Here is a 55,939-nt window from a genome sequence, read left to right as displayed (position 1 = left end):
CACGTCGGTGATGAGCGGTCCCATGTCGGGCTCGGGGCTCGACGCGCCGTTGCCGATGTTGAGCTTCGCGATGCGATCCTTGATCTTCTCGATCAGCTCGTCAGCCACCGGCTCGACGGCCAGCACCACGGAGATCGCCATGCAGCGCTCGCCCGCGGCGCCGTAGCCCGCGTTGATGGCCTGGTCGGCGACGAGGTCGAGGTCGGCGTCGGGCAGCACCAGCATGTGGTTCTTCGCGCCGCCGAGCGCCTGCACGCGCTTGCCGTGCTTCGACGCGGTCTCGTAGATGTACTGCGCGATCGGCGTCGAGCCCACGAAGGAGATCGACGCCACGTCGGGCGAGGTGAGCAGGCCGTCGACGGCGAGCTTGTCGCCGTTGAGCACGGTGAACACACCGTCGGGCAGCCCCGCTTCCTTCCAGAGCTCGGCGAGCCACAGCGATGCTGAGGGGTCCTTCTCGCTCGGCTTCACAATGACCGCGTTGCCCGCGGCGATGGCGATGGGGAAGAACCACATCGGCACCATCGCGGGGAAGTTGAAGGGGGAGATGATGCCCGCGACGCCGATGGGCTGCTTGACCGAGTAGACATCGATGCCCGTCGAGGCGTTCTCCGAGAACGCGCCCTTGATGAGGTGCGGGAAGCCCGTGGCGAGCTCCACGACCTCCTGCCCGCGGAGGATCTCGCCCATCGCGTCGGAGAGCACCTTGCCGTGCTCGGCGGTGATGATCGCGGCGAGCTGCGGCTTGCGCTCGTTGAGCAGCTCGCGGAACTTGAAGATGACAGCCTGCCGCTTCGCCATGGAGAACTCGCTCCACAGCTCGAAGCCGCGCTGGGCCGAGGCGATGGCCTCGGCGATCTCTGCCTCGTCGGCGAGCGCGACGTGGGCCTGCACCTCGCCGGTGGCGGGGTTGTAGACGGGCGCCGTGCGGCCGCTCGCCGACTCGCGACGGGCGCCGTCGATCCAGTGCGGGATGGTGGGGAGGTCGGACATGAATTACTCCTTCGGGTTCGTTCGGGATCAGCCCAGGTCGCGGTGCACGAGGCGTGCGGCGGTGTCGACCGCCGTCGCCACGTCGTCGTCGTGGGGGTAGAGCAGCGTGCGGCCCACGGTGAGGCCGCGCACGCCGGGGAGCGCGAGCGCGCTCTCCCAGGAGGCGAAGGTCTCGTCGGGATCGCCGCCGTTGTCGCCGCCGAGCAGCAGCGTGGGCATCGTCGTGGCCTCCATGACGCGCTCCATCTCGGGCACGACCGGCAGCTTCATCCACGTGTACGCGCTCGAGTTGCCGAGGCCGGAGGCGATCGCGGTCGAAAGGATCACGGCGTCGGCCGAGAGATCGTTGACGACCCTGCCTTCGACGCGGCCGCTCATGAACGGCTCGAGCATGATGGGCAGTTCCGACGCAGCTGCCGCGTCGACTGCACGGGCCGTCGCCTCGAGCGTGGGCGCGGTGCCGGGGTCGTCCAGGTCGACGCGGATGAGGGTCTTGGCGAAGTCGATGCCCTGCCGCTTCATGGCGGGCACGTCGTACGCGGTGTAGCGGTCGTCCATCTCGAACGAGGCGCCGCGCAGGCCGCCGCGGTTCATCGAGCCCACGACGATCTTGTCGTCGAGCAGGCCGAGCGCGGCGAGGTCGTCGATGATGTCGGGGGTCCCCAGCACACCGTCGACGCCGGGTCGCGACACGGCGAGCGCCATGCGCTCGAGCAGGTCGTAGCGGTTGGCCATCGCGGTCTTGTTGGAGCCGACGGCGATCGCGCCGCGGGCGGGGTGATCCGCGGCGACGATGAACAGCCGCCCGTCGCCGCGGATCACGTCGCGCCGGCGGCGCTCGGCGAGGGCGCGGCCGATGCCCGCCGGGTCGGCGGCGCGCAGTTCGCGCAGACGCTCGAAGTCCAGTGCCATATCAGGCCCCCTTCGCAAGAATCGCCTCGACCTCTGCGGCGTCGGGCATGGCGGTCGAGCACTCCAGTCGGGTCGCGACGATGGCGCCGGCGACGTTCGCGAAGCGAAGGACGCGCTCGAGATCCCAGCCCTGCAGCAGGCCGTGGCAGAGTGCGCCGCCGAAGGCGTCGCCCGATCCCAGGCCGTTGACCACGTCGACGAAGTGCGGCAGCACCTCGACGCGCTCGTCACGGGTCTTGGCGAGCACGCCCTTCGGCCCCTGCTTCACGATGGCGAGCTCGATGCCGCGCTCGAGCAGCGCATCGGCGGCGCGATCGGGCTCGGTCTCGCCGACCGCCACCTCGCACTCCTCCCGGTTGCCCACGGCGACGGTCGCGTTGCCGATGACACGATCGACCTCGGCGGTGGCCTCAGCGGCATCTGCCCAGAACATGGGGCGGTAGTCGAGATCGAAGACGGTGTGCCGCGCGCCGGCACGCGCCTCGAGGGCGGTGCGGTGGGCGCTGCGGCTGGGCTCCTCGCTGAGCCCGGTGAGCGTGAACCAGAAGATGCGGGCGGCCCGCACGGCGTCGAGGTCGAGGTCGGAGCTCTCGATCTGCATGTCGGGCGCCTTGGGTTTGCGGTAGAAGTAGAGCGGGAAGTCGTCGGGCGGGAAGATCTCGCAGAAGGTGACCGGGGTGGGGAACTCGGGATCGACCCTCACCTCGCGGGGGTCGACGCCGAGGCGGTCGAGCTCGCGCAGCAGATAGCGGCCGAAGGGGTCGTCGCCCACGCGGGAGATGAGGGCGCTCGCGTCACCGTATCTGGCCGCCGCGACCGAGACGTTGGCCGCACTGCCGCCGAGGTACTTGCCGAAGCTCTCGACGTCCTCGAGCGGACCCTTCTGTAACGGGTAGACGTCGACGCCGAGGCGCCCCATCACCAACACGTCATCAGGACGCCGCTGTTCCGACATTCGCTACCCGCCTTCCGGTTCATGACACACGCGGCGCCGTGCGCCGCTGCATTTGTCCTAACAATATCACGATGTGTCGTCGACGGGCGCGACGTCTTCTCATTAGAGGTAATGTTGTCATCACATAGGAGTAGTGCGGCTCGTCAGGTGTCGCCGCTCAGTGCGCGAGAGCGGGCGCGGATCAGCGGCTTCCCCTCAGCACGCACTGCGACGGCGCTTCGCCCGGCGGGCCGCCGAGCGAAGCGAGGGTCACATGAGCACCGAACCCGTCTGGCCGGAAGAGCTGTTCACCGACCTCGACCGCACCGGCCCGGTGCCCCTCTACTTCCAGATCTCGAGCCGCCTCGAACGGGCGATCCGCGACGGCATCATCCCGGCCGGCGCGCGCCTCGAGAACGAGATCTCGATCGGAGAGCGTCTCGGGCTCTCGCGCCCGACCGTGCGCCGCGCCATCCAGGAGCTCGTCGACAAGGGGCTGCTCGTGCGCCGCCGCGGCATCGGCACCCAGGTCGTGCAGGCGCGGGTGAGCCGCCCCGTCGAGCTGACGAGCCTGCATGAGGATCTCACGCGGGTGGGGCACACACCGTCCACTCGTGTGCTCTCCGTCGAACGTGTGAAGGCCGACGAGCAGGTGGCGAGCCAGTTGCGCATCGCGCCCGGCACCGAGATCACCCGCATCCGCAGGCTCCGCTACGCCGACGGCACGCCCATGGCGATCCTCGAGAACCTGCTCCCTCCCGAGTTCTCCGACATCACCGTCGCAGATCTCGAGCGCCAGGGACTCTACGAGATCCTCCGAGCACGAGGCATCACGATCAAGATCGCGAACCAGACCATCGGCGCCCGCCGCACCCACGGCGACGAGCACGAACTGCTCGACCTCGCGAAGGGCAGTCCGCTGCTCACCATGGACCGCGTGGCCTTCGACCACGGCGGGCGGGCCATCGAAGCGGGGCACCACTGCTACCGACCCGATCTCTACTCTTTCGAGACGACGCTCGTCTCCCGCTGACGCGGTCTACCGCGACTCGACCCGCGTTCCCTGTTGCGCCCGATATCGCTGCGAATTGCGATGCGCCGCTCACCTGGCATGCTGTACGTATGCCCCCTGCCGCAGCAGCACCGCCTCCGCGGACGCGTCGCCGCGCGCGCACGCGATCCACGGCCCTCGGCTGGGGCCTGATCGCCCCGAGCCTGCTCGGCATCCTGGCCTTCCTGCTCGCCCCGATCGTGGTCGTGTTCTGGCTGAGCCTGCACCAGTGGGATCTCATCTCGGATCCGAGCTGGGCCGGGCTCTCGAAGTGGCAGGCCGTGCTGCACGACGGCGGCTTCTGGAATTCGATGCTGGTCACGCTGCTGTTCGTCGTGTTCGTGATCCCGCTGCAGACCCTGTTGGGCCTCTGGATCGCCAACCTGCTCACCAAGGGCCTGCCGGGTTCGGGCCTGCTGCGCGTCATCTACGTCATCCCGTGGGTGTGCGCGCCGCTCGCGCTCGGAATCGTGTGGAACTGGATCTTCCAGCCGACCGGCGGCGCCCTCAACGAACTGCTCGGCACGCACGTGAGATGGCTCGCCGATCCCGCGTTCGCGCTGCCCTCGGTCGCGGCGGTGACCGTCTGGTCGCAGGTGGGCTACGTCGCCCTCTTCTTCATGGCCGGGCTCGCGGTGATCCCGAGCCAGGTGATCGAGGCCGCGAGGATCGACGGCGCGAGCGCCACCCGGATCTTCTGGAGCATCAAGGTTCCGCTGCTGCGCCCGACGATGTTCTTCGTGCTGGTCACCTCGGTGATCAGCACCTTCCAGATCTTCGACACGGTGTACGGGCTCACGCCGCAGGGTGGGCCGAACGGCAGTACCTCGGTGGCCGCCTTCACGCTCTATCAGACCGCATTCAAGCGCTTCGATGTGGGATCCGCATCCGTCATCGCGGTCATCCTCTTCGTCGTCCTCGTGCTCATCACCATCGTGCAGCAGGCGTACTTCCGGAAGCGAATGACCTATGACCTCAGCTAGCGCAAGCGGTACTGCTCGCGATCGCAGACTCGGCGCGGGCGGCGAGCCGCGACCCGGGCTGCTCGGCACGCTGGGCGTGTACGTCGTGCTGATCGCGGGCGCACTGCTCGTGCTCGGCCCGTTCGTGCTGAGCCTGATGACCGCGTTCAAGACACCGCAGCAGCTCGCGACCCAGTCGAAGCTGGCACCGCCGTGGCCGCTCACCCTCGAGAACTTCCAGCGCCTCTTCGAGGGCGACCTCGTCGACTTCTCGCGCGCGATCGGCGTGACGACCGGCTATGTCGCGATCGTGCTCGTCGGGCAGCTCATCTTCTCGATCCTCGCGGCCTACGCCTTCGCCCGCCTGCGCTTCCCCGGGCGCGACGCCCTGTTCTGGGTCTACCTCGCGACCCTGATGGTGCCCGCGGTCGTCACGATGGTGCCCCTCTACCTGATGATCTCGGAGATGGGCCTGCGCAACACGTTCTGGGGGCTCGTGCTGCCCTACCTGTTCGGTTCACCGTACGCGATCTTCCTGCTGAGGGAGTACTTCCGCGGGATCCCGCAGGATCTCGTCGACGCCGCCCGCATCGACGGCGCGGGCCACTGGCGCATCCTGACCCGCATCATCGTGCCGCTGTCGCGCCCCATCATCGTCACCCTCGGCATCATCACGGTGGTGACGCACTGGAATAACTTCATGTGGCCCTTGATTATCAGTAGTGGGCCCGAGTGGAGCGTCATCACGACGACCACCGCGAGCGTGCAGACGCAGTTCAACGGCAACTGGACGATCGTGATGGCCGCGACGACCATCGCGCTGCTCCCCCTGATCGTGCTCTTCACCATCTTCAACAAGCAGATCGTCTCATCGATCGCGATCACCAGCTTCCGGTGATCGACTGCAGAAAGGGATCCACATGAAACAGAGGCGAATTCTCGCGGCGCTGGCCGGGGTCGCGATCGCGGGCCTCGCGCTCACCTCATGCGCTTCGGAGAGCGGCGGGAACGGCGGAGGCGACGGCGACGTCACCCTCACCTTCCGCACGTGGGACACCAACGCGCAGGCAGCCTACGAGGAGTCCTTCGCGGCGTTCACCGAGCAGAACCCCGACATCACGGTCGACGTCGAGGTCGTGCCGTGGGCCGATTACTTCACCAAGCTGCGCACCGACATCGCCGGCGACAGCGCCGCCGACCTCTTCTGGATCAACTCCTCCTCCTACCTCCCCTACGCGCAGTCGGGCGCGCTGCTCGACATCGCCGACGTCTACGGCGACGATTTCGATGCGGCGAAGGCGGAGTGGGCGCCCAGCGTCGTCGAGCAGTTCACCGATGACGGCAAGCTCTACGGCGTGCCCCAGACATCCGACGGCGGGATCGCGGTGTACTACAACGCGGATCTCCTCGAGGCGGCGGGCGTCGCACCCGAAGAGCTCTCGGAGCTGCAGTGGGCGCCCGGCGGCGGATCCGACGACACCCTGATCCCGACCCTGCAGAAGCTGACCGTCGACCAGGCCGGCAAGACCGCCGCGGACGCCGATTTCGACGCGAACAGCATCGCCCAGTACGGCTACAACGCGGCGCAGGATCTGCAGGCCATCTACCTGCCCTACATCGGCTCGAACGGCGGCACCTTCCAGGACGGCGAGAAGTTCACCTTCTCGAACCCGAAGACCGTCGAGGCGTTCCAGTACATCGTGGATCTCATCAACGAGTACCACGTCGCGCCCGACGCCGCGGACACGAACACCAATGGCGACTTCAGCCGCGATCAGTTCCTGCAGGGCAAGATGGCGCTGTTCCAGTCGGGTCTGTACAACCTGGCGAACGTCGCCGACAACGCCGACTTCGACTGGGGCGTCGCGATGCTGCCCGCCGGCCCCGAGGGCGCGGTCAGCGTCACCAACGGCGTCGCGGTCGTCGGCAACGCGAAGAGCGACCACCAGGAGGCGGTGAACAAGGTGCTGCAGTGGCTCGGCACCGCCGACGGCAACAGCGCTATCGGCGCGACCGGAGCGAATCTGCCCGCGGTCGGGGGTGCGCAGGACGTCTACCGGCAGTACTGGGCCGACAAGGACGTGAACCTCGATCCCTTCTTCGATGTGCTCGAGAGCGGCGTCACGATCCCCGCCCCCGTCGGTGAGAACTTCGGGGCCGCCTCCGAGGGCTTCGGTCCGATCCTGAGCGAGATCTTCCTGGGCCAGCTGCCAGTCGAGGAGGGCCTGAAGCAGGCCGACGAGGTGGCCAACGCCGCGATCGGTTAGCCGACTGCCCGGGCGGCGCGGGGTCGGCCTTCTCGACACGCTCGAGGCCGATCCCGCGCCGCGGCCCTCCGCACGATCAGCGTCGCGGTTCGAAGCCGATGGTGGCGCACGCCCGCAGCGTCTGGGGCGCCCCCTGCTGGAGCGCGCGGTCGATGAATCCGAAGCGCTGCGCGAGCTCTCTCGCCGCCTCGTCGTGCTCGGTGCGCGAGAGCACGCCGATGCGCCAGGTCGCGAGGTCGTTCCAGCTGGGGGATCCCAGCGATCCCCCGAAGTTCTGCACCGCGAGACCCGCGCACAGCGTGGCGAAGTTGAGGCGGTCCACGAGGGGCCAGCCCTGCAGCGTGCCGGTGATCATGGCCGCGGTGAAGACATCGCCCGCCCCGGTCGCGTCGAATGCCGTGACCGGCACGCCGGCGACACGCGCCTCCTCACCGGTCGAGGCATCGATCGCCAGCGCGCCCTCCGCCCCGAGCGTCACGACAGCGAGCGGCACCCGCTCCGCGAGCGCTCGCGCCGCCGCCTCCGGGGTGTCGGTGCGGGTGTAGGCCATGGCCTCGATCCGGTTGGGCAGGAAGGCGTGGCAGCCGTCGAGGGCGTCGAGTACCCGCGGATCCCACGACCCCGAGTCGTCCCAGCCGACGTCGGCGAAGATCAGCGCGTCGGTCCCCAGCGCACCCGCCCACCAGGGAGCCGTCGCAGCGCCGCCCGCGTCGACGACGCGCTCCTCCCCCAGGTCGACGAAGTAGGCGCGGGCCTGGGGCGTCTCACCGACCAGCTCCTCGATGGAGACGGGCGATTCGTCGGCGTGGGTGATCATGCTGCGGTCGCCGTGCCGGTTCACCGAGACGGTGACCGAGGAGTGCCAGCCGTCGATCACGCGCGAGCGGCTGAGGTCGATCCCCTCGTGCTCGCCGAGCACCGACCAGTTCCAGGAGCCGTACGCGTCGTCGCCGAAGCCCGCCGCGAGGCCCGTCCGCAGCCCGAGCCGAGCAGCTGCCACCGCCATGTTCGCGACCCCGCCGGGCAGGGACCCCATGCCGCCGGCGCGCACCTCGGTGCCGGGCCGCGGATCCTCAGGCAGGTCGGTGAAGACGAGGTCGAAGAAGAGCGGACCCGCGAGGAAGAGATCGAGCTGCTGGGGTTCGGTGCGCGGGATCGGATCGAAGGGGTGCACAGCCCGACAGTAGCACGGGCGCGGAGGGGCGGGAGGGGGATCAGCCGCGCGCCGGACCGTCGTCGAGCGCCGCGGCGACACCCGGGATTCGCGCCCGGTAGTCGTCGAGCAGTCGCCTGCCGACCGACACGGAGTCGACGAGCGGGTGGATCGCGAAGGCGCGCCACGCGAGCCGCGGATCCCGCAGGCGCGAGGCCTCGATGATCAGCTGCTCCGCCGCCTTCACCTGCTGCATGAGGCCGAGCATGTCGCCCGACACCGGCGCCACCCGCTGCGGATGCACGCCCGCCGAGTCGACCAGGCAGGGCACCTCGATCACCGCGTTCTCGGGCAGTCCGGCGACGATGGGCCCGGCGCCGGCGGCGGCCGTGTTGCCGACGTTGAGGATCATGGTCGCCGGCGCGCTCCCGGAGAGCGCGGTCATCAGCTCGATGGCGACGCGCTGGTATCCGCCGTCCTCGACGTCCTCGGCGAGACGGCCGTCTCGATCCTCCTCGCTGCGGCTCTCGGCCATGTAGCTGAACTCCCGGTCGCGCAGCGTCGCCTCCCAGAGCCGGTGCGTCTCGGCGGGGTCGGCGGTCAGGGCGTCGGCGTAGAAGCGATCCTGCTGCTGCTTCAGGTACTCGCCCCGGGTCTCAGACCCCGTGCTGATGCGCTCGACCGCCTCGCGGGTGAAATAGTAGTAGTAGAGGTACTCGTTGGGCAGCGCTCCGAGCGCACGGATCCATTCGAAGCCCATCAGCCGGGCCTCCTCGATGCCCTCGAGCGCCTCGTCGGAGCGCAGCACCTCCGGCAGCACGTCGATACCGTCCACGCTGAGGCGGCGCAGCCAGCCGAGGTGATTGAGGCCCACGTAATCGAAATCGACGCGGTCGAGCCCCGATCCCGAATCCGCCGGCCAGCTCCCAGCGATGCCGCCCGCCGCGACCCCCGATCCCGCCGCCTCCGAGCACCCGATCTCCCCGGCCACGCGGATCGCACGCCGCATGAGGCCGATCGGCGTATCGCAGATGCCGACGACCCGGTGACCCAGCACGCGCCGCATGGCCTCGGTGACGAGCCCCGCGGGGTTCGTGAAGTTGATCAGCCAGGCCTCGGGGGCGAGGTCGCGCACCCGCTCCGCGAGGCTGACGGCCACCGGCAGCGTGCGCAGCGCGTACGCCAGACCGCCCGGGCCCACCGTCTCCTGACCCAGCACCCCGAGGTCGAGCGCCGTGCGCTCGTCGGCGATGCGCCCGTCGATGCCGCCGATCCGCATCGCCGAGAAGATGAAATCGGAACCGCGGATCGCCTCGTCGAGATCGGTGCCCGCCGTGACCCGGGGCGCCCGCGGCAGTCCCGGCGCCAGATGGGCCGTGATGCGTCGCATGATGTCGAGGCGCGCGGGCTGGACGTCGTACAGGTGCAGCTCGTCGACGTCGAGCGGCGCGTCCTCACGACCGAGCGCGCTGAACAGCTGCGGGATGCGGAATCCGCCTCCGCCGATGACCGTGAGCCTCATGCCCGCAGCCTACCGCCCGAGCGCCTCGCGGTAGACCCCGGCCAGGCACGCCGCCGACGCGTCCCAGCTGCGCGCGAGCGCGTGATCCCGCGCAGCCGCCCCCATGCGCTCGCGCAGCTCCGCGTCACCGAGCAGCCGATCGATCGCGGCGGCCCAGACCGTCGGGTCGTCGGCGTCCTCCGCACCGGCGCCCGACCCCGGACCGATCAGCATGCCGGTCTCGCCGTCGACCACGGCCTCCCGCAGCCCGCCGGCGGCGCGCGCGATCACCGGGACGCCCGAGGCGGCCGCCTCGAGGGCGACGAGACCGAAGGTCTCGGAGTGCGAGGGCACGAGCATGACGGCGGCGCGGCGGATGCGCTCCGCCAGATCGCTGCGGCGCAGAGCCCCATCGAACGCCGTCGTGCGGAGCATCCCGTGACGGGCGACCGCATCGTGCAGCGCCCGCACATAGTCGTCGCCGTCGGGCGGCGGAGCCCCCACGATGCGCAGTGTCGGCCGGCGCTCCGCGTCGATCGCGGCCACGGCGTCGATCGCCAGGTCGAAGCCCTTCAGCGGGTGCAGCCTGCCCACGACGATCGCCTCGGGCCGCCCGCCGCTCGACAACCAGTCGCGATCCTCCATGCAATCACGCGTGGCACACGGATGGAACAGCTCGGTGTCGACGCCGAGCGGCACCACGCGCACGCGATCCTCGTCTCCCCCAAGCCGCTCGAGCACCGTGCGCCTCTCGGCCTCGCTCACCGCGATCACCAGATCCGCCTCGTGAGCGAGCCGGCGCTCGCCCGCGAGCCGCCCCGGCGACTCCGGCCGTTCCCCGTCGGTGAGCGGCGAATCGACGGGAGCGGCGATCGAGTGGTAGCTCTGCACGAGCGGAACCCCGGCGCGGCGCGCGGCCGGAAGCGCCGCGATGCCCGAGAACCAGTGCTCGGCGTGCAGCAGGTCGACCGGCTCGCGCTGCAGCTCGGCCTCGAGCAGCTCGCCGAACCGCTCCATCACGCTCTCGTGCTCGCCCTTCGCGAGCAGCCGAGCCGGGCCGGCTGCGAGATGCACGACCGTGAGCCCGGGGCGCAGCTCGACCTGATCCGGCGGTGCGGGGTCGCTGCGCCGCGTGAAGATGCGCACCTCGTGGCCGGCTCGCGCGAGCGCCTCGGCCTGCGCCCGCACCACGACGTTCATACCCCCGGCGTCTTTGGTGCCCGGAACATCGAGCGGCGACGTGTGCAGCATGACGAAGCCGATGCGCAGCGGGGATGAGCTCGAGGACATGCCTCGAGCGTACCGGCTCGACGCTCGGGCTCGGGGCTCAGAGCGAGAACCGCTGAGCGGCTGCGGGCGGCATCACCCCTTGAATCAATACCCCCGCGGGGTATAGCCTGACAAATGTCATCGGCCTCACTATCGCGCCGCCGCTCGCAGCATCCTCCGACACGCCCGGCCACGGCCCCGACAGCCGCGGAACCGCGCGGATCCCTATTTTGAATAATTCAAAAGAACTAGACTCGAGGCATGATCCGCACCGCTCCCACCACCGCGCCCGAGCAGCTGAGCGAGCTGCTCCGCACGCACGGTCTCCGGGCGACGGAGGGACGCATCGCCGCGCTCGCGCACATCGCGGCCCATCCCCACAGCTCTGCCTCCGCCATCCACGCGGCCCTCGCCGCCGAGCACCCCTCGCTGTCGCCGCAGTCGGTGCACAACATCGTCAACGACCTCACCGAGAGCGGTCTGCTGCGGCGGATCGATCCTCCCGATTCGGGCAGCGCACTCTACGAGACGCGCCTGCACGACAATCACCACCACGTGCAGTGCATCGTCTGCCACCGCATCGAAGATGTCGACTGCTCCCTCGGTGCCGCGCCGTGCATGGTGCCGCCGCAGACCCACGGAATGCGCATCATCGAGGCGACCGTGACCTTCAGGGGCATCTGCGCCGCCTGCGAAGAACTCAGCCTGCCCGAACACACGAACCGAATCACTCCGAAGAAAGGAACCGGCATTGACTGACGAGCTCAAGTGCCCCGTCGACCACAGTGGAATGGGCCCCGCTCCCACCTCGGGATCGGCGAAGCCCGCCGCGGGCGCGACCACGAACAGCGACTGGTGGCCCGATCGTCTCAACCTGAAGATCCTCGCGAAGAACCCCGATGTCGCGAATCCGCAGGGCGCCGACTTCGACTACCGCGCCGCCTTCGAGAAGCTCGACCTGGCCGCCGTGAAGAGCGACATCGCCCACGTGCTCACCGACTCGCAGCCGTGGTGGCCCGCCGACTTCGGCAACTACGGCCCCCTCTTCATCCGCATGGCCTGGCACTCGGCCGGCACCTACCGCGTCTTCGACGGCCGCGGCGGCGGCGGTACCGGCCAGCAGCGCTTCGCGCCCCTCAACAGCTGGCCCGACAACGTCGGCCTCGACAAGGCGCGCCGCCTGCTGTGGCCCGTCAAGAAGAAGTACGGCAAGTCGCTGTCGTGGGGGGACCTCATGATCCTCGCCGGCAACGTCGCTCACGAGCAGATGGGCATGCCCACCTTCGGCTTCGGCGGCGGCCGCCCCGACGTGTGGGAGCCGGACGACGACGTGTACTGGGGCTCCGAGACCGGCTGGCTGGGCGACGAGGCGCGCCTCGGCGAGGACGGCAAGGCGAAGCTCGCCGAGCCCCTCGGGGCGACCATGATGGGCCTCATCTACGTCAACCCGGAGGGCCCGCGCGCGAGCGGCGACCCGCTGGCCGCGGCGCTGCAGATCCGCGAGACCTTCGCCCGCATGGCGATGAACGACGAAGAGACCGTCGCACTGATCGCCGGCGGCCACACCTTCGGCAAGACCCACGGCGCCGCCCCCGAGGGTGACCACGTCGCCGCTGAGCCCGAGGGCGCTCCCATGGAGCAGATGGGCCTCGGCTGGAAGAGCAGCTTCGGCGCGGGCCACGGCAAGGACGCGATCGGATCGGGCCTCGAGGTCACCTGGACCTACCACCCGACGCGCTGGGACAACGAGTTCTTCCACATCCTCTTCGCCTACGAGTGGGAGCGGGTCGAGGGCCCCGGCGGGCACCACCACTGGCGCCCGAAGGACGGCGGCGGATCCGACATGGTGCCCGAAGCCGACTTCAGCGGACGCCGCGAGCCCCGCATGCTCACCACCGACATCTCGCTGCGCGAGGATCCGATCTACCGCGAGATCTCGCTGCGCTACCGCGACGACCAGCAGGCCTTCACCGAGGCCTACCGCCGCGCGTGGTTCAAGCTCACGCACCGCGATCTCGGCCCGAAGGCGCGCTACCTCGGCCCCGAGGTGCCCGCTGAGGACCTCATCTGGCAGGATCCCGTGCCGGCCCGCGACTACGAGCTGATCGACGCCGCCGACATCGCAGCGCTCGAGCAGAAGATCGCCGACAGCGGCCTCACCGTGAGCGAGCTCGTCTCGACCGGCTGGGCCGCGGCGTCGACCTTCCGCGGCAGCGACAAGCGCGGCGGCGCGAACGGCGGGCGCATCCGCCTCGAGCCGCAGCGCAACTGGGAGGTCAACAAGCCCGAGCAGCTCGCCCGCGTGCTGCAGGTGCTGGAGAGCATCAAGGAGCAGTTCGACGCCTCCGAGTCCGCCGTCGCGGCGGGCAAGAAGGTCTCGATCGCCGACCTCACGGTGCTCGCCGGTAACGTGGGCGTGCAGCAGGCGGCCGCGGCCGCGGGCCACGCGGTGTCGATCCCGTTCACCCCGGGCCGCACCGACGCGACGCAGGAGCAGACCGACGTCGAGCAGTTCGAGTACCTCAACCCGGCCGCAGACGGCTTCCGCAACTACGAGAGCGCCCGCGCCCTCGGCCGCCCCGCGGAGCAGCTGCTCATCGACCGCGCCAACCTGCTCACCCTGTCGGCCCCCGAGATGACGGTGCTGATCGGCGGCATGCGCGTGCTCGACACCAACTGGGACGGCTCCCAGCACGGCGTGCTCACCGATCGCCCCGGGGTGCTCACGAACGACTTCTTCGTGAACCTGCTCGACCTGAACACGAACTGGCGTGCGGTCGACCCCGAGTCGCGCACCTTCCAGGCCACCGATGAGACCACCGGCGAGGAGACCTGGACCGGCACCCGCGCCGACCTCGTGTTCGGCTCGAACAGCGAACTGCGCGCCGTGGCCGAGGTGTACGCCAGCGATGACGCCGCCGAGCAGTTCGTCGACGACTTCGTGAAGGCGTGGGTCAAGGTCGCGAACCTCGACCGCTTCGACGCGCGGTAGTCGCCTGCTGGCGGTCGCGGGTTCGGCATCGGCGGATCCCGAACCCGCGACCCAGCACCGCACTGCGTCGCACCGCCACGCAACGCAACGCAGAAGGGCGCCCCGGTCGCATGACCGGGGCGCCCTTCGCCGTCCGCGGGTGGGGCGCTCAGCCAGCGAGCCGCCTCCGCCTGACCTCAGTCGAGCAGCAGCGCCGGCTCCTCGAGCACCGAGGCCACGTCGGCCACGAAGCGGGAGATCACGTCGCCGTCGACGATGCGGTGATCGAACGAGCCGCCGACCGTCGTCACCATCCGCGGCCGCACCTCGCCGTCGACCACCCACGGCTTCTCCCGGATGGTGCCCATCGCCATGATGGCGCACTCGCCCGGGTTGAGGATGGGGGTGCCGAAGTCCATGCCGAAGACGCCGATGTTGGTGATCGTGATCGTGCCGTTCTGCATCTGAGCCGGTTGCGTGCGTCCATCGCGGGCGGTGATGGTGAGCTGCTCGATCGCCTTCGCGAGGTCGAGCAGGCTGAGATCCTGCGCGTCCTTGACGTTGGGCACGATGAGGCCGCGCGGCGTCGCCGCCGCGATGCCGAGATTGACGAAGTTGTGACGGATGATCTCGGTCTCGGTGAACGTCGAGTTGACCTCGGGGTTGCGTCGCACCGCCCACAGCATCGCCTTCGCGAAGATGAGCAGGGGCGAGACCTTGACGCCGGCGAAGTCGGTGGAGCTCTTCAGGCGCTTCACGAACTCCATGGTGCGTGTGGCGTCGACGTCGGTGAAGACGCTCACGTGGGGCGCATCGTTGGAGCTCGCGACCATCGCCTGTGCGGTCATCTTGCGCACGCCCTTCAGCGGGATCCGCTCCTCGCGCGCCGCCGTCGCCTCCGGCACCGGGGTGGAGATGTTGCGGAAGAGGCTGGCCTGCGTCGCCTGCCGCACCACGTCGTCGCGAAGGATCTCCCCCGCGATCCCCGTGCCCGTGACCTGGGCGAGATCCACGCCGAGGTCCTTCGCGAGCTTGCGGATCGGAGGCTTCGCGAGGATCGGGGACGCGTCGGCGACCGGGATAGACGCCTGCGCCCTGGGCGACCCGTCCAGCAGCGGTTCGCCGCCTCGGCGGCGACGCGACTTCACCGAACCGCCGGTACCGTAGCCGACGAGCACGGCACCGCCCTCGTCCTCCCGCTCCACGCTGCCCGCCGCGTCGGCGACCGCCTCACGGGTCTCATCGTCTTCGCGCTGCGGCTCGGCGACCGGTGACGCGGGTGCTGCCGCGTCGCCCCCGGCTGCGTCGGTGGTGACGCGCAGGATCGGATCGCCCACGGGCACCGTCTGCCCGACCTCGGCGAGCAGCTCGGTGACCGTTCCCGTGAACGGCGAGGGCAGTTCGACGAGCGACTTCGCGGTCTCGATCTCGCAGATGACCTGGTTGAGCTCGACGGTGTCGCCGGGCGCGACGTGCCAGGTGACGATCTCGGCCTCGGTCAGACCCTCGCCCACGTCGGGAAGGGGGAACGTCATCTCGCTCATGGTTGCTCCTGGGATTCGAAGTGAGGTCTAGTAGTGCATCGTGCGGTCGACGGCCTCGAGCACTCGATCGGCGTCGGGGAGGTAGAGGCCCTCGAGTCGCGCGGGCGGGAAGGGCACGTCGTAGCCCGAGACCCGCAGCACCGGCGCCTGCAGCGAGTAGAAGGCGTGCTCGGCGACGTGCGCCGCGATCTCGCTGCCCACGCTCGCCCCGCCCTGGGCCTCCTGCGCGACGACCAGTCGGCCGGTCTTGCGCACCGACTCGAGCAGCGGCTCGTAGTCGATGGGAGAGAGGCTGCGCAGGTCGACCACCTCGAGGCTGGTGCCCTCGGCCTGCGCGACCTCGGCCGCCTGCAGCAGGGTCGTGACCATCGCGCCGTGGCCGACGACGGTGCAGTCGGTGCCCGAGCGGGCCACGCGGGTGCGGTGCAGCTCGGCGGAGGGGGCTGCCGGATCGACCTCGCCCTTCTGCCAGTACTTCGCCTTGGGTTCGAAGAAGAGCACCGGATCGGACGATTGGATCGCCTGCTGGATCATCCAGTACGCGTCGTTGGGAGTGGAGGGCGCGACGACGCGCAGGCCCGGCGTGTGAGCGAAGTAGGCCTCGGGGCTCTCCTGGTGGTGCTCGACTGCGCCGATATGCCCGCCGTAGGGTACGCGGATCACGACCGGCATCGAGACGGTGCCGTCGTGCCGATTGGTGAACTTCGCGAGCTGGGTGACGATCTGGTTGAAGGCCGGGAAGATGAAGCCGTCGAACTGGATCTCGATGACGGGGCGGTACCCGCGCATGGCGAGACCGATCGCGCTGCCCACGATGCCGGCCTCGGCGAGCGGGGTGTCGAGCACGCGCGCCGACCCGAACTCGGCCTGCAGCCTGTCGGTGACGCGGAACACACCGCCGAGCGGGCCGATGTCCTCGCCCATCAGCAGCACGCGGTCATCGGCCGCCATCGCCGCACGCAGGCCCTCGTTGATGGCGCGGGCGAACGGCAGTGTGGTGCGCTCGGTGAGCGTGGGGACGCCGCTCATTCTGCTGCTCCTTCCGAGAACGAGGACTCGTAGCGTTCGAGCCACTGCCGCTGCTCTTCGATGCGCGGGTGGGGTTCGGAGTAGACGTGGGCGAACATCGAGTCGGCCTCGGGAATCGGCAGGCGCAGGATTTCGTCGCGGATCCGCTTCGCCTCGCGATCCGCCTCCCCGCGCACCTCCTCGAAGAAGTCGTCTGCGACCCCCTGGGCTCGCAGGTACTGCTCCAGGCGCGCGATGGGGTCACGCTGCTGCCACTGCTCGAGCTCGCCGGCCTCACGGTAGCGGGTGGGATCGTCGCTCGTGGTGTGCGCGCCGATGCGGTACGTGAGGGCCTCGATGTAGCCGGGTCCCTGGCCCTCGCGCGCGAGGCGCAGGAAGCGGCGGCCCACGGCGTACGCGGCCAGGGGGTCGTTGCCGTCGATCTGCACGGCACGCAGGCCGAAGCCGAGCGCACGCCGGTAGAGCGGGGTGCGCGACTGCCGGGTGACGGGCACCGAGATCGCCCACCGGTTGTTCTGCACGACGAAGACCTCGGGGGTCTGGTAGCTGGCGGCGAAGATCATCGACTCGTTGGCGTCGCCCTGACTGGAGGTACCGTCGCCGTAGAAGACCATGGTGGCCTCACCGGTAGCGGTGCCGGGTTCGCCCGCGTCGAGCGACGTGTCGGCGCTGCGCATCTTGGCGTCGAGCACCTGGCCGAGCGCGTAGCCGGTGGCGTGCTGGGTCTGCGCGCCGAGCACGAGCGTGTAGAGGTGGAAGTTGCCGTTCGCGGGGTCGGTCACGTCCCAGCCGCCGTGGGTGAGACCGCGGAACAGCGCGGCGACCTTCACCAGCGGCACGCCTCTGATCTGCGCGATCGCGTGCTCGCGGTATGCCGGGAAGATGGTGTCCTGCGGCTCGGCCGCGCGACCGAGACCGACCTGGCAGCCCTCCTGCCCCACACTGGGCACCCACAGTGCGAGCTGCCCCTGCCGCTGCAGGTGCGTGCACTCGGTGTCGAAGGCACGGGTCGAGACCATGTCGCGGTACCACTGCTTGAAGTCGTCGAGCCCCACGGACGCGAGCTCGTCGGCGAATTCGGCCGCGGAGGCCGAGGGCGCGTAATCGCCCGCCTCGTCGAGGAAGCGGATCGGCTCGGGATCCGCCCCACCGTGCAGCGGGCCGTAGGTCGTGTGTTCGCTCATCCCGACCCAGTGTAATGAGCGCCCCCGACACTGCGCGGATATATCGCGGCATGGGGCGGTTCGCGATCCCCGAGGCGCGCCCGCCCTCTCCCTTCCTGTGGTCGAGGTGACGCTTACAGCCCCTGCTCGCGCCGGCCAAGGGCAAGACGCGTCATCTCGATCGAGGCCGGTCTGCCGCTCAGTCGCCTCAGCCGGCCAGGAACCCGCGCACCACGCGCAGCACCTCGTCGAGGCTCTCCGCCTCGCCGGCCGAGATGCGGACGCCGTGGCCCGCGAACGGGCGCACCAGGGTGCCGGCCTCGGCGAAGGCGGCGGCGAGCGCCTGCGAGTCGGCGATCCCGCCGCGCTCGCCCCCCTCTGGGATCCACACGAAGTTGCCCTGGGCCTCCGGCACGGCAAGCCCCAGCTCGCGCAGGCCCGCGGCGAGCGCGTCTCGGCGCCGCACGATCTCCGCGATCCGCTCCGCGTGCACCGTGCGGGCCTCGGACGTCAGCGAGGCAAGGGCCGCGCTCTCGGCGATGCCGGTGACCGAGAGCGGGATCCCCACACTCGCCGCGGCCGAGAGGATCGCGGGGTGCCCGACGCCGTAGCCGATGCGCAGCGCGGCGAGGCCGTACGCCTTCGAGAAGGTGCGCAGCACGACGACGTTCGGATGATCCCGCAGCACGTCCTCGCCGCGCACCGCCTCGGGGTCGGTGACGAACTCGCGGTAGGCCTCGTCGAGCACCACGAGGGTGTCGGAGGGCACGCGCGCCATGAAGCGCTCGAACTCGGCGCGGCGGATCGCGGGGCCCGTCGGGTTGTTGGGCGTGCAGAGCAGGATCACGCGCGTGCGATCGGTGATCGCCGCCGCCATGGCGTCGAGGTCGTGCTCGGCGCCCGCGGTCAGCGGCACCGCCACGCCGGAGGCGCCGGAGGCGAGACCGAGCGCGGGATACGCCTCGAAACTCGGCCACGCGTAGAGGTACTCGTCTCCGCTGCCGGCTGCGGCGTGCACCAGCTGGTAGAGGATCGCCACGGACCCCGCTGCGAGGTGCACGTGGTCGAGGCTCACCCCGAACTCGCCCGCGAGGCCGGCCCGCAGCTCGGGCATGGCCGCCGCCGCGTACCGGTTCGACTCCTCCGAGCGCCGGGCGATCGCCTCGAGCACGCCGGGCAGGGGCGAGAACGGGTTCTCGTTGCTCGACAGCTTGAACCCCGGTTTCGTGGGCGTCGCCCCCTGCCGATACGCGGGCGTGGCGAGCACGTCTGCACGGATGCGAACGGGAGGCGCGGCGTTTTCGCTCATGAAGCGCCATTCTAGTGAGTGCGGCGAAAACGCTCGGCTGATCCGATGCTCCGAGTGGCAGACTGGATCCATGCGCACCATCGTCCGCGTTCTCGTCAGCGCCTTCGCCCTGTGGCTCACCACGCTCATCGTCGGCGGCAGCGGCGCCCACGGCGTGTGGATCGAGCCCATCAGCGACGTTCCGGCCGAGCCTGCAGCCGATTACCGCATCGGCTACATCATCACCCTGCTGCTGGTCGCGCTCGTGTTCGGGCTCGTGAACGGCACGCTCGGCAAGGTAGTGCGCTTCGTATCGATCCCGCTCTACATCATCACGCTCGGCCTATTCGGCTTGATCGTGAACGGATTCCTGTTCGCCGTCGTGGCCTGGCTCTCCGATCTCGCGGGCTTCGGGCTTCGTATCGAGACCTTCTGGTGGGGCGTGCTCGCGGCCCTGGTCATGTCGATCCTGTCGGGACTGATGAACGCGTTGCTCGGCACCGGCAAGAAGAAGGACCGCTGAGCCCTACTCCTCTTCCGCGGGCGCGCGGTCGCGCAGATGCTCTTCCAGCTTCTGCGCGGCCCCCAGGATGTGCTCGCGGGTGAGGCGGGACGCGAGTTCCCCGTCCCCCTCCCGCACCGCCTCGAGGAGTTCCTCATGCTCTTCCCGGGTCGGGTTAGCGTAGTCGCCCAGACGCAGCACGGTGTGAAAACGCGCAGCGCGGCGCATCTGCTCCACGGCGGCGTTGCGGAGCTGGTCGTACGGGCACGGTGCGATCAGCGCAGAATGGAAGCGGACGTTCAGCGCGGCGAAATCTTCCTCTCCGGCGCCCATCGATTCCATGCACTGACCCGCTTCTCGCAAGGATCGCTCATCGTGATGCACGGTCGCATGGCGGATGGCGTCGCCTTCGAGCGCGGCGCGCAGCGCAGCGGTCTCACGCACCTCTCCTGAGGTCAGCAGAGGCACGAACGGGCCGATGTGCGGGCTCCGTTCGAGCCACCCCTCGCCGATGAGGCGGTCCACCGCCTCCCGGATGGGAACCTTGCTCACTCCGAAGGCCGCGGCGAGCTGGTCGATGACCAGTCGCTCGCCCGGACGGAGAGAGCCGTCGAGGATTCGTGCTCGCAACTCCTCGTAGGCGAGCTGGCCCTTGGTCCGGTACCCGACCAACCCGTCCATCTTCGTGCTCCGCTCACTTGAACCCGACTGTTCAGCGAATATCGTATCCGATTTCCTTGACACTGCATCAATGCTGGAATATCGTATCCGATATCTATTTCCTCCTTCGAAAGCGAGTCCTCATGTCCGAACTGCAGATCTACGTCGCCGGCGAGATCGTGGCCGCCTCCGAAGCGAAGGTCTCGGTCTTCGACGCAGGTTTTCAATCTGGCGATGCAGTCTGGGAAGGTCTACGCGTCTACGATGGCGTCGTGCTGCGCCTCGATGACCACCTCACCCGGCTCGAGGATTCCGCCAAGGCGCTGAGGATCACCCTCCCGAACACGCGCGCAGAGATCGCGAACGCCATCTCTGCGACGCTCGAGGCTAACGACTTCACGCACGACACCCACATCCGCCTGATGTGCACCCGCGGCGCGCGCAGCACGTCGGGCATGGATCCCCGCAACGCTCCGGCAGCCGGAACGCTGGTCATCATCGCAGAGCAGAAGCCGGTCCCCGAGAACCCGACGCCCCAGCGCCTGCGCACCGCGAGCATCCGACGCCCCTACCCGCACGTCGTCGACCCCGGCATCCACCACTCCAACCAGCTGAACTCGATTCTCGCGCGTCTCGAAGTCTGGAACGATCCGAACGTCGACGCCGCCCTCATGCTCGATGCGGACGGCTTCGTCGCAGAGGCGGACACCGCCAACATCTTCTGCGTCGTCGACGGGAAGCTGCGCACGCCTTTCGCCAACGCTTGTCTCCACGGCATCACCCGCGGCACGGTGCTGGAGGAGGCGCGCCGGCTCGGCCTCGAAGTCGCCGAGGAGCGCCTCTCGCTCTTCGAGTTCTACCGCGCCGACGAGGTTTTCGTCACCGGGACCGTCTGCGAGCTCGTCCCGGTGGTGGAGATCGACGGGCGCACGATCGGTACCGGTGAGCCCGGTCCGGTTTGGCGCCGTCTGCTCGACGCGTACCGTGCCCATGTCAAGGCCGACGTATCTTCGCGCAGGCACAGCGCCTGACCCATCCCCCGAAGACCCTCAAAGGTGAGGAAACCATGACAGCGAACCACACCCACGCAGAGCAATCCCATTCGAAAGCGGGTCGCGCGCGGCTGATATCGGCGGTGCTGTCTCTGGCCGCGGTCACCGCCGTACTCGTCATCGGACTCGTCGTCCTGAAGGCCCCGCTACCGCTCATGATGGCGGCCGCCTTCCTGCTGGCTCTCGGGCTCGCACGCCTGCACCGCGTCACCTACGACACCGCCGAGGAGGCCAGCTTCGAGATGATCAAACGCGGCCTGCAGCCGCTGCTCATCTTCGTCGCGGTGGGAGCGCTGATCTCGGCGTGGATCATGTCGGGAACAGTCCCCTCGATGATCTACTACGGTCTCCAGCTGATCCACCCCACCTGGTTCCTGCCGGCCGCCCTGATTCTGAGCGCCATCGCGAGCCTCGTCAACGGCACCAACTTCGGCACCGTGGCGACAGTCGGCGTCGCGTTGATGGGTGTTGCGATCCCCATGGGCATTCCGCCGGGCATCGCAGCGGGCGCGATCCTCTGCGGAGCGGTATTCGGCGACAAGATGTCGCCGCTGTCGGACACGACCGTCATGGCCCCGGCCCTCGCCGGCTCGAAGCTGATCCCGCACATCAAGCACATGTTCTGGACCACCGTGCCCGCGATCGTGATCAGCCTCGCGATCTTCACGGTGATCGGGTTCCAGTACGGGCAGAGCTCCGCCGGGACGGAACAGGTCGCCGAGGTCAGCGCGGGCCTGCAGGATCTCTTCCACATCGGCTGGATCCCACTCCTCCCGCCGACAGTGGTGCTCGTCCTGCTCGTCCTCAGGATGCCCGCCTTTCCCGCGATCGCCATCGGCGCCATTCTCGGCGCAGTGGTCGCGGTGGCGGTCCAGGGCTACCCCGCTGCCGACGTCGCCGCCGCGATGTGGAACGGCTTCACCCCGCCCGAGGACATCGGCGCGCTCGGGCAGCTACTCTCCGGCGGCGAAACGGGCGGTGCCCTCAAAATGCTCGGTCTCGCATCGATCGTCGTGTTCGCGCTGGGAATCGCAGGGGCGTTCACGTCGGCCGGCATCATGCAGGCGCTGCTCGACTCGATCGCGCCGAAACTGGACACTCCGCGGAAACTTGTTCCGGCGACCATCATCATCACCTTCCTGCTCAACATGCTCGGCGGCGCCGTCAACTTCGCGGTCTCCATGGGCGCGACGTTCATGCGCCCGCTGTACGAGCGGCTGGAGCTCGCGCCGAAGAACCTCTCCCGCGCTATCGAGGACAGCGGCACGATGACCGGCCCCCTCATCCCCTGGAACGCGACCGCGGTCTTCACGGCCGGCGCCCTGGGGGTCGCATATATCGACTACCTCCCCTTCGCGTTCTTCTGCTTCCTCTGCCCGATCTTCTCGCTGTTCTACGGGATCACCGGCTTCACCATCCCACGCACTGATCAGGTCCCGCAGGACTCCCTTACCCCGACAGAGGCGATCCGGGTCATCGAGTCGGGCCGCTTCGACCGTTGAACCCCGTGAAAAGAGGTCGTGCAGGGAGATGATCTCGTCATTCTGCGTGCAGTCGCAGAATCCAGTCTGAGATCCTGCATGTCAGCACGGGGCAGGTCTCGAGCAGCGTGTGCTCGGGCACGAGCAGGGCAGAAGCACTCGGGCGATGGATGTCAGTGGTCTCGGGCAGACTGGGCGCATGAACACCGCCGATCCGATCCGCCCCTTCCATGTCAGCTTCGTCTGCTCCGGCAACATCTGCCGCTCCCCCATGGGCGAGGTGATCTTCCGTGCGATGGCCGAGCAGGCCGGCGTCGCCGAGCGCTTCGTCGTCACGTCTCGCGGCACGCACGGCTACCACGTCGGCGAGCCCGCCGATCCGCGCACCCTCACCGCCCTCGCCGCGGCCGGCTACGACGGCAGCGCGCACCGCGCAGCGCAGGTCTCCCCCGCCGACATCGCGGATCACGACCTGCTGATCGCACTCGATCGCGGCCACGAGCGCCGCCTGCGCGAACTCGGTGCCGATCCCGAACGCCTCTCCCTGCTCACGGTCCACGATCCCGCTCGCCCCGGCGACCCCGACGTCTTCGACCCGTACTACTCCGATCAGCACGCCTTCCATCAGGTGCTCGAGCAGATCGAGCGCAGCTGCACCGCGCTGCTCGAGCACCTCACCCGCCGGGCCTGAGGCGCCCGGCCTGAGGCGCCCGGCCGAGCACCGATCGGCACTCGAGGATCGTGCTGCGGTGCCACACCTCGGCACCGCAGCACGATGCCGACCGGCCCGCCGGCGGCGAGGCTGGAGGACATGAACGATTTTATCCTCCACGCGCAGGGACTCACCAAGGACTACGGGGCGACACGAGCGCTCGCGGGCGTCTCGCTCGGTTTCGTCGAGGGCACCTCGACCGCGATCATGGGCGCCTCGGGGTCGGGCAAGACGACCCTGCTGCACACGCTCGCGGGCATCATCGCGCCCGACGCGGGCGCCGTCGACTACGCCGGCTCCCGGATCACCGCGCTCGGCGACGCCGACCGCAGCAAGCTGCGCCGCGAGCACTTCGGCTTCGTGTTCCAGCAGGGCCTGCTCGTGCCCGAGCTCACCGCGATCGAGAATGTGGCCCTCGCGCTCATGCTGACCGGCAGGAGCAAGCGGGAGTCGCTGCCCTACGCCGCCTCCTGGCTCGCGGCGCTCGGTCTGCAGGGACTCGAGGAGCGCAGGATCGGCGAGCTCTCGGGCGGCCAGGCGCAGCGCGTCGCGATCGCCCGCGCACAGGTCACCGGGGCGCGCATCGTCTTCGCCGACGAGCCGACGGGCGCCCTCGACTCCGCGACCTCGGCGGAGGTCATGCACGAGCTCACCTCCACGACCGTGGGGCAGGGGCGCACCCTGGTGCTCGTCACCCACGACCCGAACGTCGCAGCGCAGTGCCAGCGAGTCGTCGAGATGCGCGACGGGCGGATCGTGCGCGACGAGTGGGCGGGATCCCAGTCCGGGGCGGTGCAGCGATGATCGGGCGCGTCTTCTGGTTGCTCTCCCGGCCCTCGGCGCAGGGCGGGATCACACTGCTGCTACCGGCGATCGCCTTCGCGTGCGTGACCGCGCTGCTCGGCATCGTGCTCGGCGGCGCCCAGACCTTCTGGACCTACACCGACGAGTTCGGCTTCCTCTACCAGGCGCTCGCGGTCATCGCACTCGTGCTGCTGCTCGTGCCGCTCGCCTCGCTCGGCGGCGCTGCGGCGAGGCTGTCGGTGCGGCGACGCGACGATCGCCTGGCGGTGCTGCGGCTGCTCGGCGCGACGGGATCTCAGGTCGCGGTCATCGCCGTGCTCGAGGCCGCAGCCGTCGCCCTCGTCGGCGCGTTCGCCGGGATCCTGCTCTCCTACGCCGCCTCACCGCTCATCGGCCTCATCCACTTCCGCGGCGAGCCCCTGGGCGCCGGCGCGGCGCTCCACCCCGTCGCTGCCCTGTGCGTCGTACTCGGCGTCACCCTCATCGCGATCGCGAGCTCGGTGATCAGCCTGCGCCGCGTGGCGATCTCGCCGCTCGGCGTCGCCCTCAAGCAGGGAGCGCCGAAGCTGTCGTGGTTGCGCCTGCTCATCGCGGTCGTGGTCATCGGCGGCGGCGCCCTGATGATCGGAAATCTCGGCGTCTTCGACCCCGCGTTCGTCTCGCCGGTGCTGGTGATCGGGATCATCTTCGGCGGCACCCTGGCGGTGCTCGGCGTCGTGGGCCCCTGGCTGATCGGCGTGCTGGGTCGCGGCAAGGCCAGACGCGCGCAGGATCCGCAGGGGCTGCTCGCGGCCCGGCTGATCCTCGACTCCCCCAAGGCCGCCTGGCGTCAGGTCTCGGGTGTCGCGATGGCGAGCTTCATGGCGGTGTTCGCCGGATCGGGAATGGCGATGATGGGCTCCGTAGACGAGGCCGACCTGGCCCAGCCGAGCATGGATCCCTCGGCCGTCTTCCTCCCCGCCGATATCCGCACCGGCATCCTCATCACCGTCATCGGCGCGTTCCTCACCGTCGCCTGCTCGGTCGGCGTCGGACAGGCCGCGCACATCCTCGACCGGCGAGACGTGATCCGATCCCTCGACATGCTCGGCACGCCCCTCGAGACCCAGGACTCGGCCAGGCACGGCTCGGTGATGCTGCCGCTGCTGCTCGCGGCGCTCGGCTCCGCCGGCGTGGCCGCGGTCGTCACACTGCCGATCCTCGGCATCGCGATCATCTTCGCCCCGCTCTCGGTCGGGATCGTCTTCGCGTCGATCGCTGCGGGCATCCTGCTCGTGAAGGCGGGTCTCACGGCGACGCGGCCGCTGCTGCGCTCCGTAGCCGCCGCAGTGTGACTCCGGTCCTCGTCCCTTCGGCGAGTTCGGGAGGCGAGGCGCGTCCCGTTCTTCGGAGCAGGCCGCTCTTTCGGATCGGAGCCGGGGATCGGATGCGAAAGAGCGGCCTGCTCCGAAGGATGGGCGGCCCGCGCCCCACGTGGAAGAATGGGAGGCGGCCCGCGATCCGAACCACCGAGAGGCACCCATGACCCCGCTCCCCCCGCAGCCCATCAGCCCCCTCGACGGCCGCTACCGCGCGGCCGTCGCCGATCTCGGCGATACGCTCTCCGAGGCCGGGCTCAACAAGGCGCGGGTGCACGTCGAGGTCGAGTGGATCGCGTACCTCACCGAGCACTCGCTGTTGGGCGGCACCCCGCTCGATCCATCGCAGCTCGCGACGCTGCGCGCCTGGGCCGCGAACTTCGGACAGGCCGAGATCGACCAGCTCGCCGAGACCGAGAAGACCACGCAGCACGACGTCAAGGCCGTGGAGTACCTCGTGCGCGGCAAACTCGACGAGATGGATCTCGGCCGCCTCGCCGAGCTCACCCATGTGTGCTGCACGAGCGAGGACATCAACAACCTCTCGTACGCGCTCACCGTCAAGCAGGCGATCGCCGACGTGTGGCGTCCTCGCTTCGAGAAGGTGATCGCCGAGCTCGCCCGCCAGGCCGAGCAATACCGCGAGCTGCCCATGATGAGCCGTACGCACGGCCAGCCTGCCACGCCGACCACACTCGGCAAGGAGCTCGCCGTGTTCGTGCACCGCCTTGAGCGGCAGCTCAACCAGATCGACGACGTCGAGTACCTCGGCAAGTTCTCGGGCGCCACCGGCACCTTCGCCGCGCACCTCGCCGCCGATCCCTCGGTCGACTGGGCAGCGGTGTCGCAGGAGTTCGTCGAGGGCCTCGGTCTCGATTGGAACCCGCTCACCACGCAGATCGAGTCGCACGACTGGCAAGCCGAGCTCTACACGCGGATCGCCCACGCGAACCGCATCCTGCACAACCTCGCGACCGACATCTGGAGCTACATCTCCATCGGCTACTTCCGCCAGATCCCCGTCGCCGGCGCCACGGGCTCCTCGACGATGCCGCACAAGGTGAACCCGATCCGCTTCGAGAACGCCGAGGCCAACCTCGAGCTGTCGAACGCTCTGCTGGATTCGCTGGCCGCCACGCTTGTCACGAGCCGCTGGCAGCGCGACCTCACCGACTCCTCGGCGCAGCGCAACATCGGCGTCGCACTCGGTCACTCGGTGCTCGCGCTCGACAACATCCTCAAGGGCCTCGGTCAGATCGACGCCGCTCCCGAGGTGCTCGCGGCGGATCTCGACGCCAACTGGGAGGTGCTCGGCGAGGCGATCCAGACCGTGATCCGCGCCGAGGTGACCGCCGGGCGCTCGACCATTAAGGATCCCTACGCCGCCCTCAAGGAACTCACCCGCGGGCGCCGGATCGGCCAGGCCGAACTCATCGAGTTCGTGCAGGGGCTCGAGATCGGCGACGAGGCGAAGCAGCGGCTGCTCGCCCTGACGCCCGCGACTTACGTGGGCGATGCGGGGCGCCTCGTGGACTTCCTGCAACGGTAGGCACGGGCGGCGCTGCCCGCCGGTTCCACGTGAAACCGCCCGTGCCCCTGGGGTGCGGGCGGTTTTTGCTTCCTGAGCCCACGACCGCCCCCTTGAGATAAGGATTTCGCACGCCGTACCGCGATCCGGCGTGCAAGATTCGTATCTCGGCGTAGCCGGTGGCGCGCTCACGGTGCGACACTGTTCGGGTGAGCGGTTTGAACACCGAGCATCGCGGATCCGATTCGGTGCGCAGGCCGGAGACGACCCCTCACTAGTGGATCTACCGGGACAGGGATCGGCGCTCGGGATCGTGTTCGCGCACGGCACTGCACTGCAGACCGCGATCCATCAGATCGAACGCGCGCGGGAGGCGGCGATACTGCTGCAGACCGGCACGTCGATCACCGCGGTGGTCCACGAACTCGGCTACGGACACGATCGACCTCGGCTGGCTCTACAACCGCGCGTTCGTCGATCCGGACGGCCACCACTTCGAGGCCGTCCACCTCGACGCAGCCGCGATGGGCTGATCCCCGACCAGTTCCCGGCATGGGTCGGATCCCTACCGTTATCGCTTCGAGCGGCGGATTTTGCACGTCAGACCGCGATCCGGCGTGCAAAATCCGCCTCTCGGCGCAGTCGGTGCCGAGTTCGCGCCGCCCGCACCCGAGACCCCGCCCTTGGCGCTTCGGAGCGATATGTGCCAGAGTGGCCGGAGGAAACATCCGATGAAAGGACGCCTGTGCCCGAGCAGCAGATCCCGGCCGCCGATCGATTCGCCCGCGAGCGGATGCGCCACCGCTTCACCGCCCGAGAGGTCGCTGTTACCGCGGTGAGCTCCCCGGCCGAGCCCTTCATCCGCATCACGCTTTCGGGCCCCGACCTGCACGACTTCGTGTCAGACGGGCCTGCGGATCACGCCAGGCTCTTCTTCCCCCACCCGATCACGGGCGAACTCGTCGCTCCCACCCCGGTCGGCCCCGGCGAGGACGGGATCGTGCGCCCCGAAGCTCCGATGTTCCCCCGCGACTTCACCCCGCTGAACCTTCGCACCGATCCCGAGACGGGCCTGCGCGCTTTCGACGTCGATTTCCTGCAGCACCCGGACCCGGGGCCGGCCTCCGCCTGGGCCGCGAGCGCGAAGCCGGGCGACCGTCTCGTCGTGGTGGGCCCGCGCGGCTCGGTGCGCGCGCCGCAGGGCGCGGACCGCCTGCTGCTGATCGTGGATCCCTCGGCTCTGCCCTCCGCGACCCGCTGGATCGCCGAGGTTCCCGAGCGCACCGAGGTCGAGGTCATCGCCGACGCCTCCCCCGCCGACCTCGAGTGGATCGAGGCCTACCTGCGCGAGCAGAGCGGACGCGAGGTGACGGTCAGCGAAGCCTTCGGCACCCTCGCCGATGCCGCAGCCGATGCGGGCATCGACGAGGGCACCTACCTGTTCGCCGCCGGCGAGGCGAGCCGCCTCATTCCCCTGCGCCGACTGGTGAAGTACGAATACGGGATCCCGCGGGCCCAGTACGCGCTCAGCGGCTACTGGAAGCGCGGCATAGCGAACTTCGACCACCATGCGCCCATCGACCCCGAGGATCCCGAGGACTGAGACGCCCGGCGCGCGCCCTCGACGGTTCCATCGTCCGGGGCGCGCGCTCGCCAGCTCAATGCCACTTGTCGCTGTCGGGGCGCTGCAGATCCTTGCGCGCCTCGAGATCCTCCTGGCTCGGCTTGCCGCCGAGCCCGACCAGTGCGACCATCATCACCGAGACGATGAATGCGACGCCGAGGAAGACGAGGGCGAGCACCCAGTCGCGCGTGGCGAAGAACACGATGCCCCCTGCGAAGACGCCGAGCACCGCGGAGAACCCGAGGAGCTCGAGCGGTCGCAGGCGGTCACGGCGCGACGGGGTCACGGGATCGTGCGGCGCGGGCTCGGTGGGCTCAGTCATCGTCTGCTTTCGGGTCGGTGAGGGGGAGATTCAGTCGGCGTCGGCCGAGGGCTGCTCGGCGGACGCCGCCGGGCTCGCATCGGTCGCGGAGCGGCGCGCATCGGAAGAGCGGCTGTCGAAAGCGGAGATGCCGAGGAAGACACCCGCGATCACCGCGTAGGCGCCGAAGAAACCGAGCACCGCGACCTGGTCTTCACGCGCGAGCAGTGCGAGCAGTGCGAGCAGCACACCCGCCGCTCCCAGCAGTGTCGAATCCTGCCGGCTGCCGGGCTGCACCGCGGCGCCGATGAACTCGAGCAACCCGCTGACGAGCGACCAGACCGCGATGGTCACGGAGAATCCGATCACGGAGCCGCTCAGCGACAGCGCGACGGCCGATGCCACCGCGACGATGCCGAGCAGCAGCGGCAGCATGCTCGGCGCGGATGAGCGGCGCGCATTCCACTCGACCAGGTGCGCGATGCCGATCGCCCCGAGTGCCGCCGCTGAGACGCCCAGATCGAAGCCGAGCTGCTCGTGCATTGTCGCGCTGAACGCGATCGTCATGCCCGCGAGCAGGAGCACGCCGACACGGAGCAGTCTCACGGAGCGGGAGGCGACCTGCGGGGTCGTCGACTCCGCAGCGCTCGATACAGCAGCGGACATGACACCCCTTTTCTTCGTGCTCAAGTCTATCGCCTTCCTCCGCGAACTCGCTGATCGCGCGATCGGCTCTCACACCCCCTGCGGCATGTCCTGGAAGCGGGAGTAGTGACCTTGGAACGCGACCGTGACCGTGCCCGTGGGGCCGTTGCGCTGCTTGGCGAGAATGAAGTCGGCCTCGCCGGCGCGAGGGCTGTCGCGATCACCCACCGCCTCCCGATGGAGCAGGATCACCATGTCGGCGTCCTGCTCGAGCGAGCCCGACTCGCGGAGGTCGCTGATCGCCGGCATCTTATCGGCGCGCTGCTCGGAGGCACGGTTGAGCTGTGACAGCGCGATCACGGGCACGTCGAGCTCCTTCGAGAGCAGCTTGAGCGCGCGCGAGAACTCGCTGACCTCCTGCTGACGGCTCTCGGCCTTCTTGCCGCTCGACAGCAGCTGCAGGTAGTCGATGACCACCATCCTGAGGCCGTGCTGCTGCTTGAGGCGGCGGCACTTGGCGCGGATCTCCACGAGCGTCAGGTTGGGGCTGTCGTCGATGTAGAGCGGCTTCTCGGCGATGCGCGCCTGCGTGGCAGCGAGCTTCTGGAAGTCGCGGTTGTCGAGCGCACCCTTGCGAAGCGTCTGCATCGGGATGGTCGCCTCGGCCGCCAGCAGACGCATCGCGATCTCGGCGCGGCCCATCTCCAACGAGAAGAAGACCGTGGGGGCATCGGCGTGCACAGAGGCATTGCGGGCGACGTCTAGCGCGAGCGTCGACTTACCCATGGCGGGACGCGCCGCGATGATGATCATCTGACCGCCGGCGAAGCCGTTGGTCATCGCGTCGAGCTCGCTGAAGCCGGTCGGCACGCCGAGCATGCCGTCAGCCGCGCCGTTGGCCTTGTTGATCTCGTCGAGCGCGGCGTCGACTGCGAGCGAGAGCGGCACGTAGTCCTCGCCCTGGCTCTCGCCGGTCACGCCGTAGATCTCGGACTGGGCGACATTGACGAGGTCGATTGCTTCGCCCTCGCCCGCATAGCCCATCTGCACGATGCGGGTGCCCGCCTCGACGAGGCGGCGCAGCAGCGCTTTCTCGGCGACGATCTCGGCGTAGAAGCCCGCGTTGGCCGCGGTGGGCACGATGCTCGTCAGCGTGTGCAGGTACTCCGCGCCGCCCGCGCGCTGCAGTTCGCCCGCCTTGGTGAGCTCATCGGTGACCGTGATCACATCGGTCGGCTCGCCCCTCGAGTACAGCGAGAGCACGGCCTCGTAGATGACCTCGTGCTTCGGCACATAGAAATCCGCACCCTTGAGCAGCCCCGTCACGTCGGCGACCGCGTCCTTCGACAGCAGCATGCCGCCCAACGCGCTCTGCTCGGCGAGCAGGTCGTAAGGCGGGGTGCGCTCCTGCCCACGGGCCTCTTCTTCGCTGAACGGATCCGATATTCCCAGGTGTGCGATCGACACTCGACGGCTCCTTATTCGTTGTCCGGGTCTGTTACCCACTGATGAGACACGAGACCCCAGACATTCACGGTACGAGCACCTCGATGACTGCTCAAATGAACGCAGATCCGCCCTGTGGATAACTCGGTGCATAACTTGCCGGTTTGAGCCACATCTTTTCCACATGCTTGGGGACAAGGTGTGGATGACTTGTGCATGAATCCCACCATAATGCCTTTGATCAGGTATTTTAACTTTCCACAGGCAAAAAGTTATTCAAGTTTCAGGTAAAGATTGAGGCTTGTGGGCGCCCTCCAGATGTGGACAACTAGCGGCAAGATCCGCTCCTGTCAAAGCGCCGAGGGCGCCCGCGCGCGCTGCGTTATTCACACCCTGTTCATCGCCCGGATAGCGGACGATTCAGGCCGTGAGATGCAAAAACGGGGCGGGATCCCGAAGGATCGCCGCCCCGTTCGAGCGTCGGGGATCAGCGCTGCGCGATGACCTGCAGCGTCACCTTGGCATCGACGCCCTCGTGCAGGTGCACGACGGCCTCGTACTCGCCGGTGGACTTGATCGTCGGCACCGTGATCTTGCGCTTGTCGACCTCGCCGATGCCGGCCTCGGAGACCGCGGCGGCGACCGCAGCGGGCTTCACCGAGCCGAACAGACGGCCCTCGGCACCGGTCTTCGCGAACAGGCGGATCTTGCCCTCCTGCAGCTTGGCCTTGAGCGCCTGCGCGTCCTCGACCGAAGCAAGCGCGCGCGCCTCGCGGGCGGCGCGGAGCTGTGCGACCTGAGCCTCGCCACCGCGAGTCCAGTGCACCGCGTATCCCTGCGGCACGAGGAAGTTGCGTGCGTAGCCGTTCTTGACGTCAACGACGTCACCGGCGGAACCGAGGCCCTGGACCTCGTTCGTGAGAATTACCTTCGCCATGATGTGTACTCCTTGCGGCTCAGCGGCCGGAGCCGGCGTAGGGGAGGAGCGCCATCTCGCGGGCGTTCTTCACGGCCTTCGCGATCAGTCGCTGCTCCTGCACGGACACGCCGGTGATGCGGCGGGCGCGGATCTTGCCGCGCTCAGAGATGAACTTGCGCAGCGTCGCGACATCCTTGTAGTCGATGACGCCGACGGTCTGCTTCTTCGCGGGTGCGAGGGTCTTGGCGTTCTTACCCCGACCCGGCTTGCGGCCTGCGCCGCTGGACTTGCCTGCCATATTGGTCTCTTTTCGTGATGCGATCCGGTTGCCCGGATCAAGAAGTTTTCTGCCTTAGAAGGGCTGTTCGTCGTCGAAGCCGCCGCCGAAATCGCCTCCGCTGGAGTTGCCGCCCTGACCGGGGTTGGTCCACGGGTTGCTCTCCTGCTGCTGCGCCGCGGGACGACCCCAGCTGCTCTGGCCCTGCGGCTGGTTGGCGTTGCCGCCGCCGAAACCGCCGACCTGCCCGCGCGACTGACCGCGGCTCACCTGGGCGGTGGCGAAGCGGAGCGACGGACCGACCTCCTCGACCTCGAGGTCGAGGGAGGTGCGCTGCTGTCCCTGGTTATCGGTGTAGCTGCGCTGAGTGAGACGGCCCTGCACGATGACGCGCATGCCCTTCGTGAGCGATGCCGCGATGTTATCGGCGTACTCGCCGTACGCGCGGCATCCGAGCCACAGCGGTTCGCCGTCAGACCATTCGCCCGACTGACGGTCGCGCACGCGCGGCGTCGAGGCGATCCGGAAGGTCACCCACGAATTGCCCGCCTGACTGACACGCGGCTCGGGGTCGGCAACGAGGTTGCCGACGACAGTGATCAGCGGCTCGCCGGCCATGAGCTACACGCCCACCTTCGCGGCGGCGCGAGCGGCCTTGGCCTGATCGCGCTTGGCCTGAGCGGCACGCTGGGCGATGAGCTCGTCGGCACGCAGCACCTTGGTGCGCAGCACGGCCTCGGAGAGACCCAGCTGACGGTCGAGCTCTGCGGTCGCCTCGGGGGTCGCAGAGAAGTTCACCACGACGTAGATGCCCTCGGACTGCTTCTTGATCTCGTATGCGAGACGGCGCTTGCCCCAGATGTCGACGTTCTCGATCTCGCCGCCCGCGTTGCGGATGACGCCGAGGAACTTCTCCATGCTGGGGGCCACGGTGCGCTCGTCGATACCCGGATCGAGGATCACCATGAGTTCGTACGGATGCATTACTGACCCACCTCCTTCGGACTTCACGGCCACAGGATTTCTGTGGCAGGAGGGTGTTTATGCTTCGTGCCCGCGCACTCAGCGGATCGCTCGCGCGCAGACAACTAGAACAGCTTAGCACTCGCAGGCGTTGTTCGTCATCCCGCGCGCCTCCTAGAGCCGGCGGAAGCTCTCGATCCGGCCGATCGGCTCGCGCTGACCGCCCACGTGCACGATGTCGTCGCCGTCGACCGTGAGCTGGGTGCCGTGCGCGCGCAGTGCGGCGACCTTGCGATCCAGCCAGGCGGAGACGTCGTGGTGCTCGACGGCCTCGGCGGGGGAGTCGGGATCGTTAGGAGAGTGGGGATCGGATCCCTCGGCCCCAGGATCCGTCGCGGAAGCCGAGGAATCGGGATCCGCGACGATCTCCCAGAAGGGGAGACCCAGCGCGTGCGCTACCGCACGCGAGAGCCTGTGGGCGAGGCGGTGATCCGGATGCCCGTATCCGCCCCCGTCGTCGTAGCTCACGATGCCCTGGGCACCGGCCTGATAGGCGGCGGCGAGCAGATCGTTCAGCGCCTCGACGGCGGGGGCGCTCGTGAGGGCGTCGGGGCTCGCATCGGGCGCTGCGGTCGCGCGACCGTCGGATCCCCACGCCATGCCCGAGTCCTCGTAGATATAGGGGGGAAGCCCCTCCGCTCGAGCGGGTTCGGCTCCGAGGAAGGAGTGCCGCTCGACCTCCAGCATGCCGAGAGCCGTACGCAGCTCGTTCTGCCTGACGACCGCCAGGCCGTGCGTCGCGGCGAGCGCCTCGAGCGGCCCGGCGACGACCTCGCCCTGCTCGCCCCGCGTCAGTGTGACCAGCAGCGGCTCCATCCCCGCTTCGGAGAGCGCGGCGAGCGTGCCTCCGGTGCATATGGTCTCATCGTCGGGGTGCGCGTGCACGAACATCACCCGTGCACGGCCGTCGAACCACGCCTTCGGATCCTGCATCACTCAGCTCCGTTCTGCTCGTACCACGCGCGCAGCCGCTCCTCGGCCGCGGCCTCGCCGATGGGCCCCTCGTCGAGGCGCACCTCGAGCAGGTACTTGTAGGCGCGCCCCACGAGAGGCCCCGGCGGGATGCCGAGCAGCGCCATGATCCGCTCGCCGTCCAGTTCGGGACGCACCGCCGCGAGCTCCTCGGCCTCGGCGAGCTCGTCGATGCGGCGCTCGATGTCGTCGTAGGCGTGCGCGAGCCGCTCGGCCTTGCGCCGGTTGCGGGTCGTGACGTCGGCGCGCGTGAGGATGTGCAGGCGCTCGAGCTCTTCGCCCGCGTCGCGCACGTAACGGCGCACCGCGGAGTCCGTCCACTGCTGATCGCTGTAGCCGAAGAAGCGCAGGTGCAGTTCGACGAGGCGCGCGACCCGCTTGATCGTGTCGTTATCGAAGCGCAGCTCCCGCAGTCGCTTCTTCACGAGCTTCGCGCCCACGATGTCGTGATGGTGGAAGGTGACGCCACCGCGCTCGAAACGCCGCGTGGCGGGCTTGCCGATGTCGTGCAGCAGTGCCGCGATCCGCAGCACGACATCGGGGGAGGGCTCGTGGTCCCGGTCGCCTTCCAGGTCGATCGCCTGGCGCAGCACCGTGAGGCTGTGCTCGTAGACGTCCTTGTGGCGGCCGTGGTCGTCCTGCGTGGCGATGAGCGCCGTCAGCTCGGGCAGGAAGCGCTCGGCGAGTCCGGTGTCGACCAGCAGTCGGATGCCGGGCACCGGATCGGCGGTCGCGAGCAGCTTGACGAACTCGTCGCGCACCCGCTCAGCCGAGATGATGTCGAGGCGCTCGGAGAACTCCCACATCGCCGCCTGCGTCTCCGGCTCCACCTCGAAGCCGAGCTGAGAGGCGAATCGAGCCGCGCGCAGCATGCGGAGCGGATCATCGGTGAATGACGACTCGGGAGAGCCGGGGGTGCGGATCCGCCCGGCCAGGAGATCCTCGACGCCGTTCGAGACGTCGACGAGGCGCATCTCGGGAAGCATGAGGGCGAGAGCGTTGATCGTGAAATCCCGACGCACGAGGTCGCCCTCGATGGTGTCGCCGAAGCTCACCTCCGGCTTGCGGGAATCATCGCGGTACGTGTCGGCGCGGTAGGTGGTGATCTCCGCGGTCTCGCCGTGCACTCTGGCCGCGATGGTGCCGAAGTCGCGGCCGACGTCCCAGACGTTCTTGGTGAGGGAGTCGAGGATCGCGCGCGTCTCCTCGGGCCGCGCGGACGTGGTGAAGTCGAGGTCGGTGACCGACCTGCCGAGCAGCGCGTCGCGCACCGGGCCGCCGACGAGTGCGAACTCATGCCCCTGATCGGCAAAGGCTCTCGCGAGCGTCGCGACGGGGGCGGAGGCCGCGATCGTGCGCAGCGCCTCCATGGATTCGGCAAGGGTTGGCATCCCTCAAGGGTACCCGGGCATCCGCATGGCACGCGGGAGCGCCGGGCCGCCTCAAGAGGGCGCGCCCTAAACTGTTGCCCATGCTCTCGCTACCCCGGTTCCGCGACCTCTTCCTCGCGGCGGCGCTCGCGCTGGGTGCGGTCAGCGTGCTCGGCACCGCAGGAGCGGCGGCGCAGACCGTAGACGAACCACCGATCGAGACAGCGGCGACGCTCGTCGCGGCGCCTCGCGAACCCGTGATGCGGAGCCCCGGTTCCGAGCTGCAGATCGATGTGCAGATCGGCAACCCGGGGGAGCAGCAGCTCCCGGAGGGGACGGTCCGGCTCGAGGTCGACCCCCGCCCGCTCGAATCCATCGAGGATCTCGACGGGGTCTTCCCCGAGCGCCCGGTCGAGCTCGGGGAGGCCGAGATCGGCCCCACGGCCCCGGATTCCGAGCAGTCGCTCACCATCACGGTGTCACGGGATCGGCTTCCCTTCACCTCCACCACCCCGTCGGGCGTCTACCTGCTGCGCGCCTCGATCGCGCCGGATCTCGAGGTCACCGTGCCACTCGCGTGGGAGAGCTCCGGCGGGACCAGATCGGATCCGGCGACCGCGGCCTCCGTGCGCCTCGGGCTCATCGTGCCGATCGTGCTCCCCGACGACATCCGCACACTGCCCACGCGGCCGCAGCTCGGAGAGCTCGCGCCGGGGTGGTCGGATCTGCTCGATCAGGCCCGCGCCGCGCAGGCGACGCTCGCCATCGATCCGCGGGTCATCGCCGGGATCCGTGCCTACGGCGACGAGGCCCCCGCGCCCGCTCGGCAGTTCCTCGCCAGGCTCGAGGCGACCCCGCCGCCGAACTTCCTGTTGCAGTTCGCCGATGCGGATCCCTCGGCCCAGGCCGACCTGGGCCTCACCTCTCTTCTGCAGCCCACGAGCCTCGATTTCGTGTCACGGTTCGGCAGCGCCGCTTCCGGGACGCCCGCGCCCGACGAGACAACGGGATCCGAATCGTCCTCCGAATCTGGCGCCGACGGAGCCGACGGGGAGGCCGACCAGGGCTCCGACGATACCACCGGCACCGATGCCGACCCTCCACTGCCGACCCTCGACGAGCTGCTGAGCTGGAACGAGGCGGAGCCCATGGCCTGGCCCGCCGAGGGGTCGGTGGATCAGGGCACGTTCGAGCTGCTGCGGCTCTCGAAGATCGACTCCGTGGTGCTCGATTCCGAGAACGTCGACCGGGCGAGCGGCGGCCCCAGGGTCTCTCTCGAGCAGGGATCCGCGATCGTCACCGATGCCGCGCTGGCAGACGCCGCGCGCACCGCGCTCTCGGCCTCCGGGGAGGTCGAACGCGCCGCCGGCCTCTCGCGACTCTCCGCCCACCTGCTGCTCGCAGCGCAGGGCGGATCAGAGGATCTCGTGCTCGGGCTCGACCGCGGGGCGACAGCCGATGCTCAGGATCCCGCGCTTCTCATCTCCCAACTGCGCGAACTCGGCTGGGTGGAGCCGACCGCCATCGGCGCCCTCGACGAGGGAGAGGCGCTGCTCCGCGGCTCGGACACGCTCGAGGAGCGCCGGGAGCTGCTCCGCGCCGCTGTCGGCCGCGAATCCTCGGTGAGCGAACTCGGAGCGGTGCTCGTGCACCCCGAGTACCTCAGCGGCTACCAGCGCGCCCGCCTGCTCGAGCTGTTCGCCACCCGGCATGCGGCGCCCGGTGCCGCCTTCGAGGAGGTGGCGGCACGGTACCAGGAACGCGACGCGGAACTGCTTCAGGGGGTGCAGGGCATCACCACCGAGCGCATGCAACTCGTCGGGGCGTCGACGCGCGTGCCCGTGCAGCTGCACAACTCGCTTCCGTTCGAGGCGTCGGTCGACGTTCAGGTGGTTCCGGCTTCGGCCGTTCTCTCCGTCGCCGAGCCGCACTTCTCGGGCGTACTGGTTCCCCCGGAGGGCAACGAGCGCGTGCTCGTACCGGTGAACAGCCGCGTCTCCTCCGGGGAGTCCGGCCTCGTCGTCACGGTCGGCGCGGCCTCGGGCGACCTGACCGTCTTCACCGGCACCCTGGCCATCTCCGTCCGCAGCGGCGTCGAGACCATCGCGCTCACGACGCTCGGCGTACTCGCCGCGCTGCTGCTCGGGTTCGGGATCTGGCGCAGCGTGCGCCGTCGCCGCGCCGCCTCCGCAGCGCGCGTCACCAGCCTCTCGGAATAGGCCGCGCCTAGGATTGGTTGTACTGTCCGCAGCGGCCGCAGGCCGCCCCTCTGACCAGCATCGTGCGCGAGGAGCTTCATGCACCAGATCATCATCATCGGTTCCGGCCCCGCCGGGTTCACCGCGGCCATCTACGCCGCTCGCGCGGGCCTGAAGCCGGTGCTCTTCGCGAGCTCCGTGGCCATCGGCGGCGAACTGATGAACACCACCGATGTCGAGAACTTCCCCGGCTTCCCCGAGGGCATCCAGGGCCCCGACCTCATGCAGAAGATGCAGGAGCAGGCGGAGCGCTTCGGCACCGAGGTCGTCTACGACGACATCGTCGAGGTCGATTTCTCGAGCGACATCAAGCGCGTCACCGCCGGCGACGGTAGCATGCACGAGGCGCGCACCGTGATCTACGCGACCGGATCCGCCTACCGCAAGCTCGGCATCGCCGATGAGGATCGGCTTTCCGGCCACGGCGTCTCGTGGTGCGCCACCTGCGACGGCTTCTTCTTCCGCGAGAAGACGATCGCCGTCGTCGGCGGCGGCGACTCCGCGATGGAGGAGGCGACCTTCCTCACCCGCTTCGCCGAGAAGGTCTACGTGATCCACCGCCGCGAAGAGCTGAAGGCCTCGAAGATCATGCAGCAGCGCGCATTCGACAACGAGAAGATCGAGTTCATCTGGAACTCGGAGGTCACCGCGATCCACGGCGAGAGCGAGGTGACCGGGGTGTCGCTGCGCAGCACCGTCGACGGCTCCGAGCGCGAACTCCCGCTCCAGGGCCTCTTCATCGCGATCGGCAACGATCCGCGCACCCACCTCGTGCACGGCAAGCTCGACCTCACCCCCGAGGGCACCATCGCCGTCGAGGGTCGCAGCTCGCGCACCTCGGCCTCGGGCGTCTTCGCGGCGGGCGATGTCGTGGACCCCACCTACCGCCAGGCCATCACCGCAGCCGCCTCGGGCACCATCGCCGCACTCGACGCCGAACACCACCTGGCCGCACTCGACGGCTGACCATCACACGGATTCAAAGGAGAGACACCATGTCAGAAACGATCAACGTAGACGAGCAGACCTTCGACAAGGTCGTGCTGCAGAGCGACATTCCCGTACTCGTGGACTTCTGGGCCGCCTGGTGCGGTCCGTGCCGCGCCGTCGCGCCGGTGCTCGATCAGATCGCCGCCGAGCAGGATGGCAAGCTCCGCATCGTGAAGCTGAACGTCGACGAGAACCCGAACCTCGCAGCCCAGTACCGCATCACCTCCATCCCCGCGATGAAGGTGTTCAAGGGCGGTGAAGAGGTGCGCGAGATCATCGGGGCGATGCCGAAGCCCATGATCGAGGAGCACCTGAACGGGATCATCTAGTCCGTTTTCCCCTCGCGGCGGTGCGATCATCGGCCGCGTGCTAGGCAGGGAACTCCGGCGCGTCGCTCCTTCGTCGCGCCGCGCCAACCCTGATGCGCACGCTTCCCCGATGATCGCACCGCCGCTCTCGTTTTACCCCGATCCCGTTCGGTTCCGGGGGAGAGCGCCGCGCATCCCCGCGCGGGCCGCTACCGCTCGACGATAGCCGCGAGACGGTCGATCGAAGCGCTGAGCGTCTCCGGGGTGTTCTGCCGCGCGCGGTCGAAGCGCCCCGGATCCGACAGTCCCGTCCAGTCGTAGCTGTGGCGCACGAGGGTGCCGCCCTCGCGCCGCGGCTCGAGTTCCCAGCGCCACAGGTGACCGGGCTGGGGCTCGCCGACCGGTGACGGCTTCCACGCGATCCGCCGCCCCTCCTCGAACTCCACCACGTGGTTCTCCCGGTCCTGGCCGTTGTGGATCCGCATCACGAAGACATCGCCCACTGCCCGCACCCGTTGGTCCGGGGCCGCCTCGACCAGATTCTCGTTGCCGTCCCAGCGCGGCTGCTGCACGGGATCGGCGATCAGCTCGAAGAGCTCGGCGGCATCGGCGTCGATGATGCGCTCGGCGTGCACGACTCGGTTCTCATCAGTCATGGTGCCAGTCAATCACAACGGCCCGCGAGGCCCAGGCCCGCAGGGGTGCTTTCACGTGACCGCTCGTACGCCCCGCCGTTGTAGATCTTTCGTACCGTTGTAGATCTCTCGTACGGTACGAGAGATCTACAACGGCACCGCAGGTCCGCACTGGCGCACCGGTCCCTCTGCTTCGGTCGAAACGAGCGATCAGCTGAAGCCGGGGTCGCCGAGCTCCGAGAGGATGCGCTTGAGGTCGGCGATCGTCGCGAAGTCGATGATGATCTGGCCCTTCTTCGCGCCGAGCTTCACGGCCACGCGAGTATCGAAGCGATCGCCCAGCCGATCCGCGATCTCTCCCAGCTGCGCCTGCACGCCGCCCGCGCGGGGCCGGGGGGTCTTGCGCTTCGGCTCCTCGGAGGCCGCCGCCTCGGCCGCGCGCACCGACATGCCCTCGTTGACGATCTTGTCGGCGAGCCGCTGCATCGCCTCACCGTCACCGTCGAGCGAGAGGATCGCCCGCGCGTGCCCGGCCGACAGCACGCCGGCCGCGACACGGGTCTGCACCTGCTCCGGCAGGCGCAGCAGTCGGATCGTGTTCGAGATCTGGGGGCGCGACCGACCGATCCGCTCGGCCAGCTGCTCCTGGGTGATGCCGAAGTCGGAGAGCAGCTGCTGGTAGGCCGAGGCCTCTTCGAGCGGGTTCAGCTGCGCACGGTGCAGGTTCTCGAGCAGCGCGTCGCGCAGCATGTGCTCGTCGGCGGTGCTGCGGATGATCGCGGGAATGGTGTCGAGGCCGGCGCGCTTCGACGCGCGCAGGCGGCGCTCGCCCATGATGAGCTCGTACCGGGGCTCGCCCTCGGCCGGCTGCGGCTCGATGGCGCGCACCACGACCGGCTGGAAGACGCCGAACTCGCGCACGCTGTGCGTGAGCTCCTCGAGCGCCTCCTCATCGAACTCCGTTCTGGGCTGCAGACGATTCGGAACGATGTCGGCGACCGGCAGACGCGTCAGCTGCGCTCCAGGCACCTCCTGCAGCTCGGGAGACTCATTCTGCTCGGTCTGCTCGGCGCCGGCCGCCGCGGCGCTCTCGCTCTCGGCAGCCGCCACCGCGGCCGCCCCGTTGTTGGCGGGAAAGAACACGTCGACGGGGCGCTCACCCGCCGAGGGCGCCTGCGGGATGAGTGCACCGATCCCGCGGCCGAGCCCGCCTCGCTTCTTCGTCGCCATGCGTTATGCCTCTCCGTCTTCGTGTGTGTCTGCCTCGTGCGGCTTCGCGCCGCGCTCCGCCATCTCGGCGGCCGCCTCCAGGTACGCGAGCGCACCGATCGAGCCGCCGTCGTACGCGTGCACCGTCTGCCCGTAGCTCGGGGCCTCGGAGATCCGCACCGAGCGGGGGATCACCGCAGTGAGCACCTGCTCGGGGAAGTGCGCTCGCACTTCGCCGGCGACCTCCTGAGCGAGATTGGTGCGCGCGTCGTACATGGTGAGCAGGATCGTCGAGATCGCGAGCTCCGGGTTGAGGTGCTTCTGGATCAGCTGGATATTGCCGAGCAGCTGGCTCAGACCCTCGAGGGCGTAGTACTCGCACTGGATCGGGATCAGCACCTCGTCGGCGGCGACGAAGGCGTTGACGGTGAGCAGCCCGAGCGACGGCGGGCAGTCGATGAAGACGTAGTGGAACGTGTGCTCGGGCTGAGCGAGGAAGGTCTGCAGGGCCGTGCGCAGGCGCTGCTCACGGGCGACCAGTGAGACCAGCTCGATCTCTGCGCCGGCGAGGTTGATGGTCGACGGCACGCAGAAGAGGTTCTCGTGGTCGGTGGTCGGCTGCAGCGCGTCCTCGATGCTGCTGTCGCCGAGCAGCACGTCGTACACGCTCGTCACTTCAGGCCGGTGGGGCACACCGAGCGCGGTGGAGGCGTTGCCCTGCGGGTCGAGGTCGATGACCAGCACACGCGCTCCGCGACGAGCGAGCGCGGAGGCGAGGTTCACCGTGGTCGTGGTCTTGCCGACGCCGCCCTTCTGGTTCGACACCGTGATCACCCGCGTCTCCTCGGGGAGCGGCGAGACCGTCTCGGCCAGCTTGCGGCGTCGGCGGATCTTGTCGACGAGGTGGTCGCCGACGAGCGTCTTCTCCGCTTCAGCCATGAGTACCGATTTTAGCTCGAAATACGCGAGTGGTCTCCGTCAGCTGCCCCGAACCGAGCTCCTCGACGGCGATTTCACGCACCCGGTGCTTGCGCAGCACCTTCTCGGCAGCGTCGATCTCCTCCTGCACGGACGAGCCCTTGAGGAAGAGCATCTCGCCGCCGTCGCGGAGCAGGGGAGCGGTGAGCGGCACGAGCTTGCGCAGCGCGGTCACAGCCCGAGCCGTGACCTGGTCGACCTCGAATGCGCCGTGATATTCCTCGGCGCGCCCCCTCAGCACCTCGACGTTGTCGAGCGCGAGACGGTCGACCTGATCGTTCAGCCAGTTGCACCGGCGCTCCATCGGCTCGATGAGCTTGAACGAGACGTCCGGGCGCACGATCGCCAGCACGAGGCCGGGCATCCCGCCGCCGGTGCCGATGTCGGCGACGCGGGCATCCCTGTTCACAAGAGGGGCGAGGATCGCACTGTTGAGCAGGTGCCTGGTCCAGAGCCGGGGAGGCTCGAGCGGACCGATGAGGCCGAGCTCCTCGCCCCGTCGACCCAGATCCTCAGCGAACTCTCGCAGCACATCGATGCGATCACCGGCGATATCAGCGGCGGAGGCCGGTTCGGTCTCGATCTGGATTTCGCTCACCGCGTCCTCCCTCTCGTTCGCGTGAAAATGACGGGTGCAAGCCCGAATCGGAAGTGCCGACGCAGCGCGTTTCACGTGAAACGCGCTGCTGGCGGTCAGCGCTTGCTGATGACGAGTCGGCGATCCCGGCCTTCGCCTCGCGACTCCGAGAAGTAGCCTCGCTCGGCGACATCGTCATGCACCAACTTGCGCTCGTACGAAGACATCGGCTCGAGTTCGACCTGCTCGCGACCGGCCGTGATCTGGGCGACCGCGGCATCGACCATCCTCTTGAGTTCGGTTGCCCGCGCGTCACGCGATCCGCCGACATCGATGATCAGACGCGAGAAGCGGCCGGTCTTCGCCTGGACTGCGAGCCGGGTGAGGTCCTGCAGCGCCTGCACGGCGTCCGCGGTGGCCAGCCGGTCGAGATCCGTGCCGCCTCCGTTCACGGAGACATACGCACGCCCGTTCGCCACGTCGATATCGATGTCACCATCGAGATCAGCGATGTCAAGCAGGCCCTCGAGGTAGTCGGCCGCGAGATCACCATCCTCCTCCAGCTCCTCGAGAGTGGGATCCTCGCGCGTGCGCTCCACTGCCGCCTCGTCTGTGCTCACCGTGACCTCACTTGTTCTTCTTCTTGGCGCGCTTCGCGCTGACGGGCTGCTGACGCTGGCCGCGCGGCTTCGGCTGCTCTGCGACCTCGAGCGCCCTCGATTCCTCGTCGGTCAGCTTACCCTTGGCCTTGAGTCGGGCCTGGCGCGCGCGCCAGGCGTCGCTGCCGGGCGTCGGCATGTTGCGGATGACGATGAACTGCTGCCCCATCGTCCACAGGTTCGACGAGAACCAGTAGATGTTCAGTGCGAGCGGGAACGCCACACCCGAGAAGAGGAAGGCGAAGGGGATGATGTAGAGCAGGATCTTCTGCTGCCGGTACATCGGAGAGTTCTTCGTCTCGTCGGAGACGTTCTTCGACATGATCTGCAGCTGCGTGAAGAACTGCGACGCGATCATCAGCACCATGATGCTGCCGAGCAGCACCACGACCATCCAGTTGCCGCTCTCCCAGCCCTGCGTGAAGGTCATCTTGAGCGGCGCCCCGAAGATGGAGGCGGCATTGAAGCTCTCGGTCAGCTCGCGGGTCATGAACCCGATACCGGTCTTGTTCTCGGCAGCGTGACGGAGCACGTAGAAGAGCGAGAAGAAGATCGGCATCTGGATGAGGATCGGCAGGCACGACGCGAACGGGTTCGTGCCGTGCTGCTTGTACAGCGCCATCGTCTCGCGGCTCATCGCCTCGCGCGAGAACTGATCCTTCTTGCCTCGGTACTTGTCCTGGACCTTCTTCAGCTGCGGCGCGATCTCCATCATGCGGCGCTGCGACTTGATCTGACGCACCATCACCGGGATTAGCGCGGAACGCACCACCACCACGAGGCCGATGATCGACAGCACCCAGGTGACACCCGAGGCCGGATCCATGCCGAGCGCGGTGAAGAGCCAGTGCCAGGCCCACAGCACGAGCTCGACGAGCCAGCGCAGCGGCCAGAGTATCGTTTCGAAGAAGTCCACCGGGATCAGGCCTTTCGCTCGATGGGGCGGACGAAGCCGCGATGATTGATCAGGAAGTTCTGGCGCCGCCCTGGTGCAACATCATCGACACCGCCGGGGCTGAACGGATTGCAGCGCAGCAAACGCCAGATCGTCAGAAACGACCCGGCGAGGAATCCGCGCAGTTGATACGCATCCACAGCGTACCTGGAACACGATGGGTAATACCTGCACACCTGGCCGTACAGCGGAGAGATGATCCGGCGGTAGGCGAGCATGAACGCGATCATCAGGTTCCTCGGCAGGAACCAGATCTCGTACGCCGCGTGCCTCACGGATCCCTCCCGTCGAGCACCTCGCGTTCGACGCGATCCAGCGCCCGATTCATCTCCCGCTCCAGCTCGCCGAAGGGTGCGGAGGCCGATGCGGGCAGCGCTCGGAACACGACGTCCACGCCGACGATGCCGCTCCTGAGCCTGCGCTCGACCACCGTCTTCATACGGCGACGCACGAGGTTGCGCGTCACCGCATTGCCCACGGCCTTCGAGATGATGAAGCCGAACCGCGCGGGTTCTCCGGGTGAACGCAAAACCGCGTGGGTGATGCAATACGCACCACCCACGCGGCGGCCGGTTCGTACGGCGAACCGGTAATCCTCACCCCGGGTGACGCGATGCCGTTTGGCAGGCACGATCGGCCAGGGAACAGGGACGACTACGCGGTGAGCTTCGCGCGGCCCTTGCCGCGACGAGCCGCGACGATGGCGCGACCGGCACGCGTGCGCATGCGAGCGCGGAAGCCGTGCACCTTGGCGCGGCGGCGGTTATTGGGCTGGAACGTACGCTTGCTCATGAAAGACTCCGTGACTTATGGAACAGATCCCCGAAGCTCTTGGGCGACGAGGAAGTCGGAATTGGGCAGGGTTGCAGTCGGCTGCCGCCCATACAAGGTAGTAACTTTACGCCGAATTTCCCGTGCAGTCAAAGCGGATTCTTGTCGTGCTCCCGGTCGTGCCGCTCGGAGTTTCAGACTTGCCTGTGGACAAAACTGTGACTAACGTGGGCGCAGGTGTTCGTCCGGTCTCGAACTCTCCAGTATTCTCGGGCTTCCACGCCGTGCAAGCTGTGGATAAAGCTGGGCATAACATCTCTCAGATTTCAGCTACGAGACCGAACCGAGTATCCGCGTGACAGACGACGAACTGCAAGAGGCCTGGGGCAGAGTCACCCAGGCCGTCATGAGCGATCCCTCGGTCGGCCCGGCCGTGGGGGCCCAGCTCGCACTCGCCGTTCCGCGCGGCATTGCGGCGGGAACGCTCTACCTGGCCGTCCAGCTCGAGTTCACGCTGAAGCTACTCGAGAACCGTCTCCGACCGGCCATCATGAACGCGATCGCGGGCATCCCCGAAGCCCGTGAGATCGAGAACTTCGTCGTGATCGTCGATGAGGACGCCCACCCCTCGCTCGATCCCGAACCCGAGCCGTCACATGCACAGGGTGCCCCCGCCCAATCCTCCTTCCACGTCGGCGACACGGATCCGGCGCTGCAGTCGACCGCGCCCACTCGCCACGACAGCACGCGCCCGGTAGCCGAGCCCCGTCGGCGGCACGGCATCGAGGAACAGGTCGACAGCCGTCTGAATGAGAAGTACGGCTTCGACAGCTTCGTGATTGGACAGTCGAATCGCTTCGCGCACGCCGCGGCCGTCGCCGTAGCCGAAGCGCCGGCCCGCGCCTACAACCCGCTGTTCATCTACGGGGACTCGGGTCTCGGCAAAACCCACCTCCTGCACGCCATCGGGCACTACGCGCGCGAGCTCTTCCCCGACGTGCGCGTGCGCTACGTCAGTTCGGAAGACTTCACCAACGACTTCATCAACTCGATCGCTAACAACCAGGGAGCCGCGTTCCACGCCCGGTACCGCAGTGTCGACATCCTGCTGGTGGACGACATCCAGTTCCTCGAGGACAAGGTCGAGACGCAGGAGGCGTTCTTCCACACCTTCAACACACTGCACGACCACAACAAGCAGGTTGTCATCACGAGCGACGTGCAGCCGAAGCAGTTGCGCGGGTTCGAGGAGCGAATGCTCTCCCGTTTCGAGTGGGGGCTGCTCACCGACATCCAGGCTCCGGATCTCGAGACCCGCATCGCCATTCTTCGGAAGAAGGCGCAGCGCGAGGGCCTCGAGATCGACCACAGCATCCTCGAGTTCATCGCGAGCAAGTTCTCCTCGAATATCCGCGAGCTCGAGGGCACCCTGATCCGGGTCACCGCCTACGCGAGCCTCAACCAGCAGCCGATCGACATGCAGTTGGTGCACACGGTGCTGAAGGATCTGATCACTCTCGACGCCGACAACGAGGTGCAGCCGTCGGACATCATCAGTCGCACCGCGGAGTACTTCGACCTGTCGGTCGACGACCTTTACGGTCCGACTCGCGCGCAGCAGATCGCCACGGCGCGTCAGATCGCCATGTACCTCTGCCGCGAGCTGACCCCGCTCTCGCTCCCGAAGATCGGTCAGCTGTTCGGGGGACGGGATCACACGACCGTCATGTACGCCCACAAGAAGATCTCGCAGCTCATCGCCGAGCGACGTTCGATCTACAACCAGGTGACGGAACTCACGACCCGCATCAAGCAGGGATCGCGCTGACGTTTCCGGAGCCTTCGCCCGCCGTCGAGGCGAGCGGATTTATCCACAGTTATCCACCGCCCTGTGAATAGATGGGGAGAAGTCGCCTAAATCTGTGGAGGAGAACGGATCGCCTGTGGAAACAGGAGGATCACAAGAAATCCGCATCATTCTGCGGATCCCCACTCATTCCACATTCGCCAACAACTCACAGAGTTGTAGTTCGCTACGGAGTATTGGGATGTCGCGAGTTATCCACATTATCCACAGCCGTTAACACTGTTAACACCTCAATTCTTGTTAACGGGCACTCGATCACGCCGACCGCTCCTCTCGAGTCTGTCTTCGAGCAGACCGAACGACACGTTCGGATGCCAGTGCCCTCCGAGTGTGCAAAGATTGTGAACCGATGAGATTCACGCACACTCGTGCGCGTGGGAGGGAAACCAGATGCGATTCACCGTCAACCGCGACGTTTTCAGCGACGCCGTGTCGTTCGCAGTGAAGCTGCTTCCGCAGCGTCCCACGCAGCCTCTGCTGAGCGGTGCTCTCATCGAGGCCGAGGGCGACAGCCTGACGGTTTCCTCATTCGACTACGAGGTGTCAGCTCGCACGAGCGTCACCGCCGACATCTCCGAGCCCGGACGCGCGCTCGTCTCCGGCAAGCTGCTCAGCGAGATCGCACAGCGGCTTCCCCACGCCGACGTGGAGCTCTCCCTGGTCGAGAGTCGTGTCGAGGTTCGCTGCGGTTCGGCCTCGTTCCGCCTGCCGGCGATGCCCGTGGAAGAGTACCCGCAGGTGCCCCAGATCGATTCGGTCTCAGGGTCGGTTCCGGCGGATCTCTTCTCGGACGCAATCGCCCAGGTTTCGCTCGCCGCTTCGAAGGACGATGTCACCCCGGTCATCACGGGTGTGCAGTTCGAGGTCAGTGAGAACTCCCTCACGCTCACGGCGACCGACCGTTATCGTGTCGCAACTCGCAGCATCGACTGGGAGAACCAGAGCGGCCAGAGCGATCTCAGCGCGCTGGTGCCGTCCAAGATCGTGACCGAGGTCGGCAAGACCTTTTCCGGCGACGGTCAGGTGCAGGTCTCGATCATCAAGGACGATGAGCGCGAGCTGATCGCCTTCACCGGCGGCTCGAAGACCGTCACCTCGCTGCTGATCAAGGGAAACTATCCTCCGGTAGGCCGGCTTTTCCCGACCTCGGTCGATAACTACTCGGTGATCAACACCGCCGAGCTGGTCGAGGCAGTCGGCCGTGTCGGCCTCGTGCTCGAGCGCGAAGCTGCGCTGCGCTTCTCGTTCGCCGAGGGAACGGTGACGCTCGAGGCCGCGGGCACCGAGTCGGCCCAGGCCGTCGAGACGGTCGACGCGCACCTCGTCGGTGACGAGATGGTGGTCTCGCTGAAGCCGCAGTTCCTGCTCGACGGACTGCGCTCCACCCACTCGGAGTTCGCGCGCATCGCGTTCACGCGCACGGATAACCCGGGTAAGCCGGGTCCGGTGCTCATCACGAGCCAGCGGAGCAAGGACGACGCCGACGAGGAGAGCTTCCGCTACCTGCTCCAGCCGAACCTGCTGCTTCGGTAGGGGAGGAGAGCGATGCGGGTCGCGCATCTCTCACTCGGGGACTTCCGCAACTATGTCACGGCCGAACTCGAACTGGCTGCCGGACCGAATCTTCTCGTCGGGCGCAACGGTCAAGGGAAGACGAATCTGGTCGAGGCGATCGCGTACTTCGCGATCCTGAGATCGCATCGAGCGTCGGGTGATGCTCCGCTGATCAGATCGGGCGCTGATTCCGCCATCGCCAGGCTGCGTGTCGAAGCAGCTGAGCGAGACGTGCTGCTCGAGCTGCAATTGAATCGGGATCGGCCGAACCGAGCGCAGGTGAATCGCAACTCGGTTCGTCCACGCGAGGTGACGAGATGGTTCGCGGCGGTGTCTTTTATGCCGGAGGACCTTGGAATCGTTCGTGGAGAGCCATCAGGACGGCGCCGGTTTCTCGATGATGCTCTCGTTTCACGACATCCCGTCGCGGCAGGAGCCCTCAGCGACTACGAACGGGTGGTGCGCCAGCGTACGTCGCTCCTCAAGTCGGCTCGACGGGGGAGTGGATCTGCAATCGAGGCCACGCTCGGCATTTGGGATGAGCAGCTGGTCGAGTACGGAACACAGATCATTCTTGCGAGGCGTGAGCTTGTTCGGGACCTGAGGGTGCCGCTACGTGACGGGTATCGAGTTCTGGTGGATCAGGATCACGGACCGGAGCTGGCTCTCAGCGAGTCTGTGAACGCTGCGCTCTCTGACGTTTCACGTGAAACCCAGTCTGTTGCCGACTTGGCCGACGTTTCACGTGAAACGCTAACAGAGGAGTTTCGAGCGGCACTGAGGTCGGTGCGATCGCGGGAGCTCGAGCGAGGTGTGACGCTCGTCGGTCCGCATCGCGACGATCTCGTGCTCACTCTGAACGGGCTTCCGGTGAAGGGGTATGCGAGCCACGGTGAGTCATGGTCGTTCGCGCTCTCGCTGAAGATGGCGCTCGCCTCCGTCCTTCGGGCTGAATCACCGGCCGGCGATCCTGTCATCATCCTCGATGATGTCTTCGCTGAACTCGATGCGCGCCGGAGGGAGCGACTCATGACGGCTGTGAGCGACTTCGAGCAGGTGATTGTCACGGCCGCCGTTGAGGAGGACGTACCGAACGGCGTACCCTGGCATCGTGTTCGTATCGAGGCGGGCAGGATCTTGGAGGAGGACGGCTCGTGATGACTTCTTCCGACACCAGCTTCGCCACCGAGATGTATCTTCGAGCAAAGTCGGTGTGGCGGGGAGCGCCGGTACGCCGACGCGGTCGGAGGAATCAGGAGAGCGACGCCCCCGGCGGCAGACCCTTCGGTTATGGCCGAGATCCCCGTGCACTTGGCGAGGTGCTCACCGTCATGGCGAACGATATGGGGTGGAGCGTCGAGCTGGAGCAAGCGCGTTTACTCGAAGAGTGGCCGGAGTTCGCCGGGGAGGCGACAGCAGAGCACACGACCGTCGTCGGAATCAGTAACGGTGTGCTGCAGGTGCAGTGCGACTCGACCACCTGGGCCACCGAACTGCGGCGACTGCGTGCGGAAATGCTCACGCGGTTGTTGAAGGATTACCCGGACGCTGAGGTGCGGGATCTTCGCTTTCTCGCTCCTGGGGCACCGAGCTGGCGACACGGTCCTCGCACCGTCAAGGGACGTGGTCCACGCGATACCTACGGATAGCCTGATCGTTCTGATTCGTGTTCTGAACTGGGGTTCTCTGGGGGCATCGCGAGCTGGATCGGGTCCGAGCCGTCTGGAATTCCGGCAGTGCGAGCATTCCACAGCCTGCATGAGCGAGGGCGAGCCGCGCGTTCCACATCATCCTCATTCTGCACGCGGCATGCTTTGAAGCGGACGTGAAGCGCGCACGGGTATTCCTCGGCGACGCCACTGCGTCGCTGCGAATCCCGGTACTGATTTCATCGCGCAGGATGATGAGAACCCGGCCGTGGACAGCCTGGGGAAGCCAGTACCTCAAGGCCAGAGAACGAGTAGAATCGCGGGGTTGCGGAAGCGATGCGGACAGGTTCTTCACCGGCACAATTTCAGGCGGGGTCGATCCTCCTCCGGAAATACCTCGCTCCGGCCCGTCGTGGGGCTTTTCTCGGCCTGCGCTTGATAGGCTGGTGCGCGGAAGTGTCCCGGGCGCAAAAACGCGCCGAGAGGGCCGGAAAAGGATCATTCAAGGTATGAGTTCAGAACAGGCTGCGTCCGAGGAAGACTACGGCGCCGGAGCAATCCAGGTGCTCGAGGGCCTCGAGGCGGTACGCAAGCGTCCTGGTATGTACATCGGTTCCACTGGCCCTCGTGGTCTGCACCACCTCGTCTATGAGATCGTCGATAACTCGGTCGACGAGGCGCTCGCCGGCTACTGCGACACCATCGAGGTGACGATCCTCGAAGACGGAGGGGTTCGTGTCGTCGACAATGGGCGCGGGATCCCGGTCGATCCTCACTCCTCAGACCCGTCGAAGTCGACGGTCGAGGTGGTGCTGACCGTGCTGCACGCCGGCGGCAAGTTCGGCGGCGGAGGATACGCCGTGTCCGGTGGTCTGCACGGTGTGGGGTCCTCGGTCGTCAACGCGCTTTCACGTCGCTTCGAGGTCGAGGTCAAGCGCCAAGGTTTCACGTGGAACATGTCGTTCACCGGCAGCGTCCCCGACGCTCCGCTCACACAGGGGGAGCCGAGCGAGGCTACCGGGACGACGATCACCTTCTGGCCCAGTGCGGAGATCTTCGAGACCGTCGAGTTCGACTACCAGACCCTGCGCACCCGTTTTCAGCAGATGGCCTTCCTGAACAAGGGTCTGAAGATCACTCTCACCGATCTTCGTCCTCAGGAGCCGGTCGAGAACGCGGAGGGCGAGTTGGTCGTCCCCGCTCCGCAGCACGACGAGTTCCTCTATGAAAAAGGGATCGAGGATTACGTTCAGCACCTGAACTCGACCAAGCGCGCCGAGGTGGTGAACGAGCAGATCATCTCGTTCGAGTCCGAGGACACGGAACGCAAGATCGCGGTAGAGGTCGCGATGCAGTGGACCACCGCCTACACGGAGAGCGTTCACACCTACGCGAACACGATCAATACTCACGAGGGCGGTACCCACGAGGAGGGTTTCCGCGCTGCGCTCACCACGCTCGTGAACCGCTACGCCCGGGAGAAGAACATTCTTCGCGAGAAGGACGACAATCTCTCCGGAGATGACGTGCGCGAGGGCCTCACCGCCGTCGTCTCGGTGAAGCTCGGCGAGCCGCAGTTCGAGGGGCAGACGAAGACCAAGCTGGGCAACACGGAGGCGAAGGCGTTCGTGCAGAAGGTCGTGGGGGACCAGCTCGGCGACTGGTTCGAGCGCAACCCCGGAAGCGCGAAGGACATCATTCGCAAGGCGATCCAGGCCGCGACCGCGCGCCTCGCGGCTCGAAAGGCCCGGGAGACCGCGCGTCGTAAGGGCCTGCTCGAGTCGGGCGGCATGCCGGGCAAGCTCTCCGACTGCACGAGCAAGGACCCGAGCGTCTCGGAGATCTTCATCGTGGAGGGCGATTCCGCGGGCGGATCAGCCAAGACCGGCCGCAATCCGCACACTCAGGCGATCCTGCCCCTCCGCGGCAAGATCCTCAACGTCGAAAAGGCCCGTCTGGATCGTGCGCTCGGCAATGCCGAGGTGCAGGCCATGATCACCGCGTTCGGTGCCGGTATCGGTGAGGAGTTCGATCCCGAGAAAGCGCGATATCACAAGATCGTGCTCATGGCCGACGCCGACGTCGACGGGCAGCACATCACCACGCTGCTGCTCACCCTGCTCTTCCGCTACATGCGACCGCTGATCGATCTCGGCTACGTGTACCTCGCACAGCCGCCGCTGTACCGCATCAAGTGGGCGAATGCCGATCACGAGTACGTGTACAGCGATGCCGAGCGCGACCAGCGCCTCAAGGCGGGGGCCGAGAACGGCCGCCGCCTGGTGAAGGAGAGCGGTGTGCAGCGGTACAAGGGCCTCGGCGAGATGAATCACGAAGAGCTGTGGGAGACGACGATGAACCCGGAGTCCCGCACCCTCCTGCAGGTCACCATGGAGGACGCCGCGGCCGCCGACGAGATCTTCGCCACCCTGATGGGCGAGGACGTCGATGCTCGCCGCAGTTTCATCCAGCAGAACGCGAAGGACGTGCGTTTCCTTGACATCTGAGAACAACACCCCGGAGACCGAGGCCGACGAGACGGCCGAGGAGCAGACTCAGGAGCAGGCCGTGCACGGTCGGATCGACCAGGTCGACCTGCAGCTCGAGATGCAGCGGTCGTACCTCGACTACGCGATGAGCGTGATCGTCGGCCGCGCCCTTCCCGACGTGCGCGACGGCCTGAAGCCGGTGCATCGCCGCGTCATCTACACGATGTACGACGGCGGCTACCGTCCTGACAAGTCGTTCTCGAAGTGCACTCGAGTCATCGGCGACGTGATGGGTCAGTTCCACCCGCACGGCGATGGCGCGGTCTACGACTCGCTCGTGCGCCTCGTGCAGCCCTGGGCGATGCGCTACCCGCTCGCACTCGGTCAGGGAAACTTCGGATCGCCGGGCAACGACGGTGCCGCCGCTCACCGTTACACCGAGACGAAGATGTCGCCGCTCGCCATGGAGATGGTGCGCGACATCGATGAAGACACCGTCGACTTCCAGGACAACTACGACGGCCGCACCCAGGAACCGACCGTGCTCACCAGCCGGTTCCCGAACCTGCTCGTCAACGGCTCCGTCGGCATCGCCGTGGGTATGGCGACGAACATCCCCCCGCACAACCTGCGGGAGGTGGCCGAGGCGGCCATCTGGCATCTGGAGAACCCCGAGGCCAGCCGCGACGAGCTGCTCGAGGCGCTCATGGAGCGCGTGCACGGCCCGGATTTCCCGACCGGGGCGCAGATCCTCGGATCCAAGGGGATCCGCGAGGCCTACCGCACCGGCCGCGGATCGATCACCATGCGAGCCGTGGTCAACATCGAGGAGATCCAGGGGCGCACCTGCCTCGTCGTCACCGAGCTGCCGTATCAGGTCAACCCCGACAATCTCGCGGTGAAGATCGCAGACCTGGTCAAGGAGAACAAGGTCCAGGGCATCGCGGATATCCGTGATGAGACCAGTGGCCGCACCGGTCAGCGTCTGGTTGTCGTGCTCAAGCGCGATGCCATCGCGAAGGTCGTGCTGAACAACCTGTACAAGCACACCCAGTTGCAGGAGAATTTCGGCGCGAACATGCTCGCGATCGTCGACGGGGTGCCTCGCACGCTCTCGCTCGACGGCTTCATCACCGCCTGGGCCAAGCACCAGGTCGAGGTGATCGTTCGCCGCACCGAGTTCCGCCTGAAGAAGGCGGAGGCCGAGGCCCACATCCAGCGCGGTTACCTCAAGGCACTGGACGCCCTCGACGAGGTCATTGCTCTGATCCGTCGTTCGCCGACCGTGGAGGAGGCTCGCGAGGGCCTGATGGATCTGCTGTCGGTGGATCAGATCCAGGCGGACGCGATCCTCGGCCTGCAGCTGCGCCGCCTCGCGGCCCTTGAGCGTCAGAAGATCCTCGATCTCGCGGCCAAGCTCGAACAGCAGATCGCGGAATACCAGGGCATTCTGGCCTCGCCATCCGAGCAGCGCGGCATCGTCGTGTCCGAACTCACCGAGCTCGTGAACAAGTACGGCGACGAACGGCGCACGACGATCCTGCACGGCTTCGACGGCGACATGTCGATGGAAGACCTCATCCCCGAGGAGGAGATGGTGGTCACCGTGACGCGCGGGGGATACGTCAAGCGCACCCGCATCGACAACTACCGTTCGCAGCACCGCGGCGGTAAGGGCGTGCGGGGCGCTCAGCTGCGCGCCGACGACATCATCGAGCACTTCTTCGTGACCACCACGCACCATTGGCTGCTGTTCTTCACGAACACCGGCCGCGTGTACCGCGCGAAGACCTACGAAGTGCCCGAGGGCGGTCGCGACTCCAAGGGTCAGCACCTCGCGAACCTGCTGGCGCTGGCCCCCGATGAGACGGTCACGCAGATCCTCGATGTCCGCGATTTCACCGAGGGCTGGTTCCTGGTGCTCGCCACCCGCGACGGGCTCGTCAAGAAGACGGCGTTGGGCGAGTACGACACCAACCGCACGGGCGGCATCATCGCCATCAAGCTGCGCGAGGGCGACGAACTCGTATCGGCGCTGATCGCTGAGTCGAGCGACGACGTGCTGCTCGTATCGAAGCAGGGCATGTCGGTTCGATTCACCGCCTCTGATCAGGCACTCCGGCCGATGGGGCGCTCGACGAGCGGTGTGCGCGGCATGAACTTCCGCGAGGGCGACTCGCTGCTGTCCGCGTCTCGGCTCGACGGCACCGAGGGGTACGTGTTCGTGGTCACGGAGGGCGGGTACGCGAAACGCACCGCCTCCGGTGAGTACCGGGTGCAGAATCGCGGGGGCTACGGCATCAAGGTGGCGAAGCTCGACGAGAACCGCGGTGATCTGGTCGGCGCGCTCATCGTGGACGAGGCTGACGAGGTGCTCGCGGTGCTCGCGAGCGGCAAGGTCGTGAGGTCGGCGGTCGCCGAGGTTCCCGCGAAGGGCCGCAACACCATGGGGGTCGTGTTTGCGCGATTCCCAGAGCAGGACCGTATCATTGGCATCGCGCGAAACACGGAGCGCGGGCTCGACGACGAAGAGTCCGAGTCCCTGGGCACCGAGAACGCTGAGAACAAGGAAGACGTGAATGAGTAACACTGTCGCCGACAAGCTGGCAAAGAAGACCCGCAAGAAGGCCCCGGCGAAGCAGGTTCGCCTGAAGCTGGTCTACATCGACTTCTGGTCGGCGGTGAAGTTCTCGTTCCTCATCTCGCTCTGCGTGGGGATCGTGAGCGTGATCTCTGCGATCCTCATCTACACCGTGCTCATTCAGACCGGAGTGTTCTCCGAGGTCGACGCCCTCTTCATGGACATCGTCGGCGAGGACAACAGCCTGATGAAGTTCATCGGCTTCCCGCAGGTGCTCGGTTTCTCGGTCGTGGTGGGTATTCTCAACACGATCGTGGGCACGGCCCTCGGCGCTATCGGCTCGCTCATCTACAACCTGCTGGTGCGTGTGCTGGGCGGGTTCCAGCTGGGCTTCACCAGTAACTGAGCGGCGCTTTCCCAGCGCGACCAGGGCAACTCGCCCGGTATCCGAACTCGATTTTTGATTTCGGCCGGTATCGGATAATGTTGTTTCTTGGTCAAGGGGCTATAGCTCAGGCGGTTAGAGCGCTTCACTGATAATGAAGAGGTCCCAGGTTCAAGTCCTGGTAGCCCCACCGAATGACTTCCTCGGGAGTTGTTCTGCGGGTCCTTAGCTCAGTTGGTAGAGCGCCTGCTTTGCAAGCAGGATGTCGGGAGTTCGATTCTCCCAGGATCCACGTAAAGTTGAACGTTCGAGCCTTGCCCCACATGATCGCGGGGCAAGGTTCTTTCGTTGTGTGCCTGGGAC

At 67.7% G+C, this 55,939-nt stretch carries 53 protein-coding genes and 2 tRNA genes (1 of these 55 cut by a window edge); 26 read left to right on the top strand and 29 right to left on the bottom strand.

The window, feature by feature from the left end; all coding sequences use genetic code 11:
* The 3 genes in view from AC0KXF_RS12620 to iolC are tightly spaced (at most 27 nt apart) and all read right to left on the bottom strand, a layout consistent with a single transcriptional unit that may run on beyond the window.
* Positions 1-993 carry the 5' portion of a CoA-acylating methylmalonate-semialdehyde dehydrogenase gene (locus AC0KXF_RS12620; protein ID WP_473109510.1) on the bottom strand. Its footprint begins 516 nt before the window's first position, so 993 of the gene's 1,509 nt are visible here — the first part of the coding sequence; it begins with the start codon at positions 991-993; its stop codon lies off the left edge, out of view.
* 27 nt (positions 994-1,020) lie between these two features.
* Positions 1,021-1,905 (bottom strand): class I fructose-bisphosphate aldolase, encoded by an 885-nt coding sequence (locus AC0KXF_RS12615; RefSeq protein WP_473109509.1) that lies wholly within the window; start codon positions 1,903-1,905, stop codon positions 1,021-1,023.
* Between the two features lies 1 nt (position 1,906).
* Complete coding sequence (gene iolC / locus AC0KXF_RS12610; protein ID WP_473109508.1) at positions 1,907-2,860, bottom strand: 5-dehydro-2-deoxygluconokinase; 954 nt, start codon at positions 2,858-2,860, stop codon at positions 1,907-1,909.
* Positions 2,861-3,113: 253 nt separating this feature from the next.
* On the opposite strand from iolC, the gene AC0KXF_RS12605 reads away from it, so the two are divergent.
* The 4 genes from AC0KXF_RS12605 (at position 3,114) to AC0KXF_RS12590 (ending at position 7,119) form a co-directional block, all read left to right on the top strand.
* A complete protein-coding gene (locus AC0KXF_RS12605; RefSeq protein WP_223042670.1) occupies positions 3,114-3,872 on the top strand; it encodes a GntR family transcriptional regulator in 759 nt (252 codons plus the stop codon).
* A gap of 89 nt (positions 3,873-3,961) precedes the next feature.
* Complete coding sequence (locus tag AC0KXF_RS12600; protein ID WP_473109507.1) at positions 3,962-4,873, top strand: carbohydrate ABC transporter permease; 912 nt, start codon at positions 3,962-3,964, stop codon at positions 4,871-4,873.
* Positions 4,860-5,750, top strand: coding sequence for a carbohydrate ABC transporter permease (locus AC0KXF_RS12595; RefSeq protein ID WP_473109506.1), 891 nt, complete (start codon positions 4,860-4,862; stop codon positions 5,748-5,750). Before AC0KXF_RS12600 ends, AC0KXF_RS12595 begins: the two co-directional genes overlap by 14 nt.
* A gap of 22 nt (positions 5,751-5,772) precedes the next feature.
* Positions 5,773-7,119 (top strand): ABC transporter substrate-binding protein, encoded by a 1,347-nt coding sequence (locus AC0KXF_RS12590; RefSeq protein ID WP_473109505.1) that lies wholly within the window; start codon positions 5,773-5,775, stop codon positions 7,117-7,119.
* Positions 7,120-7,195: 76 nt separating this feature from the next.
* On the opposite strand, the gene AC0KXF_RS12585 is transcribed toward AC0KXF_RS12590, so the two are convergent.
* The 3 genes from AC0KXF_RS12585 to AC0KXF_RS12575 are packed head-to-tail and all read right to left on the bottom strand — an operon-like array spanning position 7,196 to position 11,063.
* Positions 7,196-8,293, bottom strand: a complete 1,098-nt coding sequence (locus tag AC0KXF_RS12585) for a carbohydrate kinase family protein (protein WP_473109504.1) — start codon at positions 8,291-8,293, stop codon at positions 7,196-7,198.
* Between the two features lie 40 nt (positions 8,294-8,333).
* The gene (locus AC0KXF_RS12580) at positions 8,334-9,794 is read right to left on the bottom strand and encodes a 6-phospho-beta-glucosidase (protein WP_473109503.1); all 1,461 of its coding nucleotides are present in this window, start codon (positions 9,792-9,794) and stop codon (positions 8,334-8,336) included.
* 9 nt (positions 9,795-9,803) lie between these two features.
* Complete coding sequence (locus AC0KXF_RS12575; RefSeq protein WP_473109502.1) at positions 9,804-11,063, bottom strand: glycosyltransferase; 1,260 nt, start codon at positions 11,061-11,063, stop codon at positions 9,804-9,806.
* A 240-nt stretch (positions 11,064-11,303) separates the two neighbouring features.
* On the opposite strand from AC0KXF_RS12575, the gene AC0KXF_RS12570 reads away from it, so the two are divergent.
* Positions 11,304-11,801: a Fur family transcriptional regulator gene (locus tag AC0KXF_RS12570; protein WP_473109501.1), complete on the top strand. Its 498-nt coding sequence runs from the start codon at positions 11,304-11,306 to the stop codon at positions 11,799-11,801.
* 31 nt (positions 11,802-11,832) lie between these two features.
* Entirely contained in the window at positions 11,833-14,034 is a 2,202-nt protein-coding gene (gene katG / locus AC0KXF_RS12565) for a catalase/peroxidase HPI (RefSeq protein WP_473109567.1), read from the top strand.
* 176 nt (positions 14,035-14,210) lie between these two features.
* On the opposite strand, the gene AC0KXF_RS12560 is transcribed toward katG, so the two are convergent.
* The 4 genes from AC0KXF_RS12560 to AC0KXF_RS12545 form a co-directional block, all read right to left on the bottom strand.
* On the bottom strand, positions 14,211-15,557 hold the full coding sequence (locus AC0KXF_RS12560) for a dihydrolipoamide acetyltransferase family protein (RefSeq protein WP_223042679.1): 1,347 nt from the start codon (positions 15,555-15,557) through the stop codon (positions 14,211-14,213).
* 27 nt (positions 15,558-15,584) lie between these two features.
* Positions 15,585-16,586: an alpha-ketoacid dehydrogenase subunit beta gene (locus AC0KXF_RS12555; RefSeq protein ID WP_223042680.1), complete on the bottom strand. Its 1,002-nt coding sequence runs from the start codon at positions 16,584-16,586 to the stop codon at positions 15,585-15,587.
* Positions 16,583-17,770 carry a thiamine pyrophosphate-dependent enzyme gene (locus AC0KXF_RS12550; protein ID WP_473109500.1) on the bottom strand — a complete coding sequence of 396 codons (1,188 nt, stop codon included), beginning with the start codon at positions 17,768-17,770 and terminating at the stop codon, positions 16,583-16,585. Before AC0KXF_RS12550 ends, AC0KXF_RS12555 begins: the two co-directional genes overlap by 4 nt.
* A gap of 187 nt (positions 17,771-17,957) precedes the next feature.
* The gene (locus tag AC0KXF_RS12545) at positions 17,958-19,058 is read right to left on the bottom strand and encodes a histidinol-phosphate transaminase (protein ID WP_473109499.1); all 1,101 of its coding nucleotides are present in this window, start codon (positions 19,056-19,058) and stop codon (positions 17,958-17,960) included.
* A gap of 70 nt (positions 19,059-19,128) precedes the next feature.
* On the opposite strand from AC0KXF_RS12545, the gene AC0KXF_RS12540 reads away from it, so the two are divergent.
* Complete coding sequence (locus AC0KXF_RS12540; protein ID WP_223042683.1) at positions 19,129-19,560, top strand: phage holin family protein; 432 nt, start codon at positions 19,129-19,131, stop codon at positions 19,558-19,560.
* Positions 19,561-19,563: 3 nt separating this feature from the next.
* Here the strand turns inward: AC0KXF_RS12540 and AC0KXF_RS12535 are convergent, their stop codons facing one another.
* Positions 19,564-20,220, bottom strand: a complete 657-nt coding sequence (locus tag AC0KXF_RS12535) for a GntR family transcriptional regulator (RefSeq protein ID WP_473109498.1) — start codon at positions 20,218-20,220, stop codon at positions 19,564-19,566.
* Between the two features lie 122 nt (positions 20,221-20,342).
* Here AC0KXF_RS12535 and AC0KXF_RS12530 point away from each other — a divergent pair, with 122 nt between their 5' ends.
* The 7 genes from AC0KXF_RS12530 (at position 20,343) to AC0KXF_RS12500 (ending at position 28,737) form a co-directional block, all read left to right on the top strand.
* Positions 20,343-21,230 (top strand): aminotransferase class IV, encoded by an 888-nt coding sequence (locus AC0KXF_RS12530; RefSeq protein ID WP_473109497.1) that lies wholly within the window; start codon positions 20,343-20,345, stop codon positions 21,228-21,230.
* A 35-nt stretch (positions 21,231-21,265) separates the two neighbouring features.
* Positions 21,266-22,753, top strand: coding sequence for a Na+/H+ antiporter NhaC (nhaC, locus tag AC0KXF_RS12525; RefSeq protein WP_473109496.1), 1,488 nt, complete (start codon positions 21,266-21,268; stop codon positions 22,751-22,753).
* Positions 22,754-22,931: 178 nt separating this feature from the next.
* Complete coding sequence (locus AC0KXF_RS12520) at positions 22,932-23,423, top strand: low molecular weight protein-tyrosine-phosphatase (RefSeq protein ID WP_223042686.1); 492 nt, start codon at positions 22,932-22,934, stop codon at positions 23,421-23,423.
* Between the two features lie 120 nt (positions 23,424-23,543).
* Positions 23,544-24,248: an ABC transporter ATP-binding protein gene (locus AC0KXF_RS12515; RefSeq protein ID WP_473109495.1), complete on the top strand. Its 705-nt coding sequence runs from the start codon at positions 23,544-23,546 to the stop codon at positions 24,246-24,248.
* Complete coding sequence (locus AC0KXF_RS12510) at positions 24,245-25,582, top strand: FtsX-like permease family protein (RefSeq protein ID WP_473109494.1); 1,338 nt, start codon at positions 24,245-24,247, stop codon at positions 25,580-25,582. Before AC0KXF_RS12515 ends, AC0KXF_RS12510 begins: the two co-directional genes overlap by 4 nt.
* Before the next feature lie 187 nt (positions 25,583-25,769).
* Positions 25,770-27,155 (top strand): adenylosuccinate lyase, encoded by a 1,386-nt coding sequence (purB, locus tag AC0KXF_RS12505; protein WP_473109493.1) that lies wholly within the window; start codon positions 25,770-25,772, stop codon positions 27,153-27,155.
* 724 nt (positions 27,156-27,879) lie between these two features.
* Positions 27,880-28,737: a siderophore-interacting protein gene (locus AC0KXF_RS12500; protein ID WP_473109492.1), complete on the top strand. Its 858-nt coding sequence runs from the start codon at positions 27,880-27,882 to the stop codon at positions 28,735-28,737.
* A gap of 55 nt (positions 28,738-28,792) precedes the next feature.
* Here AC0KXF_RS12500 and AC0KXF_RS12495 read toward each other — a convergent pair whose 3' ends face one another.
* From AC0KXF_RS12495 to AC0KXF_RS12455, 9 genes are all read right to left on the bottom strand, one after another.
* Entirely contained in the window at positions 28,793-29,080 is a 288-nt protein-coding gene (locus AC0KXF_RS12495; RefSeq protein ID WP_473109491.1) for an ABC transporter ATP-binding protein, read from the bottom strand.
* 30 nt (positions 29,081-29,110) lie between these two features.
* Positions 29,111-29,749: a hypothetical protein gene (locus AC0KXF_RS12490; RefSeq protein WP_473109490.1), complete on the bottom strand. Its 639-nt coding sequence runs from the start codon at positions 29,747-29,749 to the stop codon at positions 29,111-29,113.
* 45 nt (positions 29,750-29,794) lie between these two features.
* Entirely contained in the window at positions 29,795-31,171 is a 1,377-nt protein-coding gene (gene dnaB / locus AC0KXF_RS12485; protein WP_223042693.1) for a replicative DNA helicase, read from the bottom strand.
* 466 nt (positions 31,172-31,637) lie between these two features.
* The gene (gene rplI, locus AC0KXF_RS12480) at positions 31,638-32,087 is read right to left on the bottom strand and encodes a 50S ribosomal protein L9 (RefSeq protein ID WP_223042694.1); all 450 of its coding nucleotides are present in this window, start codon (positions 32,085-32,087) and stop codon (positions 31,638-31,640) included.
* Between the two features lie 19 nt (positions 32,088-32,106).
* Positions 32,107-32,367, bottom strand: a complete 261-nt coding sequence (gene rpsR / locus AC0KXF_RS12475; RefSeq protein ID WP_017884085.1) for a 30S ribosomal protein S18 — start codon at positions 32,365-32,367, stop codon at positions 32,107-32,109.
* 54 nt (positions 32,368-32,421) lie between these two features.
* Entirely contained in the window at positions 32,422-32,964 is a 543-nt protein-coding gene (gene ssb / locus AC0KXF_RS12470; protein ID WP_473109489.1) for a single-stranded DNA-binding protein, read from the bottom strand.
* A gap of 3 nt (positions 32,965-32,967) precedes the next feature.
* Positions 32,968-33,330, bottom strand: a complete 363-nt coding sequence (rpsF, locus tag AC0KXF_RS12465; RefSeq protein WP_473109488.1) for a 30S ribosomal protein S6 — start codon at positions 33,328-33,330, stop codon at positions 32,968-32,970.
* Positions 33,331-33,483: 153 nt separating this feature from the next.
* A complete protein-coding gene (locus tag AC0KXF_RS12460) occupies positions 33,484-34,302 on the bottom strand; it encodes a PIG-L family deacetylase (RefSeq protein ID WP_473109487.1) in 819 nt (272 codons plus the stop codon).
* Positions 34,302-35,732, bottom strand: a complete 1,431-nt coding sequence (locus AC0KXF_RS12455) for a CCA tRNA nucleotidyltransferase (protein ID WP_223042698.1) — start codon at positions 35,730-35,732, stop codon at positions 34,302-34,304. Before AC0KXF_RS12455 ends, AC0KXF_RS12460 begins: the two co-directional genes overlap by 1 nt.
* Positions 35,733-35,812: 80 nt before the next feature.
* On the opposite strand from AC0KXF_RS12455, the gene AC0KXF_RS12450 reads away from it, so the two are divergent.
* The 3 genes from AC0KXF_RS12450 to trxA all read left to right on the top strand — a co-directional run bounded on the left by AC0KXF_RS12450 (position 35,813) and on the right by trxA (position 39,288).
* Positions 35,813-37,930, top strand: a complete 2,118-nt coding sequence (locus AC0KXF_RS12450; protein ID WP_473109486.1) for a DUF6049 family protein — start codon at positions 35,813-35,815, stop codon at positions 37,928-37,930.
* A gap of 78 nt (positions 37,931-38,008) precedes the next feature.
* Positions 38,009-38,935, top strand: a complete 927-nt coding sequence (gene trxB / locus AC0KXF_RS12445) for a thioredoxin-disulfide reductase (protein WP_473109485.1) — start codon at positions 38,009-38,011, stop codon at positions 38,933-38,935.
* 29 nt (positions 38,936-38,964) lie between these two features.
* Positions 38,965-39,288: a thioredoxin gene (trxA, locus tag AC0KXF_RS12440; protein ID WP_223042701.1), complete on the top strand. Its 324-nt coding sequence runs from the start codon at positions 38,965-38,967 to the stop codon at positions 39,286-39,288.
* Positions 39,289-39,476: 188 nt separating this feature from the next.
* Here trxA and AC0KXF_RS12435 read toward each other — a convergent pair whose 3' ends face one another.
* From AC0KXF_RS12435 to rpmH, 9 genes are all read right to left on the bottom strand, one after another.
* Positions 39,477-39,923: an SRPBCC family protein gene (locus AC0KXF_RS12435; RefSeq protein WP_223042702.1), complete on the bottom strand. Its 447-nt coding sequence runs from the start codon at positions 39,921-39,923 to the stop codon at positions 39,477-39,479.
* 189 nt (positions 39,924-40,112) lie between these two features.
* Positions 40,113-41,132 (bottom strand): ParB/RepB/Spo0J family partition protein, encoded by a 1,020-nt coding sequence (locus tag AC0KXF_RS12430; RefSeq protein ID WP_473109484.1) that lies wholly within the window; start codon positions 41,130-41,132, stop codon positions 40,113-40,115.
* A gap of 3 nt (positions 41,133-41,135) precedes the next feature.
* Entirely contained in the window at positions 41,136-42,050 is a 915-nt protein-coding gene (locus tag AC0KXF_RS12425) for a ParA family protein (RefSeq protein WP_255572575.1), read from the bottom strand.
* Positions 42,043-42,687, bottom strand: a complete 645-nt coding sequence (gene rsmG / locus AC0KXF_RS12420; RefSeq protein ID WP_473109483.1) for a 16S rRNA (guanine(527)-N(7))-methyltransferase RsmG — start codon at positions 42,685-42,687, stop codon at positions 42,043-42,045. The genes AC0KXF_RS12425 and rsmG overlap by 8 nt, the downstream gene beginning before the upstream one ends.
* A 95-nt stretch (positions 42,688-42,782) precedes the next feature.
* Positions 42,783-43,286 carry a Jag family protein gene (locus AC0KXF_RS12415; RefSeq protein WP_223042705.1) on the bottom strand — a complete coding sequence of 168 codons (504 nt, stop codon included), beginning with the start codon at positions 43,284-43,286 and terminating at the stop codon, positions 42,783-42,785.
* Between the two features lie 7 nt (positions 43,287-43,293).
* Positions 43,294-44,241 carry a membrane protein insertase YidC gene (gene yidC, locus AC0KXF_RS12410; RefSeq protein ID WP_223042706.1) on the bottom strand — a complete coding sequence of 316 codons (948 nt, stop codon included), beginning with the start codon at positions 44,239-44,241 and terminating at the stop codon, positions 43,294-43,296.
* Positions 44,242-44,246: 5 nt separating this feature from the next.
* Positions 44,247-44,510 (bottom strand): membrane protein insertion efficiency factor YidD, encoded by a 264-nt coding sequence (gene yidD, locus AC0KXF_RS12405; RefSeq protein WP_223042707.1) that lies wholly within the window; start codon positions 44,508-44,510, stop codon positions 44,247-44,249.
* Between the two features lie 41 nt (positions 44,511-44,551).
* Positions 44,552-44,911 (bottom strand): ribonuclease P protein component, encoded by a 360-nt coding sequence (gene rnpA / locus AC0KXF_RS12400; RefSeq protein WP_223042708.1) that lies wholly within the window; start codon positions 44,909-44,911, stop codon positions 44,552-44,554.
* Between the two features lie 23 nt (positions 44,912-44,934).
* Positions 44,935-45,072 (bottom strand): 50S ribosomal protein L34, encoded by a 138-nt coding sequence (gene rpmH, locus AC0KXF_RS12395; RefSeq protein ID WP_187554654.1) that lies wholly within the window; start codon positions 45,070-45,072, stop codon positions 44,935-44,937.
* Positions 45,073-45,400: 328 nt separating this feature from the next.
* Here rpmH and dnaA point away from each other — a divergent pair, with 328 nt between their 5' ends.
* From dnaA to AC0KXF_RS12350, 9 genes are all read left to right on the top strand, one after another.
* Positions 45,401-46,879, top strand: coding sequence for a chromosomal replication initiator protein DnaA (dnaA, locus tag AC0KXF_RS12390; RefSeq protein ID WP_473109566.1), 1,479 nt, complete (start codon positions 45,401-45,403; stop codon positions 46,877-46,879).
* A gap of 429 nt (positions 46,880-47,308) precedes the next feature.
* Positions 47,309-48,451, top strand: coding sequence for a DNA polymerase III subunit beta (gene dnaN, locus AC0KXF_RS12385; protein WP_223042710.1), 1,143 nt, complete (start codon positions 47,309-47,311; stop codon positions 48,449-48,451).
* Between the two features lie 12 nt (positions 48,452-48,463).
* Positions 48,464-49,630, top strand: a complete 1,167-nt coding sequence (gene recF, locus AC0KXF_RS12380; RefSeq protein ID WP_473109482.1) for a DNA replication/repair protein RecF — start codon at positions 48,464-48,466, stop codon at positions 49,628-49,630.
* Entirely contained in the window at positions 49,630-50,121 is a 492-nt protein-coding gene (locus AC0KXF_RS12375; protein WP_473109481.1) for a DciA family protein, read from the top strand. The genes recF and AC0KXF_RS12375 overlap by 1 nt, the downstream gene beginning before the upstream one ends.
* 509 nt (positions 50,122-50,630) lie before the next feature.
* Entirely contained in the window at positions 50,631-52,628 is a 1,998-nt protein-coding gene (gene gyrB / locus AC0KXF_RS12370) for a DNA topoisomerase (ATP-hydrolyzing) subunit B (RefSeq protein ID WP_473109480.1), read from the top strand.
* Positions 52,629-52,689: 61 nt separating this feature from the next.
* Complete coding sequence (gene gyrA / locus AC0KXF_RS12365) at positions 52,690-55,197, top strand: DNA gyrase subunit A (protein WP_473109565.1); 2,508 nt, start codon at positions 52,690-52,692, stop codon at positions 55,195-55,197.
* A complete protein-coding gene (locus tag AC0KXF_RS12360) occupies positions 55,190-55,597 on the top strand; it encodes a DUF3566 domain-containing protein (protein WP_223042713.1) in 408 nt (135 codons plus the stop codon). The genes gyrA and AC0KXF_RS12360 overlap by 8 nt, the downstream gene beginning before the upstream one ends.
* Before the next feature lie 95 nt (positions 55,598-55,692).
* A tRNA-Ile gene (locus AC0KXF_RS12355) sits at positions 55,693-55,766 on the top strand.
* Between the two features lie 29 nt (positions 55,767-55,795).
* Positions 55,796-55,868, top strand: a tRNA-Ala gene (locus AC0KXF_RS12350).
* The last annotated feature ends 71 nt before the right edge of the window (positions 55,869-55,939 follow it).

The organism is Leucobacter holotrichiae, from assembly GCF_055791005.1.
The sequence above is the reverse complement of the archived record's forward strand: the minus strand, read 5'-3'. Positions and strand labels throughout refer to the sequence as shown.

Excerpts from the sequence above, each read along its gene's own strand:
- AC0KXF_RS12375 (WP_473109481.1), top strand. The coding sequence starts at position 49,630 with ATGACTTCTTCCGACACCAGCTTCGCCACCGAGATGTATCTTCGAGCA.
- katG (WP_473109567.1), top strand. The coding sequence starts at position 11,833 with ATGGGCCCCGCTCCCACCTCGGGATCGGCGAAGCCCGCCGCGGGCGCG.
- AC0KXF_RS12510 (WP_473109494.1), top strand. The coding sequence starts at position 24,245 with ATGATCGGGCGCGTCTTCTGGTTGCTCTCCCGGCCCTCGGCGCAGGGC.
- rpsR (WP_017884085.1), bottom strand. The coding sequence starts at position 32,367 with ATGGCAGGCAAGTCCAGCGGCGCAGGCCGCAAGCCGGGTCGGGGTAAG.
- AC0KXF_RS12615 (WP_473109509.1), bottom strand. The coding sequence starts at position 1,905 with ATGGCACTGGACTTCGAGCGTCTGCGCGAACTGCGCGCCGCCGACCCG.
- AC0KXF_RS12520 (WP_223042686.1), top strand. The coding sequence starts at position 22,932 with ATGAACACCGCCGATCCGATCCGCCCCTTCCATGTCAGCTTCGTCTGC.
- trxB (WP_473109485.1), top strand. The coding sequence starts at position 38,009 with ATGCACCAGATCATCATCATCGGTTCCGGCCCCGCCGGGTTCACCGCG.
- AC0KXF_RS12360 (WP_223042713.1), top strand. The coding sequence starts at position 55,190 with ATGAGTAACACTGTCGCCGACAAGCTGGCAAAGAAGACCCGCAAGAAG.
- AC0KXF_RS12590 (WP_473109505.1), top strand. The coding sequence starts at position 5,773 with ATGAAACAGAGGCGAATTCTCGCGGCGCTGGCCGGGGTCGCGATCGCG.
- purB (WP_473109493.1), top strand. The coding sequence starts at position 25,770 with ATGACCCCGCTCCCCCCGCAGCCCATCAGCCCCCTCGACGGCCGCTAC.
- recF (WP_473109482.1), top strand. The coding sequence starts at position 48,464 with ATGCGGGTCGCGCATCTCTCACTCGGGGACTTCCGCAACTATGTCACG.
- AC0KXF_RS12575 (WP_473109502.1), bottom strand. The coding sequence starts at position 11,063 with ATGTCCTCGAGCTCATCCCCGCTGCGCATCGGCTTCGTCATGCTGCAC.
- yidD (WP_223042707.1), bottom strand. The coding sequence starts at position 44,510 with ATGATCGCGTTCATGCTCGCCTACCGCCGGATCATCTCTCCGCTGTAC.
- dnaN (WP_223042710.1), top strand. The coding sequence starts at position 47,309 with ATGCGATTCACCGTCAACCGCGACGTTTTCAGCGACGCCGTGTCGTTC.
- iolC (WP_473109508.1), bottom strand. The coding sequence starts at position 2,860 with ATGTCGGAACAGCGGCGTCCTGATGACGTGTTGGTGATGGGGCGCCTC.
- AC0KXF_RS12545 (WP_473109499.1), bottom strand. The coding sequence starts at position 19,058 with ATGAGCGAAAACGCCGCGCCTCCCGTTCGCATCCGTGCAGACGTGCTC.
- AC0KXF_RS12570 (WP_473109501.1), top strand. The coding sequence starts at position 11,304 with ATGATCCGCACCGCTCCCACCACCGCGCCCGAGCAGCTGAGCGAGCTG.
- trxA (WP_223042701.1), top strand. The coding sequence starts at position 38,965 with ATGTCAGAAACGATCAACGTAGACGAGCAGACCTTCGACAAGGTCGTG.
- AC0KXF_RS12495 (WP_473109491.1), bottom strand. The coding sequence starts at position 29,080 with ATGACTGAGCCCACCGAGCCCGCGCCGCACGATCCCGTGACCCCGTCG.
- ssb (WP_473109489.1), bottom strand. The coding sequence starts at position 32,964 with ATGGCCGGCGAGCCGCTGATCACTGTCGTCGGCAACCTCGTTGCCGAC.
- AC0KXF_RS12425 (WP_255572575.1), bottom strand. The coding sequence starts at position 42,050 with ATGGCTGAAGCGGAGAAGACGCTCGTCGGCGACCACCTCGTCGACAAG.
- rpmH (WP_187554654.1), bottom strand. The coding sequence starts at position 45,072 with ATGAGCAAGCGTACGTTCCAGCCCAATAACCGCCGCCGCGCCAAGGTG.
- AC0KXF_RS12580 (WP_473109503.1), bottom strand. The coding sequence starts at position 9,794 with ATGAGGCTCACGGTCATCGGCGGAGGCGGATTCCGCATCCCGCAGCTG.
- AC0KXF_RS12450 (WP_473109486.1), top strand. The coding sequence starts at position 35,813 with ATGCTCTCGCTACCCCGGTTCCGCGACCTCTTCCTCGCGGCGGCGCTC.
- AC0KXF_RS12540 (WP_223042683.1), top strand. The coding sequence starts at position 19,129 with ATGCGCACCATCGTCCGCGTTCTCGTCAGCGCCTTCGCCCTGTGGCTC.
- AC0KXF_RS12435 (WP_223042702.1), bottom strand. The coding sequence starts at position 39,923 with ATGACTGATGAGAACCGAGTCGTGCACGCCGAGCGCATCATCGACGCC.
- AC0KXF_RS12595 (WP_473109506.1), top strand. The coding sequence starts at position 4,860 with ATGACCTCAGCTAGCGCAAGCGGTACTGCTCGCGATCGCAGACTCGGC.
- AC0KXF_RS12555 (WP_223042680.1), bottom strand. The coding sequence starts at position 16,586 with ATGAGCGGCGTCCCCACGCTCACCGAGCGCACCACACTGCCGTTCGCC.
- AC0KXF_RS12460 (WP_473109487.1), bottom strand. The coding sequence starts at position 34,302 with ATGCAGGATCCGAAGGCGTGGTTCGACGGCCGTGCACGGGTGATGTTC.
- nhaC (WP_473109496.1), top strand. The coding sequence starts at position 21,266 with ATGACAGCGAACCACACCCACGCAGAGCAATCCCATTCGAAAGCGGGT.
- AC0KXF_RS12535 (WP_473109498.1), bottom strand. The coding sequence starts at position 20,220 with ATGGACGGGTTGGTCGGGTACCGGACCAAGGGCCAGCTCGCCTACGAG.
- AC0KXF_RS12550 (WP_473109500.1), bottom strand. The coding sequence starts at position 17,770 with ATGAGCGAACACACGACCTACGGCCCGCTGCACGGTGGGGCGGATCCC.
- AC0KXF_RS12515 (WP_473109495.1), top strand. The coding sequence starts at position 23,544 with ATGAACGATTTTATCCTCCACGCGCAGGGACTCACCAAGGACTACGGG.
- AC0KXF_RS12530 (WP_473109497.1), top strand. The coding sequence starts at position 20,343 with ATGTCCGAACTGCAGATCTACGTCGCCGGCGAGATCGTGGCCGCCTCC.
- rplI (WP_223042694.1), bottom strand. The coding sequence starts at position 32,087 with ATGGCGAAGGTAATTCTCACGAACGAGGTCCAGGGCCTCGGTTCCGCC.
- AC0KXF_RS12600 (WP_473109507.1), top strand. The coding sequence starts at position 3,962 with ATGCCCCCTGCCGCAGCAGCACCGCCTCCGCGGACGCGTCGCCGCGCG.
- rpsF (WP_473109488.1), bottom strand. The coding sequence starts at position 33,330 with ATGCATCCGTACGAACTCATGGTGATCCTCGATCCGGGTATCGACGAG.
- AC0KXF_RS12605 (WP_223042670.1), top strand. The coding sequence starts at position 3,114 with ATGAGCACCGAACCCGTCTGGCCGGAAGAGCTGTTCACCGACCTCGAC.
- AC0KXF_RS12560 (WP_223042679.1), bottom strand. The coding sequence starts at position 15,557 with ATGAGCGAGATGACGTTCCCCCTTCCCGACGTGGGCGAGGGTCTGACC.
- gyrB (WP_473109480.1), top strand. The coding sequence starts at position 50,631 with ATGAGTTCAGAACAGGCTGCGTCCGAGGAAGACTACGGCGCCGGAGCA.
- AC0KXF_RS12455 (WP_223042698.1), bottom strand. The coding sequence starts at position 35,732 with ATGCCAACCCTTGCCGAATCCATGGAGGCGCTGCGCACGATCGCGGCC.
- AC0KXF_RS12430 (WP_473109484.1), bottom strand. The coding sequence starts at position 41,132 with ATGGCGACGAAGAAGCGAGGCGGGCTCGGCCGCGGGATCGGTGCACTC.